At 39.8% G+C, this 42,329-nt stretch carries 31 protein-coding genes, 13 tRNA genes and 2 rRNA genes (2 of these 46 cut by a window edge); 37 read left to right on the top strand and 9 right to left on the bottom strand.

All coding sequences use genetic code 11. The features are described 5' to 3' along the window. From OMU_RS06765 to OMU_RS06690, 16 genes are all read left to right on the top strand, one after another. Nucleotides 1–52: ribosomal RNA gene (locus OMU_RS06765) — 23S ribosomal RNA — on the top strand (it extends 2,860 nt beyond the left edge of the window). Between the two features lie 73 nt (nt 53–125). Further along, nucleotides 126–241, top strand: a 5S ribosomal RNA gene (gene rrf / locus OMU_RS06760). A 7-nt stretch (nt 242–248) separates the two neighbouring features. Continuing rightward, nucleotides 249–322: transfer RNA gene (locus OMU_RS06755), tRNA-Asn, on the top strand. Between the two features lie 51 nt (nt 323–373). Further along, nucleotides 374–462: transfer RNA gene (locus OMU_RS06750), tRNA-Ser, on the top strand. Nucleotides 463–479: 17 nt separating this feature from the next. Continuing rightward, a tRNA-Glu gene (locus OMU_RS06745) sits at nt 480–551 on the top strand. 15 nt (nt 552–566) lie between these two features. Then, a tRNA-Val gene (locus tag OMU_RS06740) sits at nt 567–639 on the top strand. A 3-nt stretch (nt 640–642) separates the two neighbouring features. Next, nucleotides 643–718: transfer RNA gene (locus OMU_RS06735), tRNA-Asp, on the top strand. A gap of 30 nt (nt 719–748) precedes the next feature. After that, nucleotides 749–824 (top strand) — tRNA-Phe (locus tag OMU_RS06730). A gap of 1 nt (nt 825) precedes the next feature. Then, nucleotides 826–906: transfer RNA gene (locus OMU_RS06725), tRNA-Tyr, on the top strand. 8 nt (nt 907–914) lie between these two features. Further along, a tRNA-Trp gene (locus tag OMU_RS06720) sits at nt 915–985 on the top strand. A gap of 17 nt (nt 986–1,002) precedes the next feature. Next, a tRNA-His gene (locus OMU_RS06715) sits at nt 1,003–1,075 on the top strand. An 11-nt stretch (nt 1,076–1,086) separates the two neighbouring features. Next, nucleotides 1,087–1,158 (top strand) — tRNA-Gln (locus OMU_RS06710). A 69-nt stretch (nt 1,159–1,227) separates the two neighbouring features. Further along, nucleotides 1,228–1,298 (top strand) — tRNA-Cys (locus OMU_RS06705). Nucleotides 1,299–1,322: 24 nt separating this feature from the next. Next, nucleotides 1,323–1,406 (top strand) — tRNA-Leu (locus OMU_RS06700). A gap of 59 nt (nt 1,407–1,465) precedes the next feature. Further along, a tRNA-His gene (locus OMU_RS06695) sits at nt 1,466–1,538 on the top strand. A 122-nt stretch (nt 1,539–1,660) separates the two neighbouring features. Then, nucleotides 1,661–2,179, top strand: coding sequence for a cysteine hydrolase family protein (locus tag OMU_RS06690; protein ID WP_016179210.1), 519 nt, complete (start codon nt 1,661–1,663; stop codon nt 2,177–2,179). A gap of 164 nt (nt 2,180–2,343) precedes the next feature. On the opposite strand, the gene OMU_RS06685 is transcribed toward OMU_RS06690, so the two are convergent. The 3 genes from OMU_RS06685 to OMU_RS06675 form a co-directional block, all read right to left on the bottom strand. Beyond that, on the bottom strand, nt 2,344–2,694 hold the full coding sequence (locus OMU_RS06685) for an MATE family efflux transporter (protein ID WP_016179209.1): 351 nt from the start codon (nt 2,692–2,694) through the stop codon (nt 2,344–2,346). Between the two features lie 204 nt (nt 2,695–2,898). Further along, nucleotides 2,899–4,065: an RtcB family protein gene (locus OMU_RS06680; RefSeq protein ID WP_016179208.1), complete on the bottom strand. Its 1,167-nt coding sequence runs from the start codon at nt 4,063–4,065 to the stop codon at nt 2,899–2,901. A gap of 480 nt (nt 4,066–4,545) precedes the next feature. Continuing rightward, nucleotides 4,546–5,379: a MerR family DNA-binding transcriptional regulator gene (locus OMU_RS06675; RefSeq protein ID WP_016179207.1), complete on the bottom strand. Its 834-nt coding sequence runs from the start codon at nt 5,377–5,379 to the stop codon at nt 4,546–4,548. A 75-nt stretch (nt 5,380–5,454) separates the two neighbouring features. Here OMU_RS06675 and OMU_RS06670 point away from each other — a divergent pair, with 75 nt between their 5' ends. From OMU_RS06670 to ilvA, 7 genes are all read left to right on the top strand, one after another. Then, on the top strand, nt 5,455–7,197 hold the full coding sequence (locus OMU_RS06670) for an ABC transporter ATP-binding protein (protein WP_016179206.1): 1,743 nt from the start codon (nt 5,455–5,457) through the stop codon (nt 7,195–7,197). Then, complete coding sequence (locus OMU_RS06665) at nt 7,178–8,983, top strand: ABC transporter ATP-binding protein (RefSeq protein ID WP_016179205.1); 1,806 nt, start codon at nt 7,178–7,180, stop codon at nt 8,981–8,983. The genes OMU_RS06670 and OMU_RS06665 overlap by 20 nt, the downstream gene beginning before the upstream one ends. Before the next feature lie 496 nt (nt 8,984–9,479). After that, nucleotides 9,480–11,165 carry a dihydroxy-acid dehydratase gene (gene ilvD, locus OMU_RS06660; RefSeq protein ID WP_016179204.1) on the top strand — a complete coding sequence of 562 codons (1,686 nt, stop codon included), beginning with the start codon at nt 9,480–9,482 and terminating at the stop codon, nt 11,163–11,165. A gap of 163 nt (nt 11,166–11,328) precedes the next feature. Continuing rightward, entirely contained in the window at nt 11,329–13,026 is a 1,698-nt protein-coding gene (ilvB, locus tag OMU_RS06655) for a biosynthetic-type acetolactate synthase large subunit (RefSeq protein WP_034877124.1), read from the top strand. Nucleotide 13,027: 1 nt separating this feature from the next. Further along, complete coding sequence (gene ilvN / locus OMU_RS06650) at nt 13,028–13,504, top strand: acetolactate synthase small subunit (RefSeq protein WP_016179202.1); 477 nt, start codon at nt 13,028–13,030, stop codon at nt 13,502–13,504. Nucleotides 13,505–13,564: 60 nt separating this feature from the next. Further along, complete coding sequence (gene ilvC, locus OMU_RS06645; protein ID WP_016179201.1) at nt 13,565–14,560, top strand: ketol-acid reductoisomerase; 996 nt, start codon at nt 13,565–13,567, stop codon at nt 14,558–14,560. Nucleotides 14,561–14,574: 14 nt separating this feature from the next. After that, nucleotides 14,575–15,831: a threonine ammonia-lyase IlvA gene (gene ilvA / locus OMU_RS06640; RefSeq protein WP_016179200.1), complete on the top strand. Its 1,257-nt coding sequence runs from the start codon at nt 14,575–14,577 to the stop codon at nt 15,829–15,831. 44 nt (nt 15,832–15,875) lie between these two features. Here ilvA and OMU_RS06635 read toward each other — a convergent pair whose 3' ends face one another. The 3 genes from OMU_RS06635 to OMU_RS06625 are packed head-to-tail and all read right to left on the bottom strand — an operon-like array spanning nt 15,876 to nt 17,549. Next, nucleotides 15,876–16,637, bottom strand: coding sequence for an ABC transporter permease (locus OMU_RS06635; RefSeq protein ID WP_016179199.1), 762 nt, complete (start codon nt 16,635–16,637; stop codon nt 15,876–15,878). Next, a complete protein-coding gene (locus tag OMU_RS06630) occupies nt 16,634–17,272 on the bottom strand; it encodes an ABC transporter ATP-binding protein (RefSeq protein WP_016179198.1) in 639 nt (212 codons plus the stop codon). The genes OMU_RS06635 and OMU_RS06630 overlap by 4 nt, the downstream gene beginning before the upstream one ends. 1 nt (nt 17,273) lies before the next feature. Then, the gene (locus OMU_RS06625; protein WP_016179197.1) at nt 17,274–17,549 is read right to left on the bottom strand and encodes a hypothetical protein; all 276 of its coding nucleotides are present in this window, start codon (nt 17,547–17,549) and stop codon (nt 17,274–17,276) included. Nucleotides 17,550–17,897: 348 nt separating this feature from the next. On the opposite strand from OMU_RS06625, the gene tuf reads away from it, so the two are divergent. Continuing rightward, nucleotides 17,898–19,085 (top strand): elongation factor Tu, encoded by a 1,188-nt coding sequence (tuf, locus tag OMU_RS06620; protein WP_016179196.1) that lies wholly within the window; start codon nt 17,898–17,900, stop codon nt 19,083–19,085. Nucleotides 19,086–19,205: 120 nt separating this feature from the next. Then, on the top strand, nt 19,206–20,249 hold the full coding sequence (locus OMU_RS06615; RefSeq protein WP_016179195.1) for a glycerol dehydrogenase: 1,044 nt from the start codon (nt 19,206–19,208) through the stop codon (nt 20,247–20,249). A 20-nt stretch (nt 20,250–20,269) separates the two neighbouring features. On the opposite strand, the gene OMU_RS06610 is transcribed toward OMU_RS06615, so the two are convergent. Next, complete coding sequence (locus tag OMU_RS06610; RefSeq protein WP_034877127.1) at nt 20,270–21,007, bottom strand: amino acid ABC transporter ATP-binding protein; 738 nt, start codon at nt 21,005–21,007, stop codon at nt 20,270–20,272. Nucleotides 21,008–21,415: 408 nt separating this feature from the next. Between OMU_RS06610 and OMU_RS06605 the strand changes: the two genes are divergently transcribed. Further along, nucleotides 21,416–22,666, top strand: a complete 1,251-nt coding sequence (locus OMU_RS06605; RefSeq protein ID WP_002346915.1) for an IS110 family RNA-guided transposase — start codon at nt 21,416–21,418, stop codon at nt 22,664–22,666. Nucleotides 22,667–22,778: 112 nt separating this feature from the next. On the opposite strand, the gene OMU_RS06600 is transcribed toward OMU_RS06605, so the two are convergent. After that, nucleotides 22,779–24,956, bottom strand: coding sequence for an amino acid ABC transporter substrate-binding protein/permease (locus tag OMU_RS06600; protein WP_016179193.1), 2,178 nt, complete (start codon nt 24,954–24,956; stop codon nt 22,779–22,781). A gap of 244 nt (nt 24,957–25,200) precedes the next feature. Between OMU_RS06600 and uvrB the strand changes: the two genes are divergently transcribed. The 7 genes from uvrB (at nt 25,201) to whiA (ending at nt 35,278) form a co-directional block, all read left to right on the top strand. Then, entirely contained in the window at nt 25,201–27,192 is a 1,992-nt protein-coding gene (gene uvrB / locus OMU_RS06595) for an excinuclease ABC subunit UvrB (RefSeq protein WP_016179192.1), read from the top strand. A 121-nt stretch (nt 27,193–27,313) separates the two neighbouring features. Next, nucleotides 27,314–30,136, top strand: a complete 2,823-nt coding sequence (uvrA, locus tag OMU_RS06590; RefSeq protein WP_016179191.1) for an excinuclease ABC subunit UvrA — start codon at nt 27,314–27,316, stop codon at nt 30,134–30,136. Between the two features lie 101 nt (nt 30,137–30,237). Continuing rightward, nucleotides 30,238–31,494, top strand: a complete 1,257-nt coding sequence (locus OMU_RS06585) for a carboxylate--amine ligase (protein ID WP_016179190.1) — start codon at nt 30,238–30,240, stop codon at nt 31,492–31,494. A gap of 2 nt (nt 31,495–31,496) precedes the next feature. Further along, entirely contained in the window at nt 31,497–32,210 is a 714-nt protein-coding gene (locus tag OMU_RS06580) for an amino acid racemase (protein WP_016179189.1), read from the top strand. A 221-nt stretch (nt 32,211–32,431) separates the two neighbouring features. After that, nucleotides 32,432–33,319 carry an RNase adapter RapZ gene (gene rapZ / locus OMU_RS06575; protein ID WP_016179188.1) on the top strand — a complete coding sequence of 296 codons (888 nt, stop codon included), beginning with the start codon at nt 32,432–32,434 and terminating at the stop codon, nt 33,317–33,319. Beyond that, on the top strand, nt 33,316–34,314 hold the full coding sequence (locus tag OMU_RS06570; RefSeq protein WP_016179187.1) for a gluconeogenesis factor YvcK family protein: 999 nt from the start codon (nt 33,316–33,318) through the stop codon (nt 34,312–34,314). Before rapZ ends, OMU_RS06570 begins: the two co-directional genes overlap by 4 nt. A gap of 28 nt (nt 34,315–34,342) precedes the next feature. Continuing rightward, nucleotides 34,343–35,278, top strand: a complete 936-nt coding sequence (gene whiA, locus OMU_RS06565; protein WP_016179186.1) for a DNA-binding protein WhiA — start codon at nt 34,343–34,345, stop codon at nt 35,276–35,278. Between the two features lie 81 nt (nt 35,279–35,359). Here the strand turns inward: whiA and OMU_RS06560 are convergent, their stop codons facing one another. Continuing rightward, complete coding sequence (locus OMU_RS06560) at nt 35,360–35,875, bottom strand: thioredoxin domain-containing protein (protein WP_016179185.1); 516 nt, start codon at nt 35,873–35,875, stop codon at nt 35,360–35,362. A 253-nt stretch (nt 35,876–36,128) separates the two neighbouring features. On the opposite strand from OMU_RS06560, the gene nifJ reads away from it, so the two are divergent. The 4 genes from nifJ to glmM form a co-directional block, all read left to right on the top strand. Further along, nucleotides 36,129–39,800, top strand: coding sequence for a pyruvate:ferredoxin (flavodoxin) oxidoreductase (gene nifJ / locus OMU_RS06555; protein WP_016179184.1), 3,672 nt, complete (start codon nt 36,129–36,131; stop codon nt 39,798–39,800). Nucleotides 39,801–39,908: 108 nt separating this feature from the next. Then, nucleotides 39,909–40,793: a diadenylate cyclase CdaA gene (cdaA, locus tag OMU_RS06550; RefSeq protein WP_016179183.1), complete on the top strand. Its 885-nt coding sequence runs from the start codon at nt 39,909–39,911 to the stop codon at nt 40,791–40,793. Continuing rightward, the gene (locus OMU_RS06545; RefSeq protein ID WP_016179182.1) at nt 40,790–41,896 is read left to right on the top strand and encodes a CdaR family protein; all 1,107 of its coding nucleotides are present in this window, start codon (nt 40,790–40,792) and stop codon (nt 41,894–41,896) included. Before cdaA ends, OMU_RS06545 begins: the two co-directional genes overlap by 4 nt. Before the next feature lie 23 nt (nt 41,897–41,919). Beyond that, nucleotides 41,920–42,329: the start of a phosphoglucosamine mutase gene (gene glmM, locus OMU_RS06540; RefSeq protein WP_016179181.1), read on the top strand. Its footprint extends 946 nt past the window's final position; the window shows 410 of its 1,356 coding nt (coding positions 1–410); it begins with the start codon at nt 41,920–41,922; its stop codon lies off the right edge, out of view.

The raw sequence follows: 42,329 nt of genomic DNA, 5'->3' as shown, positions 1-42,329 counted from the left end.
GTGCAGTGATGTACGGAGCGGACTGATACTAATCGATCGAGGACTTAACCAAAAATTGATTCACGGTTGATAGAATGTTTCTGATCCAGTTTTGAGTGAACGACGTTTACTCAATTAAATACTAGTGTGGTGGCGATAGCGAGAAGGATACACCTGTTCCCATGTCGAACACAGAAGTTAAGCTTCTTAGCGCCGATTGTAGTGAGGGGTTGCCCCTTGTGAGATTAGGACGTCGCCACGCGGTTTATTCCGGCATAGCTCAGTTGGTAGTAGCGCATGACTGTTAATCATGATGTCGTAGGTTCGAGTCCTACTGCCGGAGTTTCTCGAAAGAGAATAATTATAGAGTATTGGGCCTTTGTGCTCCTATCTTGGAGAGTTGTCCGAGTGGCCGAAGGAGCATGATTGGAAATCATGTAGGCGGGTATTCCTGTCTCAAGGGTTCGAATCCCTTACTCTCCGTAGCAATGTTTTTTATTGGCCCGTTGGTCAAGCGGTTAAGACACCGCCCTTTCACGGCGGTAACACGGGTTCGAGTCCCGTACGGGTCATTTAATTAAAGATATGGAGGTTTAGCTCAGCTGGGAGAGCATCTGCCTTACAAGCAGAGGGTCAGCGGTTCGATCCCGTTAACCTCCATTCGGTTCCGTGGTGTAGGGGTTAACATGCCTGCCTGTCACGCAGGAGATCGCGGGTTCAAATCCCGTCGGGACCGCCATTTAATTGAAAACTTTAAACTATTATATATGGCGCGGTAGCTCAGTTGGTAGAGCAACGGATTGAAGCTCCGTGTGTCGGCAGTTCGATTCTGTCCCGCGCCACCATGGAGGAGTAGCGAAGTGGCTAAACGCGACGGACTGTAAATCCGTTCCTTAGGGTTCAGTGGTTCGAATCCACTCTCCTCCATTTGTTTCAGGGGCATAGTTTAAAGGTAGAACAGCGGTCTCCAAAACCGTTAGTGTGGGTTCAATTCCTGCTGCCCCTGTTTTCATTATTAATATGGCGATCGTGGCGAAGTGGTTAACGCACCGGATTGTGGCTCCGGCACTCGTGGGTTCGATTCCCATCGTTCGCCCTTGTAATTATTGGGGTATAGCCAAGCGGTAAGGCAAGGGACTTTGACTCCCTCATGCGTTGGTTCGAATCCAGCTACCCCAGTTTTCTTAGAAAAGTTTCAGGAAACTCTCTTGAAAAATGCTTGTTCTAAGAAGAAAACAATAGTATAATGGCGGTATAGCCAAGTGGTAAGGCAGAGGTCTGCAAAACCTTCATCACCGGTTCAAATCCGGTTACCGCCTTAGTACTAGAATAGTTATTGACATGCCGGCGTGGCGGAATTGGCAGACGCGCTGGACTCAAAATCCAGTGCCCTCACGGGCGTGCCGGTTCGACCCCGGCCGCCGGTATAAAGAGCTAAGATGGTTATTTCATCTTAGTTTTTTATTTGAAATTGAATAGGGTAATGGCGGATGTGGCGAAGTGGTTAACGCATCGGATTGTGGCTCCGACACTCGTGGGTTCGATTCCCATCATTCGCCCTAATGAAGACTCAGCAGAAATCTGTTGAGTTTTTTTTTGATTCACAACTTGACTCTCCAACAATGTGATGGTTTAAAATAGAAGTATTATTTCAAGAAAGAGTTCATTTCTGGAGGGTCAAATGTTGAAGAAAATGCTGCTAGTTTTGGATGGTCAAACCGGGGTACTTGATAGAGGGATTCATAAGAAAAACCAAATAATTTCAAATATCAATTTACTTATCGATAAATTTGATACTATTCAACAACCAATCCTTTTTACCCGACACACGAATAAAACTTCATTAGTTGCTGAAACAGGTTCATGGGAGCTCGTTTCTACCATTAGATGCCCAGAAACCCCGATTTACTTTAATAAGAAAAGAAGCAATATTTTTGCGGAGGAGAATTTTATAGAATTATTAAAAAGGCTGAATATACAAACGATATACATATGTGGATTTGTTACAAATGGCTGTGTGCAGGCCGCTTGTCTAGAGAGTCAATCGAGAGGTTTTGAAACGTTTCTATTAGAAGATGCTCATAGTACGTTTGTTAAGAATGCCGAAAAAGTAATTGATTCATGGAATCAAAAATTAGCTGAAGCGGGTATTGAAGTGTCGAAAACCCATGAAGCAATAGAACAATTGGCAAACGATTAGCAAAACTCAGTACTGCAAAAAAATAAATCAACAATGTCATTGACTTGAGACGTTCGACATTCACGAAGGCTTATTCTCCGGGTCTTCTTAATAATACAAACGGATAAACTAGATTATAATGTGACAAAAATGCTTTCTTAGGCTTAACTATTAATGAGTAGTGATCAACTAGTCAAAGGCGCATTATTGTTCCGAACGAAAATACTTAATCCCAATCCTGGCATATAGATGATCCCGAATAAAGCGATCCACCAAATGTATTCTTTGGCATAAGTCAGGAGCCAGTCATTGGTCCCGAGTAAACGGCAAGTCGTCATTGTGATAGCTATTTCCAGCATGATAAAGGGATAGACGATATTGATGGTGCCTAATCCCATTTCGCCAACGCCTTGTCCAACGAAAATACCATTAACGATATTGTACAGGGACGAGACGACCATACCGATAACGGCAGGTATAGCAAAGCGGGCGAATTCTTTGCGGATGTTGGGAGTGACGTGTCGAGTTTTTGGCATATGAAAACCTCTTAGATGACAATGCCAAACAAAAAAGGATAAGCGAATCCTTTTTCGTGATGATAAATCATCTTAAAAAAATTTCGCTTATCCGGTATTTCCGATTACCTCCGCGTTCACCTAAAGTTTAGCAACTTTGAATTTGAAAACGCTAATCAATTTTTATTTTGTAAATTTTTTTCCACGGACTTAACCGACGATTAATTAACCTTTAAAATTATACAATGGTCGGATGATTTCTTTTACTTCCATTGTTTCGTGCAGATCAGTCAGTATCTGTTTCTTTGATTTATACGCTTTAGGTGCTTCGTTTAGCGTTTTTTTAGAAACAGAGGTCGTCCAAACATGCCGCATCATACGCTGGTAGTTTTCCAGCCTGATTGATGCTCTAGCTTGAGAGCGGCTCATTGTGCGACCAGCTCCATGGGGCCCGGATTGATTCCATTCGTCATTGCCTTTTCCGACACCAATAATAGAACCGTCCTTCATATTTAAAGGAACAATCATTTTCTCGTTTTTTCTAGCAGAATCCGCCCCTTTACGTAAAATCATATGCTTCAAATCAATATAATTATGGGGACTGTCAAAGCTTTCAATAACCTGCTTTTCCCATTTCATTGCTTTTAAAATCGTCTGCGCCATGCTTTGACGATTAAATACCGCGTATTGCTGTGCAATCTGCATATCTGACAGGTAATTCTCCAAATCTTGATCTGACACATAAGATAAATCATAGGGAATTTTTATTTCTTCCCGTTGCTGAATCAAATCCGCTTTTTCATCAGGTTCATTCGCTGCTTTTGCTTGCAGTTTTAAATCTTGCCGCATTTGTGTCAGCTTTTGATAGGCGATTTCCTGATGGTATTCGGCGATCTCTTTGCCTAAAACGCGGCTGCCACTGCGAATAACCAAATAAAATCCATCACTGCCTTCATTGACCTCGATGAAATGATTGCCACCGCCTAATGTTCCTAAGCTTTGTAGGGCCCATCCGCGATGAATCGGCGCCTGAATGTTTTCTAAGGGAAAACTATATAAAGGCTTGCTGTGAGAATGGTGTCCACTGGGAATCCGATTACGAATTATTCTATCTAATTTATCGAAATTCAGTTTGACACCTTTTCTAAATTTAGTTACATTTAGTCCGCAGCCGATGTCTACGCCGACAAGGTTGGGAACGACCTGATCCTTTATTGTCATCGTCGTCCCGATAACGCTGCTTGAGCCGCTGTGAGTATCTGGCATGATTCGAATTTTGGCATCTTGTGCGAATTTTTGATTGCATAGAGTCATGATTTGACCGACTGTACTGTCAGTTAAAATGTCGGTATAGACTGTTGCTGTATTGTATTTTCCTTTAATTGTTAACATATTGAATCCTCTCTTTGAGGAATCAATCGATCCCTCAGTTAATTTGTATTATTCTCTGATTTTCTTCTTTTTCCACTCATAGGAAACACCTCCATCAATGTTGTTGATTATTCATGTTTGTAGGTCGTCGATAACTCAACGGCAGGGAAGTTCACTTTTGTGCGCATATCATTCTGCTAGATATTTTGTCCTCAATATTTGTTGAAAAGCGACGATTAAACACTCATACTTTACAAACTGCAAAAAGCAGAACATGCAAAAAAACTGCCAATCATCGGATTGACAGTTTCACAAATAGGCTTTATTTACGAATACAGAGAGTCTATGGATGAAGACTCTCTGTTCGGATAAAACGCATCAAACAGATCAATCGATTGTATTTGGTTTATTTTGATAGTCTTACTCATCTTGCTCTCTCCCTTCCTTAAATTCTTTTTCATCCTATCATTCTTAAATATCGAGTGTCAAGGCTATTTAGTCTTACTCTTTAGGTTTCACCGGAATTAAAACTTCAAAAACTTGATCTTCGGGATGTTCCGAGGTCGTTTCATCCTGCCATAGCAATTCCCAGATATCACCGTTTAACTCCAAGTTATTCTCCTTCAGGTAATTTCTGAAGCGATTATTAAAAGTATTAATATGGTGAATCTCGTCCTTCATAAACCCAGAAACATAATCTCCAGCTGGTCGTTTAACAACACGTTGCCGATTATAGATGTGCAAGCGCTCTTCAGGTATTTTTACGAGAGCTCGATAGGGAGCAGCATGAAAATTTTTCTCGTAAAAGGCGGAACCATCTACTAAAAAGCCAATCGGATAGCCACTGAATAAATCACTGCTGTCAACAGAGGAATAAAAACGTCCGTAAATCTGGGCAGCGTCAATATCGTCGTAGCTTTCGATGATATCAGAAATGACGAAAGATTCCGCTTCGCGATAAGAATAAGTGATGGATTCTAAATCAAAGTTTTTTAATGTAATATAGCGTTCAATGTAGCTATCTAGTGCGCTGCGAATCCCACCTAATTTTTGGATTTGTTCATCAATCTTCTGTTTCTGTCGCATAAATCCATCAAGAACGTAATCCACATTCCGATTTTTTAAGAAGACATGTATATCCTCCAAAGAAACGTCTAGATTTTTTAATAAGAGAATAACGTCTAATTCAAAATATTGATCAATCCCATAGTAGCGATAGCCGTTTTCACCGACCTTGGCTGGCTTGAAAAGGTCGATTTGATCGTAATAAATCAAAGTCCGGCGGCTAATGCCTGCATATTTTGCCATCTCGCTGATCGTTAAAAATTTTTTCATAACTAATCCTCATTTTCGCTTGACTGTAACGTTACGTCACAGTTTATTCTACCATAGGAGAAGGAGGGAAAAAAGATGAAACTATTCAAAATCTTTTTCAAAGAATATCAAAGGATGTTCTTAGGCACCTTCATCTTAATGATTGTGCAAGCGGTCGGAACACTGATGATTCCTTACTATGTCGCTGAAATTATTGATGAAGGCATCTTAACTCAAGATCAAGGAGCGATTTGGCGAAATGGTGCATTTATGCTAGGAATTGCGGTCTTAACAGGGATTGTCTCGATTATTGCCAGCTATTATTCGGCAATTTTGGCCGGTCGTTTTGGTTACTTTTTGCGAAAACGTTTAGTAGATAAGACACTACGCTTATCAATGGCGGATATGGATGAGTTTGGAACGCCGACATTACTGGCTCGAACGACGAGTGATATAACAAATATCCAACAAATCATGATGATGGTCTTTCAAATGATCATCCCTGCACCGTTGATTTGTCTTGCTTCGATTGTGTTGACAGGAGCAATTTCCTGGCGCTTTGTCTGGATTCCGATTGTCTCGATTGTGCTATTTTCACTTGTTTCGCTAGCTGTTATCAAAAAGGCTATTCCTTTAGCGGATGTGATGCAGCAGCGAATGGATAAAATGATGCAGATTTTAAGAGAATTCTACACAGGTGTTCGAGTAATTCGCGCATTTAACAAGAATAATTTTGAAAAGAAACGCACGGATAAAACCTTCAGTAATTATGCAGAAGTCATGATTCGGGTCAATAAGCTGTTTGCTGTCTTGAATCCTACAGTCAATTTAGTAATGGGAGTAGGGATGACAGCTGTTCTGGCTTTTGGCGGCGTCATGGTGCTTCAAGGAAGTGTGCCAATTGGGAGCTTAACAGCTATCAGCGAATACACAATTTTAAGTCTCTGGTTCTTGACGATGGCGGCGATGGTAATTGTGATGATTCCAAAAGCATTGGCTTCGTTAGAGCGGATTGGCGAGGTATTAGATACACAAGAAGAAATCATTGATGGGTCAAAAGCAGCTTTTGAGTTAAGAGAAAATCAGCCGATTGCTATTTTTGATCATGTCGACTTTGCATACAGTGGAGCAGAGGAAGCCGTCTTGTCCAATATCACCTTTGATATCCCTAAAGGTGTGACCGCTATTGTCGGCGGTACTGGATCGGGTAAGAGTACGATTGCTAAGGCGCTGCTTCGGTTGAGAGATACGACGAAGGGAGAAATTCGTTTTCATGGGGAAACCATCAAAAATGTCACCCAAGAATCGTTGAGAGCACGAATCAGTTATGTTCCGCAAAAGGCTTTTCTATTCAGCGGTACGGTTAAGGACAATTTTCTTTTTGGAAATCCATATGCGACGGAAGAAGAAATGAAACAGGCGGCTAAAGTGGCGCAGGCCGAAGATTTTATTGCTGATTTAGATGGACAATTCGATGCGTTTGTCGCACAAAAAGGCAACAACTTTTCAGGAGGTCAGAAGCAGCGGTTGAGTATCGCAAGAGCCTTAATTAAACCAGCTGATTTGTATTTCTTCGATGATAGTTTTTCAGCACTGGATTATCAAACGGATGCCAAACTGCGAAAGGCATTGAAAAGTTATCTAGCTGAAGCTGCGATCGTGATTGTGGCTCAGCGTCTATCGACGATCAAAGATGCCGATCAGATTATCGTTTTGGAGGAAGGAAAGATTGTTGGTAAAGGCACCCACGAAGAATTGCTTCGTACCTGTCATGTTTACCAAGAATTTGCCAAGTCTCAAGGAATGGAGGGGAAAAAACATGAGCATCAAGCAAGTTGATGAAAAAAAGGTAGAGACAGAAACACCGAAGGAATTTAAAAAGACCGGAATTCGTCTGTTTAAATTATTAATTGAGCAGAAAACGCGCTTTGCGGTCATTATTGCTTCGGCCATCTGTTTTGCTGCATTAATGGCTATTACACCACTGATATTAGGCTGGGGATTAGACGCGATTATCACGTTAATTCGTACACAGCAAGTAACTATGGAAAATCTATTTGCTGCTCTGATACAGCCCGTAGTCTGGCTCTTCATAGCTTGGTGCGGCGTTTCACTGTTCTCCTTATTACAGGAGTATACGATGGCCAGCGTCGCGGAGACATTGACCTTGCGTTTAAGAACAAAGCTAACAGAAAAGCTGAATCATTTGCCTATGAAGTTCTTTGATCAATATAAGACTGGTGATATCTTAACGAGGGCGACACTTGATTTGGATAAGGTATCAGAAGTTTTACAGGTTGGTTTGATGCAAATGATTTCGGCAATTTTATCGATTGTAATTGGACTGGGAGTGATGATCTATTTAAGTCCGTTATTGACATTGGGTATTGTCATCATCTTATTAGTGAGTCTATTTCTTACAAACCGTTTAGCTCACAAAAATCAAGAGTATTTTTCCGAAAATCAAGCGGCTTTGGGCGCTGTAGGGACCAAGGCCGAAGAGAATTATTCAGGAAATTTACTGATCAAGGCCTACAATCGTCAGCAAGCAACAGCGGATGAGTTGGATAAATTGAATGAAGCACAGTTTCAAGCTTTTAAAAAGGCTCAGTTCGTAAGTTTCGCGATTAATCCGTTGATTCGATTGATTAATCAGTTAGGATTCGTTACTAGTGCCGTCGTGGGAGGGATCATGGTAATCAATGGTCAGCTATCCATTGGTTTAGTTCAAGCATATCTTCAATACGTGAATCAAGTTTCTGAGCCAATCACACAGGTCTCGTATGTAATCAACAGCCTGCAGAGTGCTTTTGCAGCATTAGAGCGGATTTTTGAGATTTTGGATCAGGAGGAAGAGGTTGAGGAAGTATTGAATCTTTCGGTTCCAGAAAATGTGCGTGGTGAAGTAGCCTTCAAACACGTGGCATTTGGTTATTCGCCTGACAAGCTGTTGATGGAAGATGTCAATTTTAAGGTGAAGCCGAAGCAAATGGTCGCAATCGTTGGCCCAACAGGCGCTGGGAAAACGACGATGATTAATCTGTTAATGCGCTTCTACGAACTAACCAATGGTCAAATCGAAGTAGACGGCAAGAATATCAGTCATTTCTCACGTGCGGAGATTCGTCAAAAATTCGGAATGGTTTTGCAAGATACATGGCTATTTGAAGGAACAGTGGCAGATAATATCGCTTACGGGAAACCGGATGCTACAAGACAAGAAATCGTTCAGGCAGCAAAAGATGCTCAATGTCACCACTTTATTCGCACATTGCCTAATGGTTATGACACGATCATTTCTTCCGATGGAACTCAGATTTCACAAGGACAACAACAGCTTTTAACAATTGCTCGGGCAATTTTGGCAGATCCGCAATTGCTGATCTTAGATGAGGCAACTTCAAGTGTAGATACACGAACAGAAGGGATGATTCAGCAGGCGATGGATCAATTAACCACTGAACGAACCAGCTTTGTTATCGCCCATCGTTTATCTACGATTAAGAATGCCGATTTAATTTTAGTGATGAAAGACGGCTCGATTATCGAGCAGGGAAATCACAGCAGTTTAATGAAAAAAGGCGATTTCTATGCAAATCTTTATAATAGTCAATTCGCCGGATAAGCTCAACGATCATCGTTGAGCTTGTTTTTTATAGATTTTAGAAAGATATGTGAGGAACCAAAAAATTACTAAGTTAGAAAATATTCTGAAAATTCATTGACTTTTAATCTTATGAAATGTATAGTATAAAAAAATGATTAAGAAACTATTAGAAAAACGAGGGGCCGATTTTTATGCGCAAGAGTAAATACAATAATTTTGATGGCATCGTCTTATTAATTATTGAGTCCAGGACTTAGAACGCGGAAGTAGTATCAACCGTTAGTTTGAGTCCTATTTGCGTTAGAAATGGGATTCTTGCAAGAGCATCCCATTTATTGATGGGATGCTCTTTTTGTCAGTTGTACTTTTCACAGGATATTTAGCGTAAAAGTAAAACTAATGATGGATAACAATTTATCAAGCAAAGAACTTAGTACAAAGATATGCGCATGAAAATAAGCTCATTTTTCTTGAGTTGGAAAAATGGGTTGGCTAAAAGCAGGGAGATGTGACTATGAGAAGTGATCAGATTAAAAAAGGAATTGATGCAGCACCCGCCAGAAGTTTATTATATGCGACTGGCCAAGTAAAAAATATCCATGATATGGATAAACCATTTATAGCTATTTGTAATTCTTATATCGATATTGTACCGGGGCACGTTCACCTGCGAGAACTAGCTGATGTAGCTAAAGAGGCCATTCGTGAAGCAGGAGGAATTCCTTTTGAATTTAACACGATTGGTGTAGACGACGGAATTGCAATGGGACATATCGGTATGCGCTACTCTTTACCAAGTCGTGAGCTGATTGCAGATGCAGCAGAAACAGTGATCAATGCTCATTGGTTCGATGGTGTGTTCTACATTCCTAACTGTGACAAGATTACACCAGGGATGATCATGGCCGCGATGCGAACAAACGTACCATCGATTTTCTGTTCCGGCGGTCCCATGAAAGCTGGAATTGATCCGAGAGGCCATCAAACGACACTATCTTCAATGTTTGAAGCTGTGGGAGCATATAAAGAAGGACAGATGACGGAAAAAGATTTCTTGTTCATGGAACAAAATGCTTGTCCGACCTGTGGTTCTTGTGCAGGCATGTTTACCGCAAATTCTATGAACTGTTTATTGGAGATGTTAGGTTTGGCTTTACCCGGAAATGGAACTGTTCTAGCCGTTTCTGACGAGCGTCGTGAATTGGTTCGAGAATCAGCGAAGCATTTGATGAATTTGGTCAAAAAGCAAATCAAACCACGGGATATCGTAACCAAGGAAGCAATTGATGATGCCTTTGCCTTAGACATGGCGATGGGTGGTTCAACCAATACAGTCCTTCACACATTGGCCATCGCAAATGAAGCGGAAATCGATTACGATCAATCAGATATTAATGTGATTGCGAAAAGAGTTCCTTACTTATCTAAAATCGCTCCTTCTTCCAGCTATTCGATGCACGATGTTCATGAAGCAGGCGGTGTACCAGCAATCATTAATGAATTAGTTTCGATTGACGGTGCGATTCATTCAGATCGGATCACAGTCACTGGCAAAACTTTACGAGAGAATGTTGCTTCTGCCAAGATCATGAATGAAGAAGTGATTCATCCGAAAACAGCTCCTTATAGTCCAGTCGGAGGTCTTTCAATCCTCTATGGGAATATCGCGCCAGCAGGCAGTGTGATCAAGGTTGGCGGCGTTGATCCAAGTATCAAAGTATTTAAAGGAAAAGCGATTTGTTTTGCTTCTCACGACGAAGCGGTTGAAGCAATCGATAATCATACCGTTACTAAGGGACATGTCGTGGTTATTCGTTACGAAGGACCGAAGGGTGGACCAGGAATGCCGGAAATGTTGGCACCGACATCAAGTATTGTTGGACGCGGCTTAGGGAAAGATGTTGCACTAATCACTGATGGACGCTTCTCTGGAGCAACGCGTGGAATCGCTGTAGGACATATTTCACCAGAAGCTGCAGCAGGCGGACCAATCGCTTTAGTTCAAGATGGTGATGAAATCACGATTGATTTGACTGCCCGCACACTAAATGTGGCTGTATCGGAGGAAGAGTTGGCTAAACGAAAAGAAAAATTACCAAAATTCCAACCAAAAGTCAAAAAAGGCTGGTTAGCTCGTTACTCAGCAATGGTAACTTCAGCGCACACTGGCGGCGTTATGGAATTACCAGAAGAAGAATAAAGCGAATGCCATCATGATTATCACAGTTGCCAATATGAAATAATCAAAAAAGGAAGAAAGATAAGTTGAAAAAAGCTAGTGGAATGATATACGGCATGAACTTGAGACTTATTTTTCTGAAAGAAAAATAAATACATTAAAAGGAGGAATGGGGGTGGAAGAAATGAAACAAGAAGTAGAAGTTGAACACCTATATTCAGGAGCGGATTTATTAATCAAGTGTTTGGAAAATCAAGGAGTCGAATTGATTTTTGGCTATCCTGGAGGCTCCGTTTTACCCTTATATGACTCACTTTACGATGAACCGATTCCAAATATTCTCACACGTCATGAACAAGGTGCTGTCCACGCAGCGGAAGGATATGCCAAAGCTACAGGAAAACCAGGAGTAGTAATCGTTACCAGCGGACCAGGCGCAACCAATGTAGTGACTGGGATAGCGGATGCAATGATTGATTCTGTACCTTTAGTTGTCATTACAGGACAAGTAACGACGCCGGGAATCGGAAAAGATGCTTTCCAAGAAGCAGATATGTTAGGGATTACCGTACCAATAACCAAAAACAACTATCAAGTTCGGGATATTGAAGAGCTTCCACGAATCGTCAATGAAGCCTTCCACATTGCAACGACAGGCAGAAAAGGCCCGGTCTTAATCGACCTGCCAAAAGATATCACGACGTTAAAGGCAAATCCTAAGATTGATGAAGTTATTCATTTAGAAAGCTATCAGCCAACGGTGACACCATCAATTTTACAAATCGAACGTCTAATGAACTTATTGATGAAAGCTGAGAAACCGATTGTATTAGTTGGCGGCGGTGTGGTAGCTGCCGATGGTGCCGAAGAATTACGGCAGTTTGTTGAAAAATATCAGTTACCTACTGTTTCTACTTTGCTAGGCTTAGGGCTACTACCGCAGGACCATCCGTATTTCTTAGGAATGGGCGGAATGCATGGTACCTATGCAGCAAATATGGCGCTGATGGAGACGGATTTATTGATTAATATCGGCAGTCGCTTTGATGATCGTCTCGCCTGTTCGCCTGAAGCTTTCGCCCCACACGCGAAAGTCGCTCATATAGATGTTGATCCAGTTGAAATAGGCAAGATTATTCATACTGATATTCCAATTGTAGGGGATGCAAAAGTTGCTCTTAAACAAATGCTGTCAATTGAGATTCCTGCACCTGATTGTGAAGAGTGGCGCATGGTTTGTAAAGCGCGTCAACAAAGATATCCCTTAAAGTATGAATGGAATGAAAAAGTCATCAAGCCACAAGCTGTGATTGAGATTATCGGACGTATTACAGAAGGCAAATCCTATATTGTAACGGATGTTGGCCAACATCAAATGTGGGTAGCCCAGTTTTATCCTTTTCAATTTTCTAAACAATTGATTACTAGCGGCGGTTTGGGGACGATGGGGTACGGTATCCCAGCAGGTATTGGAACAAAATTCGGAAAACCAAATGATTCTGTGGTTGTGTTCGTTGGAGATGGCGGTTTCCAAATGACAAATCAAGAATTGGCAATTTTGAATCAAAATAATCTCGATATTAAGTTTGTTCTATTGAACAACCAATCACTTGGGATGGTTCGCCAATGGCAGGAGAAATTCTTCAATGAACGTCGCTCACAATCTGTTTTCCACGAGCAGCCAGATTTCATGAAAATGGCTGAGGCCTATGGAATTGGTAGTAAAAAAATTACTGATCCCACCACCTTAGAAAAGGATTTGCAAGAAGCGTTTGCCACTGCTGGACCAATGCTGATTGAAGTAATGATTTGCAACAAGGAGCATGTATTACCAATGATTCCGGCTGGCATGCCGAATGATCAGATGTTGGGAGTTGATTAAAATGAGACGGATGATTACAGCAATGGTTCATGACCAAGCAGGGGTGTTAAGTCGAATCACGAGTGTTTTGAATCGCCGACAAGTAAATATGGATAGTGTTTCGGTAGGTCGGACAGAAAGAGACGGCGAATCCCGAATGACGATTATCATTCAAGCTGACACGTTAGCGGATGTTGAACAAGTAACGAAACAATTAAATAAACAAATCGATGTGGTTAAGGTTTCTGATGTAACCGATGAGCCACATTTAGAAAGAGAATTGGCGTTGATCAAGGTCAGCGCCCCAGCAGCAACACGTTCAGAAATTCAAGCGATGATTGATCCATTTCGAGCAGATGTCGTGGATGTTGGGCTGAAAACAATCGTGGTACAGGTTGCTGGCTCGACAGAAAAGGTCAACGCGTGTATCGACGTCTTACGACCTTATGGAATTAAGCAATTAGCACGAACCGGTGTAACCGGATTTAGCAGAGGTTAAACGCAAGATCTATTTTTAGATTTTGCTATTAATATAGTTTATAAAATTGGAGGAAAAATTATGGTTAAAGTTTATTATGATGATGCAGTAGCGAAGGATGCTTTAGAAGGAAAAACAATTGCTGTGGTGGGATATGGTTCTCAAGGACATGCTCATGCACAAAATCTACGTGACACGGGTCATCAAGTCGTGATCGGTGTACGAGAAGGAAAATCCGCTGAGGCTGCTCGTGAAGATGGATTTGATGTGTTGCCGGTAGCTGAAGCAACCAAAAAAGCCGAAGTAGTCATGATTTTAGCTCCAGATGAAATCCAGGGTGCTTTATACGATAATGAAATCGCACCGAATTTAGCAGATGGCGATGCTTTAGTTTTCGCACATGGTTTCAATATTCACTTTGATGTTATCAACCCACCGAAAAATGTGGATGTTTTCTTAGTAGCTCCAAAAGGTCCCGGTCATTTAGTTCGTCGTACCTTTACTGAAGGCTTCGCGGTGCCAGCATTATTTGCCGTTCATCAAGATGCAACAGGAACTGCTCGCGATTTAGCGCTATCTTATGCGAAAGGCATTGGCGCTACACGAGTAGGTGTCTTGGAAACTACCTTTAAGGAAGAAACTGAAACTGATCTATTTGGCGAACAGGCAGTGCTTTGCGGTGGCTTAACGAGTATGATTGAGGCTGGTTTTGAAACATTAGTCGAAGCAGGTTACCAACCTGAATTGGCATACTTTGAAGTTTGTCATGAAATCAAATTAATCGTTGATTTGATTTATGAGGGTGGATTCGCGAAAATGCGTAATTCGATTTCTAACACAGCGGAATATGGAGATTACGTTTCTGGACCACGTGTGATTACCGACCAAGCGAAAGCTGGCATGAAGGAAGTTTTAACCGATATCCAAAATGGGAAATTTGCCAAAGGCTTTATTGACGATAATAAGAACGGCTTCCCTGAATTCAAGAAGATGCGTGAGGAAAGTGCTGGACATCAAATTGAAAAAGTGGGCGGCGAGTTACGGAAAATGATGCCATTTGTAAGTCGTAAAGATTAATGGGGGATGCAGCGATGGAATTGATCAAAGATACTGAGGTTCGCAGTGCCTATCAATTATTGAAGGACTCTGTCAACCACACGCCGTTACAATATGATCGTTATTTATCTGAAAAATATCAAGCGACTGTTTTATTAAAGCGAGAGGACCTGCAAAAAGTTCGTTCATTTAAATTACGCGGTGCTTATTATGCCATTAAGAAACTTCCAGAGGCGGATTTGAAGAAAGGTGTGGTTTGTGCGAGTGCGGGAAATCACGCGCAGGGAGTTGCTTACACGTGTCATGAATTAAAGACGCGGGCAGCAATTTTTATGCCTACCACCACACCGCAACAAAAAGTTTCGCAAGTAAGATTTTTTGGTGGTGAATTTGCGGATATTCATTTAGTCGGCGATACCTTTGACGCTTCTGCTGCTGCCGCAAAAAAATACTGCGAAGAAAACGGCATGACCTTTATCGATCCTTTTAATGATAAAAATATTATTGCCGGTCAAGGAACGCTGGCTTTGGAAATGATGACTGATGCAGAAAGCGAAGGTTATAAACCTGATTTCGTGATCACAGCAATTGGTGGAGGCGGCTTAATCAGTGGTGTGGCGTCTTATGTGAAGAACACCTCACCAACAACCAAAGTGATAGGCGTTGAACCTAAAGGAGCGGCTTCGATGCAGGCAGCCTTTGAGGAAGAGCAGCCAGTTAAACTAACCGAGATCGATAAATTCGTCGATGGAGCAGCAGTTCAACGTGTCGGTGAAATCACATATTCTCATAGTAGGGAATATGTTGACGAACTGATGTCAGTTGATGAAGGCTTAATCTGTTCAACTATCTTAGATTTGTATGGTAAACAAGCCATAGTAGTTGAACCAGCGGGCGCTATGAGTGTAGCTGCTTTAGATTTGATGAAAGACCAGATTAAAGGGAAAACAGTGATCTGTGTTATCAGTGGTGGAAACAACGATATTAACCGAATGGCTGAGATCGAAGAGCGTTCGTTGATTTATGAAGGCTTGAAGCATTACTTTGTCGTGAATTTTCCACAACGTCCAGGAGCATTGAAGGAATTTGTATCAGAGGTCTTAGGGGAGGGCGATGATATTACACGTTTCGAATATACGAAGAAAAGTAATCGTGGCACTGGACCAGTGGTAATTGGTGTGTTGTTGAAGAAGCCTGAAACCTTGCCAGATTTATTGAAGCGGTTAAAAGAATTTGATTCGACCTATATCGAATTAAGTCAACATAAGACCCTTTATAATTTATTGGTTTGATTAAAAAAGGAACCCGAAAGAGATAATTTTCGGAGTTCCTTTTTTTATATGATCAATTGATGATTAGAATTAAAATAATTTTTATAGGCAGTATAACCGCCTATTATAGAGCCTAAACTTGTAGCCGAAAGCAGCATAAAGGTGACCATAATTTGATATTTGATTGCGTGGACTGGATCTAGTCCAGCGAAAATCAATCCTGACATCATGCCTGGCAAACTAACGAGACCTACTGTTTTAGCAGAATCAATGGTAGGCTGCATGGCGGTTTTGATACTTTGCTGTAGGATCGGTTTAGAAGCCAACTTGATTGAAGCTCCCAGCGCCAATTTTTCTAACACCTGTTGTCTTAAGTCGTGAAATTGAGTATTCAACGCCCGATAGCATAGACCGATTGCTACCATTGAGTTGCTGGCGATCATTCCAGTGATAGGAACGATTTGAGAAGGAATAAATTTAATAGCTCCAGCGAAAATCAATACGCCAAGAGTAGTATAAGTGCTAATAAAAATTGCTGCTAATGAATGAAGATATTTTTTATGAAGACTGGGATTTCTCTTATGGGCATTCCAAGCAGCATTGAATACAATGAATAAACTCATTGCGATTGTCAAAAGATCATTGTTAACTTGAAAAATATATTTTAATAAATAACCAACAATAACTAATTGGATGATAGCTCGGATAATACTAAGAAAGATGTCTTTCGATAAATTCAATTTTTCTTTGGAACTAATGACAACAGCGATTAGTACTAATGCAAAAGCTAAGACTAAAGAAAGATCATTGACAGCTAATTGATTCATTGTTTAAGTTTCCCTCCTTGGATAAGTAGTAATTTTTCTGCTTCTTGGATCTCTGCTTCATCATGCGTCACCTGTAAGATCGTACAGCCCTTTTGTTGAATGTTTTTGATTAAGCGATGAATGATTCTCTTTGTTTGTTCATCCAAACCTGTCGTTACCTCATCCAATAACAAAATCTGCGGCAAAAATAAAATGTTGCGGATCAGTGCTACTCGTTGACGTTCACCACCAGATAGCTCAGAAATATTTTTAGTCAGATATTCCTTTGGCAGATCGACCATTTCTAAATGTTCCATCATTTTGCTTTGATCAGGAGTAAGGTTCCTAATAGTATAAGGCAGAGTTAAATTGTCCAGTACAGTTTCACCAAATAATGAAGGTTGCTGAAAACAATAGGAGACCTGTTGACGGTATTCGGTATAGTCGTATTGTTGCTGAGACTTTCCCTGAAAAAGAATTTCGCCACTGGTTGGAGTTAGCAACGAAGCAATCAATCGAAGTAATGTACTTTTTCCTCCTCCTGAAGGACCCGAAATTGTTAAGAAAGCTCCTTGTTCTACTATCAAAGAAATCTGATCTAAAATGATTCGCTGATCACTTTGATAACTGACAGCATCCAGTTTTAATAAAACCATATCAAATACTTTCCTTTCTAGGTTCATAAGGAACGACTACCAAAAGTGCAGGCATATTCTTCACGATTAAATGTTTTAGCTTTAGTTTAGGATAAAGTTTAAAGGTACTTGTTTTTCCAAAACGATCTAAAAAATAGTCTTGAATCTGTTGTTCGCTCCATTGTCTTGCTGGAAAATGCCAGTAGTGATCATTTTCCTTAATAAAAACAAAGCCAACACTCCAAGCTCTTTTTATTTCAGTTGGAAGCTGAGCTAGTTTTTCTTGAAAATTTTCCATGAATATCCTCCATTCATTATTTCTCTTCAAAGTCCTATCATCAAAAAAGCCAATTCTATTAAACCAGTCTTTTTTACTTCTGTACACTTATTGAGCCTATTATAACTTACTAATTTCCTGAAAAGTAGGTGAGATTGAGTTTCTTGCGTTTTCAGAGTTTTTTCTAGTAATTTTCTTTTTTTGATAAAAAGCAAAACATATCATTTGGAGTTTGACCAATTCTGATGTATTATGATTTCGGATAGTTACTTACAAAAAGTAAAAAAGTGTAAATCTTTTTCATTTAACTCAAAATGTTTTACACTATATCCGTAAGAATTTTTACACTTATTAGGAGGTTTGTTTATTATGGCAAAAGAACATTACGATAGAAGTAAACCACACGTTAATATTGGTACCATTGGTCACGTCGACCATGGGAAAACAACTTTAACGGCAGCAATCACAACGGTATTAGGTAAGAAAGGTCTAGCAAACCCTCAAGACTATGCTAGTATCGATGCTGCACCCGAAGAACGTGAACGTGGAATCACTATCAACACTGCACACGTTGAATATGAAACTGAAAAACGCCACTATGCTCATATTGATGCTCCAGGACACGCGGACTATGTGAAAAACATGATCACCGGTGCGGCTCAAATGGATGGTGCAATCCTAGTAGTATCAGCTACTGATGGTCCAATGCCGCAAACACGTGAACATATTTTGCTATCACGGCAAGTGGGTGTTAAACACTTAATCGTATTTTTAAACAAAGTTGATTTAGTCGATGATGAAGAATTGATCGATCTAGTTGAAATGGAAGTCCGTGAATTACTTTCTGAATATGGTTTCCCAGGTGACGATATTCCAGTTCTCAAAGGTTCAGCTTTGAAAGCATTAGAAGGCGATCCTGAACAAGAACAAGTAATCCTTGATTTAATGGATACAGTTGACGAATATATCCCAACTCCAGAACGTGACACTGACAAGCCATTCTTGTTACCAGTCGAAGATGTATTTTCTATCACTGGTCGTGGGACTGTAGCGTCTGGACGGATTGATCGTGGTGAAGTTAAAGTCGGCGATGAAGTTGAAATCATCGGGATCAAACCTGAAATTCAAAAAGCAGTCGTAACTGGACTTGAAATGTTCCGTAAAACTTTAGATTATGGTGAAGCTGGCGATAACGTTGGGGTTCTATTACGTGGGATTACACGTGATGAAATCGAACGTGGTCAAGTCTTAGCTAAACCAGGTTCAATCACACCACATACAAAATTCAGTGCAGAAGTTTACGTATTGACGAAAGAAGAAGGTGGACGTCATACACCATTCTTCAACAACTATCGTCCTCAATTCTATTTCCGTACAACTGACGTTACCGGAAACATCGCATTGCCAGAAGGAACTGAAATGGTTATGCCTGGGGATAACGTTACAATCGACGTTGAATTGATTCACCCAATTGCGGTAGAAAAAGGAACGACTTTCTCTATTCGTGAGGGCGGACGTACCGTTGGTTCAGGTATCGTAACTGAAATCGAAGCATAAATAGAATTGATTAACACGCAACGCTAGTCGTTGCGTGTTTTTTGTGTTCTTTAAAACTCGCCTTGCGCCTATTTTATTTGATTGCTATGATATTTTTAAACGGGATAAAAAGGAGAGCCTATGGAAAAAGTGTTTGTTAGTCCTATGACTTATCGTCAGGGAGAAAATGTTCTGTGGAATCACTTAGAAGATATTCTAGCTTTTGGTCAAAAAGGTTTAATTGTAACTGATGGTTTTGTTTATCAAATGCTGGGAGAACGATTGTACCAGAAACTAACGAAGCTAGGCGGAGAAATGTTTGTATGGGTAATAGAAGAAGATAGACCAAGTGAAACGTTCGATTATATTGTTGCTTTAGGCGGTGGTCGGGCGATTGATTTAGGAAAGGCGTTGGCTTTTGAATCAAATGCGTCCTGTATCGTTGTTCCTACATCGGCAGCAACCGACGCGCCAACATCACGTATCTCGGTGAAATACCATAACGGTTATTTCGAGAAATATTCCTATTATGCTAAAAGTCCTGATCTTGTTTTAATTGATACAGCAATTTTAATCAATAGTCCGGTTCATTTTTTGACGGCGGGAATCGCAGATGGGTTATCGACTTCAATTGAAGCAAGAACAGTACGAGAAAATAGTGGTGTGAATACTTTAGGTGCTGCGCCGACATTGGCAGCTGAAGCAATTGCGGAAAAATGTCGCGAGGTGTTGCTTGAATTTGCTGAGGAGGCAGTGGAGGCAAATGAAAAACATATAATTACACCGGCCTTCGAAGCTGTAGTTGAAGCGAATACATTATTAAGTGGAATCGGTTTTGAATCTGGCGGATTAAGTATCGCTCATGCACTGCATAATGCGATGGTCAGTCTGTGGGGAAACGAGATAAAGGGAAGTCACGGTCAAATCATCGCGTTGACCACTTTGCAGCAATTACGAATTGAGGGACGAGAAGAAGAGCTTGCACGCTATCAAACGCTATTTGAAAAATTAGCACTGCCGAACTTTTATGAGGAGCTATCAATTTTTCCAGCAGCTGAAGAGTTAAAGAAAGTCACTGAGCTTGCTTTTTCACCAGAAGATGGAATCCTTCGCAGTCACTCGCCAGCTACAAAAACTAATGTTTATAAAAATCTGCTGACATTTAGAAAAACCCGTGAAATCTAAAATGATTTCACGGGTTTTTGTTAAATATTCAACACTTTATTTAAGAAATCTTGTGTTCTTGGATTGTGAGGATTATTGAAGACCTGTTCTGGCGTGCCATCTTCTAATATTTTTCCGCCATCTGTAAAGATTACACGGTCCGCTACTTCTTTAGCAAAGCCCATTTCGTGGGTAACGATCACCATGGTCATCCCTTGTAAGGCCAAATCCTTCATAACCTTTAGTACGTCCCCAACCATTTCTGGGTCAAGCGCCGAAGTAGGTTCGTCAAACAACATAATATCAGGATTCATGGCTAACGCACGCGCAATCGCCACACGCTGCTTTTGACCACCTGATAAACTGTCTGGATAGTCATTTTTCTTTTCTGCAAGCCCAACTTGTGTTAGTAGTTCAACGCCACGTTTGTCAGCAGACTCTTTTGATTCCCCCTTTAAATCAAGAGGGGCTAATGTGATGTTTTCTAATACAGTCAGGTGAGGGAACAAATTGAAATGTTGGAAAACCATTCCAATGTGCTGACGCACCAAATTGATATCTGTATGTTTATCTGTCAGATCCTGTCCATCAATAATGATCTCACCTGAAGTAGGTTCTTCTAAGTGGTTCATACAACGTAAGAACGTACTTTTCCCAGAACCAGATGGTCCGATGATGCAGACCACTTCACCTTCACTGATAGTGATATTTAAGTCATTTAAAACAGTATTGTCTCCGAATTTTTTAACTAAATGATTGACGACGATTTTATTATCCATCATTTTTTCCATCTATTTCACCTTCTCGTAATATATATTTTGAAGAAACTTTCATTCCTTCAATCGCCCTTAGGGGCTATTCCTAATATGTTTAAATAAAATAACGATTACTACTTGGATACTGTAGGATATTCCTGAATAATAAGTCTTGGAAAGGACTTACGGGAAGACGCTATCACCTTCTGCAGTTTTACTGCGACAGAAAGTCTGTGACCCGAACCGTTGGTATAACCTCCAACACACTAGCTGAGTCCATTGACCTCTACCAATCCTAGTAGAGATTGGGTGGCTTAGAGGTTTAATGAATGAAACTCTATTATGCGAGGCTGTCGTTAGACAACGTGATTCTGGGATATCCCACAGTACCCAAGCAATTTCCGAATAATCAATGAAAGGAGGTCCTTCCACATGAAACTATTTGTCGGTTTAGACGTTAGTTCTGAAAAATTAGATGCTTGCTTTATGACAGACGATTCAACTTGCTCTGTTTTAAAAGAAGCATCTTATGGAAATAGTCAACTTGGCGCAAGCCAGATCAAAGAATACATTCTCGAATTTTCTCAAAAATTTGAGATAGAGAGCTTAGTGATTGGAATGGAGGCCACATCTTTATATAGCTTTCATCCAGCTATGTTTTTTAAAGAAGATCTTGAGTTAAATCAATTGAACCTTATGGTTTCAGTTGAACAACCAAATAAAATTAAAAAGTATCGTGATATTTTTGAAGAAAACAAAAACGATCAAATTGATGCTTTTTATATCGCTGACTATTTTCGCATCCAAAGGCAAGTCAACTCCATCATTAAAGAGGAAGAATACCTTGCCCTCCAACACTTAACTAGAACGCGTTATCAGCTAATTAAACAGCTGGTTCGTACAAAGCAACACTTTATCGAAAACATTTATTATAAATGCAACACGCTTTCTAAAGAACTAAAAGCAGAAGGTGGATCCGTTTTAAGTGCCACATTAGTAACTCTAATGACGGAAGATTACACAATGGACCAACTTGCCGAACTGTCATTAGAAGAGTTTGCGAACCTAATTCAAAAACTAGGGAAGTATCGTTTTAAAAATCCCGAAGGAATTGCAAAGGCAATTTCTAAAGCCATACGTAGTTCCTACCGGTTAGGAAAAGTCCATCAGGACTCTGTAGATATTGTTTTGGGTGTTCTAGCCAAAGAAATTCGTAGTCTTGAAAAGTTAATTAAAGACTTAGACAAAGCCATTGACGATTTAGTCGTTGTGCTACCTGAATATCAATGTTTAACCAGTATTCCAGGAATCGGTCCTGTTTATGCTGCGGGTATACTCGCTGAAATTGGCCCTATCAATCGCTTTTCAGATGAAAGCAAATTGGCTAAATATGCCGGTTTATATTGGCGACAGAACCAATCAGGTAACTCTGAGTATGAAAATACTCCTATGGCCAAACGAGGCAATCGTTATCTCCGTTATTATCTAGTTGAAGCCACCAACTCCGTAAGGAGATACGAGCCTGAGTACCATGCGTATTATAAGAAAAAATACGCTGAAACACCCAAGCATAAACACAAACGAGCCATCGTACTAACCGCAAGAAAATTTACGCGTCTGGTGGATACGCTACTACGTAACCATCAACTCTATATGCCACCAAGGAGCGTGATAGATAAATAACAGTATGTTATTGACGCTAATCCTTGGAAGTACCCGAAAAAATTTTTAATTTTGGTCGGGTTTAGTTCAGTGCGCTTCAAAAATTAACTACCTTTAAAAATCTTTTGAAAAATTATCTTGACTTATTACCACTAGACTTTTCTAAACGGTTCGCTAACTTAGTCAAGATCGTGATCAAGATCAAGTACATAATCGCAATGATCAAGTAAACGTAAGAACTTTGTGTGGTTCGAGCTACAATGATCTTACCAGTTTGCAGTAATTCTACCACACCAATTGCGGAAATGATCGTTGTATCCTTCAAACTGATAACAAATTGATTGATGAAAGAAGGGATCATAATTTTCACAGCCTGCGGTAAAATAATTTTCTGCATGGTGCGATTGTACGATAGACCTAAGCTGCGCGAAGCCTCCATTTGCCCAACTGGAACAGCATTGATACCACCACGAACAATTTCAGCGATGTATGCACTTGCGTTCAAGGTTAAAGTAATAATCCCAGCTGCGAAATCAGGAATTTTGATGCCTGTAATCCCAGGTAAGCCGAAGAAAATAAAGAAGGCTAATACCATCATTGGAATACCACGAATAATGTCGATATAAATACCTGCAAAAGTGCGTAGACCTCGAACAGGTGAGACACGGAACAGTCCGAAGATTACTCCTAATACCAATGCGAGAGCAAATGAGACTAAAGCTAAAACGATCGTCTTCCATAAACCATCCAACAATGATTTATAGTTGTTTTTTAATAAGCCGGTGATCGTTGATTCATCCACAGCATCTTTTTTCTCTTCCTTTTCAGTACCAATGTATTTATTCACGATCTCATCGTATTCGCCAGTTCGTTTCATCTCTTTTAAAGCTTCGGTGAACATTTCACGAAGCTCAGCATTTTGCCCTTTTTTAACTGCAAAACCATACTCCCCGCCAATTTCACGTTTGATCGGTGTTTTCAAGTTTTGCCCTTGATTTACGGCATAACCGATAACAGGGTAGTCATCCATCATGGCATCAATTGATCCAACCTTCAATGCATCATATAATTGATCGGCAGCATCGAAGCTCTTGACGTTATACCCATATTCTTTCTTGTGTGCTTCCAGAAAATCAGCACTTTCAGTACCAACTTTGGCCCCAACTGTTTTATCTTTTAAATCTTTGTAAGATTTGATATCTTTATTGTCTTTTGCAACGGCTAATTGAATCCCACTTTGGAAGTAAGGATCGGAGAAATCATAGTTGGCCTTACGTTCATCTGTAATAGTCATCCCAGCAATCATGCCATCAGCTTGCCCCGATTCAAGAGCCTGCATAGCAGAAGAGAAGCCGATAAACTTCATATCTAATTTAAAACCTTGCAGTTCAGCTGCTCGTTTTAGCAAATCGACATCGATTCCTTTGTATTTTCCATCACTATCTTTGTACTCAAATGGTGCAAAAGCAGAATCGCTAGCAACCACGTAAACATCTTTTTTCGGTTCAATTTTCTTCATTTCATCTGAAGCTGCGGCTTGATCACCAGAACCAGTTGAAATATATTTTGCAACGATTTTATCATAGCTGCCGTCTTTCTTTAAATCCTTCAATCCCTGATTAAATTTCTTTAATAATTCTTTGTTTTCACCTTTCTTAACAGCAAAACCATAAGAACTGCCTTTTTCTGGCTCTCCTACCAATTTGAAGGGCTGTCCATTAGTTACAGCATAACCTAAAACGGGATAGTCATCGAAGATCGCAACGGAATTTCCATTGGTTAAGGCGTTGTACATTGCGTCAGCCGCTTCATATAGTTTAATTTCATAACCATATTTGTCTTTATTCTGCTCTAAGAAAGTCGCACTTTCTGTACCGATTTTTGCAGAAACGGTTTTACCCTTTAAATCCTTGTAGTCCTTGATATCATTGTTGTCGTTTTTGACAGCCATCTGGATACCGCTGTCAAAGTATGGTTCTGAAAAGTCAAAAGTTTTTTTCCGTTCATCTGTAATACTCATTCCAGCAATCATACCGTCAAGCTGATCTGACTGAACTCCTTGGATTGAACTGTCAAAACCTAAGGGGCGTAAGTCCACTTTGAAATTTTGATCTTTGGCGATTTGGTTGATTAAATCAACATCGATTCCTATGTATTCGCCATCGGAGTTTTGAAATTCGAAAGGCGCAAATGTTAAGTCCGTTCCGATTTTATATGTCTTTTCCGCGGCGTCGGTCTTATTGGCAAAGCCAAGTGTAAAAATACTTGCCATCAAAAAAACGACGAATGGAATTAATTTGTTTTTTCTCATAATAATCCTCCTATATACTTATCATTTGTTTATTATATGTTAGTTTAAGGATAAAATACAAGAGGGTTCATTGGTGGAAAGAAAAAAAGCAAAATTTTTATAACATGAAATGTAAGAAAAGGTAACATATCGATTGTTAAGAACTTTTTATGGCAAGAATAAAAAATGGCGAAAATATGTTCGGTATGCTATAATTTTGAAATGGAAAATCTTTGTTTATTTAATAGAAAAGGGGGATTTTTGTATGATTGAAAGAGTAACGGACAACACGTTCGATCTTCATTCAAAATATCAGCCTGCTGGCGATCAGCCCGAGGCCATTACACAGTTAGCCGAAGGAATCGTCGATGGAAAAAAAGCACAAATACTTTTAGGAGCTACCGGTACTGGGAAAACATACACAATTTCTAATGTCATTAAAGAAGTCAATAAACCAACCTTGATTATTGCCCATAACAAGACATTGGCGGGACAATTATATGGTGAGTTTAAGGAATTCTTTCCTAACAACGCGGTGGAGTATTTTGTCAGCTATTATGATTACTATCAGCCGGAGGCATATGTACCATCAAGTGATACTTATATTGAAAAGGATTCGAGTATCAATGACGAAATCGATAAGCTGCGTCACTCGGCAACTAGCGCTTTGCTGGAACGAAATGATGTGATTGTAGTGGCGTCGGTTTCTTGTATCTTTGGTTTGGGTTCGCCGAAGGAATATTTAGAACAAGTAGTTTCATTGCGGGTGGGAATGGAAATGGATCGAAATCAACTGTTGCGAAATTTAATCGATATTCAATTTGAGCGAAACGATATTGATTTTCAACGTGGACGCTTTCGCGTTCGTGGTGATGTAGTAGAAATATTCCCCGCATCACGTGACGAGCGTGCTTTACGTGTGGAATTTTTTGGTGATGAGATCGAACGTATCCGTGAAGTTGATGCTCTAACTGGAGAAATTACGGGAGAAACGGAGCATGTCGCAATATTTCCTGCAACTCACTTCTTAACGAATGAAGGGCATATGGAAGTAGCCATCAGCAATATTCAAAAAGAATTAGAAGATCGCTTAGAAGTATTACGCAATGATAATAAATTACTAGAAGCACAGCGCCTAGAACAACGAACGAATTACGATATCGAAATGCTGCGAGAAATGGGCTATACATCAGGAATCGAAAACTATTCTAGACATATGGATGGTCGTAAAGAAGGGGAACCGCCTTATACCTTAATAGACTTCTTCCCTGAAGATTTCTTACTTGTAGTCGATGAGTCACATGTGACGATGCCTCAAGTTCGCGGAATGTATAATGGTGACCGTGCGCGGAAGCAAATGCTTGTAGATTATGGATTCCGCTTACCATCAGCATTAGACAATCGTCCTTTACGTCTGGAAGAATTTGAAGAACGGGTCAATCAGATTGTTTATGTTTCAGCGACACCAGGACCTTATGAACATGAAGAAACAGATACTGTGGTAGAACAAATTATTCGTCCAACCGGGTTATTGGATCCGGTCATTGAAGTGCGCCCGATTATGGGGCAAATCGATGATCTTGTTGGTGAAATTAATGAGCGTTCTGAACGAAATGAGCGTGTTTTTGTTACGACCTTAACGAAAAAAATGTCCGAAGATTTGACAGACTATTTCAAAGAGCTAGGAATCAAAGTCAAGTATCTTCACAGTGATATTAAAACACTGGAACGGACTGAGATCATTCGAGATCTGCGTTTAGGGAAGTTTGATGTGCTTGTGGGAATTAACTTACTGCGTGAAGGGTTGGATGTGCCGGAAGTTTCGTTGGTTGCAATCTTAGACGCTGACAAGGAAGGATTCCTGCGAAGTGAACGATCGCTCGTTCAAACGATTGGTCGAGCAGCCCGTAACTCAGAAGGTAAAGTTATTATGTATGCTGATAAAGTGACGGATTCGATGCAACGAGCAATGGATGAAACGTCACGACGTCGCAGTATTCAAGAACAGTATAATGAAGAACACGGAATCGTGCCGAAGACAATCATTAAAGAAATTCGTGATTTGATCTCGATCAGTAAAGTCGCAGATGATACTGAGTCATATGACGCCACTTCATTTGACGAGCTTTCTAAATCCGAACGAAAAGAACTTATCGCTAAAATGGAAGACGAAATGCGTGAAGCTGCTAAGACACTTGATTTTGAGACTGCTGCAACCTTACGAGATACGATTCTAGAGCTAAAAGCAGCAGAATAGACAAATCTAATTAGTAAGAGTATGATTCCGCTTTGCTGCCTTGCTAATCTTAGTGAAATAAAATTAATAAGGCAGCTAAGCATAAAAAAATTACAGTAAATCAATGAAATAGGAGATATAAATGGCAAATGATAAGATAGTTATTCACGGAGCGCGCGCTCATAATTTGAAAAATGTAGATGTCACGATTCCTCGTGATAAAATGGTGGTTGTTACTGGTTTATCTGGTTCTGGAAAGAGTTCATTGGCCTTTGATACGTTGTATGCGGAAGGCCAACGTCGTTATGTGGAGAGTCTATCTGCATACGCCCGTCAATTCTTAGGTCAAATGGATAAGCCGGATGTTGATAGTATTGATGGCTTAAGCCCAGCGATTTCTATCGACCAAAAGACAACAAGCAAGAATCCTCGATCGACTGTGGGAACTGTAACTGAAATCAATGATTATTTACGATTGCTTTATGCCCGCGTAGGCCATCCAATTTGTCCTAATGATCATATTGAAATCACTTCACAGTCAGTGGAGCAAATGGTCGATAAAGTTTTGGAATTACCCGAACGGACGAAAATTCAAATTCTAGCTCCTGTAGTTGCTAAGAAAAAAGGGCAGCATAAAAAAGTTTTTGAAATGATTCAACGGGAAGGTTACGTCCGCATGCGTGTTGATGGTGAATTGTATGATGTAACCGAAGCTCCTGAACTAACCAAAAATAAAAAGCATGATATCGAAATTATCGTTGACCGGATCGTTGTAAAAGATGGCATTCGATCGCGCTTATTTGATTCTTTTGAAGCAGCTTTGCGTTTAGCAGAGGGTTATGCGATTGTTGATGTGATCGGTGAAAAAGAAATGCTATTCAGTGAACATTATGCTTGTCCTTATTGTGGATTTACTGTTGGCGAGCTTGAACCTCGTCTGTTTTCATTCAACGCACCATTTGGCGCTTGTCCAGATTGTGATGGTTTAGGGGTGAAACTAGAAGTCGATATGGATCTAGTGATTCCCGATCAAAGTAAGACATTACGTCAAGGCGCCTTGATTCCTTGGAATCCAATCAGTTCGCAATACTATCCACAAATGTTGGAACAGGCCTGCTTGAGCTTTGGCATTGACATGGATACACCTTTTGAAGATTTACCGAAGGAACATCAGGATATTATTTTAAATGGTTCTAACGGGGAGAACTTCCATTTCCATTATGAAAATGATTTTGGCGGTGTTCGTGACGTAGAGGTGCCATTTGAAGGAATTATCAACAATATTAATCGTCGATACGCTGAAACAAATAGTGATTTCACTCGAGATCAAATGCGTTTGTATATGACTGAGTTGACCTGTCAAACTTGTCATGGGTATCGTTTGAATCCTCAAGCCTTGTCAGTTCAGATCAATGATACGAATATAGGACAGGTGAGTGAAGATTCAATTAATAGCGCACTAGACTTTTTCGAAACAATTGCTTTGAGCGAACAAGAAAAAGTTATTGCTAAACCCATTTTGAAAGAAATTAAGGATCGGCTAAGCTTTTTGCGAAATGTCGGTCTGGATTATCTGACCTTAAGCCGTGCATCTGGAACATTATCTGGAGGAGAAGCGCAACGAATTCGATTAGCAACTCAGATTGGTTCAAATTTATCTGGTGTGCTTTATATTTTAGATGAGCCATCAATTGGTTTGCATCAACGAGATAATGACCGTTTGATCGAATCTTTAAAGAAAATGCGCGATCTTGGAAATACGTTGATCGTTGTTGAACATGATGAAGACACAATGCGCGCTGCGGATTATCTGATTGATGTAGGTCCAGGAGCAGGTGATCAGGGCGGAGAAATCGTGGCTGCTGGGACACCAAAAGAAGTTGAAAAGAATCCTAAATCGTTAACTGGTCAATATTTATCTGGTAAACGAGAAATTGCTGTACCTAAGGAACGCCGGAAAGGAAATGGCAAGAAGATCAAAATCACCGGTGCTGCTGAGAATAATTTAAAAAATATTGATGCAGAGTTCCCATTAGGTAAGTTTGTCGCGGTTACAGGTGTTTCTGGCTCAGGAAAGTCAACTCTGGTTAATCAAATATTGAAGAAAGCTCTAGCGCAAAAGCTTAACCGTAATTCCAATAAACCAGGCAAATTCAAGAAGATCACTGGTTACAATAATATTGAAAAATTAGTTGATATTGATCAAAGTCCAATTGGACGGACACCACGAAGCAATCCGGCAACCTATACGAGTGTGTTTGATGACATTCGTGATTTATTTGCTCAAACAAATGAAGCAAAAATTCGTGGCTATAAAAAAGGACGATTCAGTTTTAACGTTAAGGGTGGCCGCTGTGAGGCTTGTCGCGGAGATGGAATCATCAAAATTGAAATGCATTTCTTACCAGATGTGTATGTTCCGTGTGAAGTTTGTCATGGCAAACGCTACAACTCAGAAACGTTGGAAGTTCACTACAAAGGTAAGAATATTGCGGATATTTTAGAAATGACTGTCGAAGATGCCGTAGAGTTCTTCAAGCATATACCTAAAATTCATCGAAAATTGCAAACGATTGTTGATGTTGGTTTAGGTTATGTTACTATGGGGCAACCAGCAACGACGCTATCTGGTGGTGAAGCGCAACGGATGAAGCTTGCCAGCGAACTGCACAAGAATTCGAATGGTAAGAATTTTTATATCCTGGATGAACCAACTACTGGGTTGCATACAGATGACATTGCACGTTTATTGAAGGTGCTTGAACGCTTCGTTGACGCTGGTAACACAGTTCTGGTAATTGAACATAATTTAGATGTGATTAAGTCAGCTGACTATGTGATTGATTTGGGACCAGAAGGCGGCGATGGCGGCGGTACTGTTTTAGCGACAGGTACACCTGAAGAAATTGCTGAAGTACCGGAGAGTTACACCGGACATTATTTAAAACGCGTTCTTAAAAAATAAGTAACTGATAAAGCTTAATGCAGGTAAAGGATTCTCCTTTGCTTGCATTTTTCTTTATGGTATGATTATCGTTGATTTAGAATGAGAAGGTGTAAGAGAATATGAATGAAAAACAAAAATTTGTACCGATCCTGTTAGGAAGCGACATCAATGTATATGGAATGTCTCGTTCTTTCCATGAAGCATATGGAATCGTTTCTGAAGCTTATGCTGGTTTACAGTTGGCGCCGACAAAATACAGTAAAATCGTGAATGTCCATGTTGTACCAGGATTCGATAAAGATCCTGTGTTCATGGATAAAATGCGCGAATTAGGAAAGACTACCTATAATAACCCCGAAACAAAATATTTGCTGATTGCCTGCGGAGATGGGTATGCGGAGTTGGTTTCACAACACAAGGAAGAGCTTTCTGAATGGTTTATTTGCCCTTATATTGATTTTGACTTGTTGCAACGTTTGATCAGTAAAGTCAGCTTTTATGAAATCTGTGAAAAGTATGATTTACCTTACCCAAAAACCTTCATTATTACAGAGGATATGCTTGAAGCGGGAAAATTGAAACAAGATTTGCCCTTTGACTTTCCAGTAGCCTTGAAACCTGCTAATAGTGTCGAGTGGTTATCAATTGATTTTGAAGGACGCAAAAAGGCCTTTATCCTAGATACACGTGACGAATTCGATACGATCATTGAACGAATTTATCAAGCCGGCTATACAAGTGAGATGATTGCCCAAGATTTCATCCCAGGTGACGATAGCAATATGCGCGTACTAAACGCTTACGTGGATCAAAATCATCAAGTTCGCATGATGTGTTTGGGGCATCCATTGCTAGAAGATCCTTCTCCTGAAGCAATCGGAAATTATGTAGCCATCATGCCTGAATACAATGAAAAAATCTATCAAACCATCAAGAGCTTTTTAGAAAAAATCGATTATACTGGCTTTGCTAACTTCGATATGAAATATGATCCGCGAGATGGTGAGTATAAGTTATTCGAAATCAACTTACGTCAAGGGCGTAGCAGTTTCTTTGTGACATTAAACGGCTTCAACTTAGCCCAATATGTAACAGAGGATCGTGTTTTTGAGAAACCTTTTGATGAAACAATTTACGGCAAAGCTGAACCAGCTAATTCAAAATTATGGATGGGTGTTCCTAAGAGTGTTTTTGAAAAATATGCTCGTAACAATGTAGATAAAGATAGAGCCCTAGAAATGATTAAAAAGGATCAATGGGGGACAACTGTCTTTTACAAGAAAGATATGTCCTTGATGCGATGGGTATTAATGAAATATATGTTTAGCCAATATAAAGGCCGTTTTGATTTATTCTTTAAAGAGAAAGAAGGATAAACATGGAAAATTTCTTTAGTATACTTGGCGGTATGGGGACGATGGCAACGGAGAGTTTCATTCGAATTCTTAATCAACGGACTCAGGCTCATAACGATCAAGAATATCTAAACTACGTCATGTTCAATCATGCGACAGTTCCCGATCGAACTGCTTACATTTTAGATAATAAGGCAGCGAATCCCCTACCTTTTCTGCTAGATGATATCGAGAAACAAAACTTATTAAAGCCAGATTTTATCGTCTTGACTTGTAACACGGCTCATTATTTTTTCGAGCAATTGCAAGGTGCAACGAAGATCCCCCTATTGCATATGCCGCGAGAAGCTGTTAATGAAGTAACGAAGAATCATCAAAAAGGGGATAAAATTGCTGTTCTGGCTACTGCTGGAACTATGTCCGCTAAAGTTTATCAAAGCGAACTGGAAATAAAGGGATATGAAGTTCTGGTCCCTGAAAAAGAGTTGCAAGACAAGGTCAATCATCTGATTTATCATGATGTGAAGGAAAATGACTTTATAAATAGTGAGCTGTATTTAGAAATTCTTTCAGACGTTTTTGAAAAGCATGGATGTCAAAACGCTATTTTAGGCTGTACAGAGCTGTCTTTAGTCCAAGAATTGACGAAAGATGTACCATATTCTGTGATCGATGCCCAATCAATTTTAGCAGATCGGACAATTGAACTAGCGCTAAAAAACAGATCTTCCAAGTAGGAAGGTTTGTTTTTTTGGTCGTGTTATTACGAAAATTTAAAGAATTATAAAAAAGTAGCAAAGACACGCCAGGAATGTTATAATTTTTTTAGAAGGCAAAGGAGTTTTTGCCTTTTTTTAGCGCACATATAAAAAGAGTATTCATATGAAGATTTAGTCACTTAGATAGTCTGATAGATTATTTTGAAATAATTTCCTTAAAAAAGAGAGGAGAGACACAAATGACTGAGAGTTTACATTTAGTTGTCATTACTGGTATGAGTGGTGCGGGGAAAACCGTGGCGATTCAAAGCTTTGAAGATATGGGGTATTTTTGCGTGGATAACATGCCTCCAGGTTTAATTCCGAAATTCTGGGAATTAATCCGTGAATCAGGAAAGGTAACAAAAATCGCCCTAGTGGTTGATTTGCGTTCACGGTCATTTTTCGAAGATATTCAAAATATGTTGGTAGAAATTGAAAATACAGGTTTTATTGATACGAGTATTCTATTTTTAGATTGCTCTGATGAGGAGTTAGTTTCTCGTTACAAAGAGACTCGCCGTGCACATCCCCTTGCAATGGAGGGCATGATCACCGAGGGAATCCGCAAGGAACGGGCAATTTTGGAAGATTTAAAAAATCGTGCAACATTAATGATTGACACGACTGATTTAACTCCGCGTCAATTGCGCGAAAAAATTAATCAATCATTTAAACAGCAGGATGATTTAGGCTTCCATGTGGAGGTTGTTTCATTTGGTTTCAAGTATGGTTTGCCGATTGATGCGGATATCGTGATGGATGTTCGCTTCTTACCAAATCCACACTATATCCCAGAATTACGACCGCAAACGGGATTAGATAAGCCTGTTTACGATTATGTTATGTCATTTCCTGAAACAGAAAGCTTTTATACGAATTTTGTACGAATGATCATGGATATTCTGCCAGGCTACATCAAAGAAGGAAAAAGCTCTTTAACAATTGCGATCGGCTGCACAGGTGGTCAACATCGTTCGGTTGCATTGACTGAACGGGTAGGCAAGGCGATTAAAGATGCAGATTATAAAGTCAATATTACGCATCGTGATAAGGATAAGCGGAAAGAGACGGTGAATCGTTCATGAAAATGAAAACATATCGTATCCGCAAACCTAAGATTGTCGTAATAGGCGGCGGAACTGGTCTGCCGGTCATTTTGAAAAGCTTGCGCAACCAAAGTGCGGATATCACTGCTGTCGTCACTGTTGCCGACGATGGTGGAAGCAGCGGTGAATTACGTGATTCAATTGACATGGCACCACCCGGGGACTTGCGAAATGTATTAGCAGCGTTATCTGATATGCCAAAACTCTATGAAGATTTATTTCAGTATCGTTTTCATGAAAGTGATAAGTTTTTAGCAAATCATACGATTGGCAATCTGTTGATTGCTGCATTGTCTGAAATGCGCAATAGTACTTATGAAGCGATTCAATTACTTTCTATGATGATGCATGTTGATGGACATATTTATCCATCGTCAGAGATGCCGTTAGTGTTGCACGCTGATTTTGATGATGGAACCAGTGCAGTAGGAGAGTCCAAAATTGCTATTGATCGCAAAAATATCGAAAAGGTTTACGTTACTGATAAAAGCGGAGAAAAGGCTGTCCACGCGGCTCGTAAAGTTGTTAATGCGATCAATGAAGCAGATATGGTCGTACTAGGTCCAGGGTCGTTATTTACGAGCATTTTACCTAATCTGATGATCGAAGAATTAGGCGAAGCCGTTCGCACGACAAACGCGGAAGTTGTCTATATTTGTAATATCATGACTCAAAAAGGTGAAACCGAGCATTTCAGTGATGCAGATCATATTCGTGTTTTACATAAGCATCTTAAAAGTAATTTTATTGATACGGTCTTAGTTAATACCGAGCACGTACCAGAGGGATACATGGATCCTGAAATCTATGATGAATATTTAGTGCAAGTGACTCACGATTTCAACGGCTTACGAGAACAAGGTTGTCGAGTTGTTTCCACTGATTTCTTGAAATTACGTGATGGCGGTGTATTCCACGATGGTGATAAGGTGGTTGATGAATTGTTCCGAATTGTTTTTGGGGCAAAAATTTAATATTAAGTAGAAATAAGGAGGGCTCGCCATGTCTTTTGCAGCAGAGGTAAAAAAGGAATTAACGGGTCTGGCGGTCCAAAAGAATCTCGCGCAAGCTGAATTAGCTGCTTTGATACGAATGAACGGTTCGCTTAGTTTGAACAATCATCAATTTGTTTTGAACGTTCAAACGGAAAATGCCGCAATTGCTCGTCGAATTTTTACGCTGTTGAAAGAGCATTACGGTGTTCGCAGCGAATTGCTGGTACGGCGTAAAATGAAATTGAAGAAAAATAATGTTTATATTGTACGGCTGAAACAGGAAACTCAGAAAATATTACTAGATTTGGATATCATGGACGGTGCGATGTTTCAATCGCATATTTCTAATGAGATCAAACAATCAGAGAAAAAAACTCGCGCATATTTAAGAGGGGCTTTTTTGGCTTCTGGTTCAGTTAATAATCCAGAAACTAGTCGCTATCATTTAGAGATTTCGTCGATCTATGAGGAGCATAATCAAGATATTTGTGATTTACTCAACCAGTTCGACTTAAATGCACGTACCCTGGAGCGCAGAAATGGGTACATCACGTATCTAAAAGGGGCCGAGAAAATTGCCGACTTTTTAACGTTGATTGGCGCGACGAACTCGATGTTAAAATTTGAAGATGTTCGAATCGTACGTGACATGCGCAATTCGGTTAATCGTTTGGTTAATTGCGAGACAGCGAATATGAATAAGACAATTGATGCTGCTTCAAAGCAGATTGAAAACATTCATTTTATTGAAGCTACTGTCGGTTTGCAGTCTTTACCTGAGAAGTTGCAGGAAATCGCAGAATTAAGAATACAAAATCCAGAAATTAGTTTAAAAGAATTAGGAGAAATGATTCCATCAGGTGCAATCTCCAAATCGGGAATCAATCATCGAATTCGTAAGATCAATGACTTTGCAGATAATTTACGCAAAAAAACCGTTTGATTTTGAAGTGAAGCGACCTCCAAATGTTAGATTTTTGATCTAACATTCGGAGGTCAGTTCAATTCCAAACGGTTTTTTTATCTATTCAGCAATATATGATTTTAATGTGGCTTCATCAATAGATTCGTCAAAAATATGTTCGCCTAAAACAATTGTTGGTACAAATTTGATATTGGCTTGTTCGGCTTCGTTGCGTATCTCGCTTTGCAATATTTGGTTTGCTTGCTGGTTGAAACGCAGTGTTTTTTCGGCGTACTCAGCGACAGCTTCGAGTTCGAAATCTTGCCAAATTGTTTGGGTTTCGAACGCCTGTTGAATTTGTGTTAATGCCTTTTCAGGGTCAGTATCAATGTATTCATGCATAACATTGCCGCGTTGTAAACTAATTTTATCCTTGTCTAGTAATTTGATGACGCGTTGAATTTTCCCTTCTGTGACAGCTTGATTTAACGTGTCATAAGATTCTTCGAACCACTGTTTACAGTAAGGGCAACGGAGGTTGATAAATTCAATCAAGCGTTTTGGTGCTGTATCAGATCCAATTTTAATCCCATTAAAATCATTGACTAGCTTTCCTTTAATAACTGAAATATCCATACGAAAACACATCCTTTCATCTATTAGTGTACAGAATATTTATAAGAATACAAACTCTTTTCATATAAATTAAGTTAAAAAGCCTACAAGACATATTGAAATTAAGGTATGTTAGTTTATAATAAATCCGTTGTTATAAAAATTCTAAAATTGGTATCTCAAGAATCCAAGTATCTTGTAGAGATATTACAGAAATATAGGTTGTTTTTCTACATTAGAAATGACAACAATTAATTGAAAAAGGAGGAGACACATGCGTAAGAAAAAAACGATGGATGGAAATACAGCTGCTGCTTATATTTCATACGCATTTACAGAATTAGCCGCAATTTACCCGATCACTCCTAGCTCAACAATGGCCGAACTTGTAGACCAGTGGGCTTCACAAGGAAAGAAAAATATATTTGGTCAACCCGTATCAATTACGGAAATGCAATCAGAGGCCGGTGCCGCTGGTGTCGTACATGGTGCGCTGAAAACCGGCGCATTAACTACGACTTATACTGCCTCTCAGGGATTGCTCTTGATGATTCCTAACATGTATAAGATCGCCGGTGAATTGTTACCAGGCGTTTTTCATGTTGCTAGTCGTGCCGTTACGACAAATGCATTGAATATTTTTGGTGATCACGGAGATGTAATGGCAGCTCGTCAAACAGGCTTCGCTATGCTGCAAGAAAGTAGTGTGCAAGAAGTAATGGATTTATCTGCTGTCGCACATTTGGCCGCGATTGAAGGTAGTTTGCCTTTCATGAATTTTTTCGATGGTTTCCGGACGAGCCATGAGATTCAAAAGGTCGAGGTGCTTGATTATCAGGAGCTGGCGCCGTTAATTAACCAAGAAAAATTAAGAGCTTTCCGTAAACGTAGTATGAATCCCAATCATCCTACCATCAGCGGAACCAATCAAAATCCAGATGTACATTTTCAACAAAGGGAAACAGTCAATCGCTATTATGATGAACTGCCAGCAATTGTCCAAAAATATATGTTTGAAATTAATAAATTACGTGGAACAAACTACGACTTAGTAACCTATTATGGTGCTGAAGATGCTGAAGAGGTTATTGTAGCGATGGGTTCCGTAGCCCAAACTATTGAGCAGACGGTGGACTATTTAAATGCAAACGGACGTAAGGTTGGATTTCTAAACATTCATTTGTATCGTCCGTTCCCGACTGAAAATTTTTTGGACAAACTGCCGGATACTGTTAAATCAATTGCTGTATTGGATCGTTCAAAAGAGCCGGGGGCAGATGGGGAACCACTTTTATTAGACGTTCAAGGAGTAATGTATGAAGCGGATGTTCGTCCTAAAATCATTGGCGGTCGTTTTGGTTTAGGCTCTAAGGATGTGACTCCAGATCAAATTATTGCTGTTTACGATGAATTGACCAAGAATAAAAAAGAAGCAAAAAAACGTTTTACGATTGGAATCGTTGATGATGTAACAAATATGTCATTAGAAACAAAGGGTATTCTTGACCTGACAAATCCTAAAACATTTCAAGCAAAATTCTGGGGATTTGGGTCAGATGGAACCGTTGGTGCGAATAAGTCGGCTATTAAGATTATTGGGGACCATACAGATAAATACGCACAGGGATATTTCAGTTATGATTCAAAAAAATCGGGCGGATTAACTGTTTCTCATTTACGATTTGGTGATACGCCGATCCGTTCGACGTATCTTGTTGAGAGTGCAGATTTTATCGCTTGTCATACACCAGCTTATATTCACACTTATGATCTATTAAAAGGTCTGAAGCCAGGCGGAGTCTTCTTAATGAATACTATGTGGAATGATGCGCAGATTGATCGATTACTGCCAGCTAAGATGAAGCGTTATATTGCAGAAAATGATATTAAATTTTATACCATCAATGCCGCGAAATTAGCAATGGATGTTGGTTTAGGTTCACGAATCAATACAGTTATGCAAACGGCGTTTTTCCGTTTAACTGGGATCATTCCTTTTGAGGAAGTATTAGATATTTTAAAAGCGGAAGCAGATAAGAGCTATCGACGGAAATCATTAGAGATCGTCGAAAAAAATATAGCTGCGATTAATCAAACAGTTGAACTTTTACATCAAGTTCAAGTACCTGAAACTTGGGCTAAAGTAGAGATTCCAAAAAAAATCCGGCAAACACCGGTTACTCAATATGTGGAACAAATCGTCGAACCGATAAATTCACAACAAGGAAATAGCTTGACAGTGAATGATTTAGTTATAAATGGGATGACAGATGGAACTATACCAACAGGTACAGCGAAGTTTGAGAAACGTGGTGTAGCTTTAGAAGTTCCGCACTGGATTAGTGACCGCTGCACGATGTGTAATGAATGTTCATTTGTTTGTCCTCACGCTGCAATTCGACCATTCTTAGCCGATGAGGAAGAAATGGAGGCAGCACCTGAAGGATACATTGTAAGAGAGATGCGTGGTGCTGATGGACAGAAATACCGTATTCAGGTTTCCGTTGAAGATTGTACAGGTTGCGGCTTGTGTGTGGAGGCTTGTCCGGCGAAAGGTAAAGCTTTGGTCATGAAGCCTTACGAAGAGGAAAAAGAACAAGCAATCAACTGGGCATTCTCAATGACTTTAAAGCAAAAGGCAAATCCTGCAAAAACAAATTCTGTTTTAGGCTCTCAATTTAATCAACCATTGCTTGAATTCTCAGGCGCTTGTGCTGGCTGTGGAGAAACACCTTATGTCAAATTAATGACACAAATGTTTGGTGATCGTATGATGATTGCTAATGCAACTGGTTGTTCATCTATTTGGGGTGCGGCGGCTCCAGTCAGTCCATATACAACGAATGAAAAAGGACAAGGACCCGCTTGGTCGAATTCGTTGTTTGAAGATAATGCGGAGTATGGCTACGGTATGTTTTTAGCAAACCAAACACGTCGTAAAGAGCTAGCTGATAAAATCAATGATGTACTAGATTACGTTTCAGATGATTTACGAGAGTTGTTGGAAGACTGGATGGATCATATGTTTGAATCAGAAGGGACGCAACAAAGAGCCACAAAACTAGCGGCGGCCTTAGAAGTGGCGGATTTATCTGATCCAAAGCTTGCTGATATTTATGATAATCGTGATTTGTTTGTGAAAACCAGTCAGTGGATGTTTGGTGGTGATGGCTGGGCTTATGATATCGGCTTTGGCGGGATAGATCATATTTTAGCCAGCGGTGCTGACGTAAATATTTTGGTAATGGATAATGAAGTTTATTCTAATACAGGCGGTCAAACGTCTAAAGCGACCCCAGCTTCTGCTATTGCGAAATTTTCTGCGGGTGGAAAATATCAGTCTAAAAAAGACTTAGGTATGATGGCGATGACCTATGGCAATGTCTATGTGGCTCAAATTGCCTCTGGAGCAAACCAAATGCAAACCATCAAAGCTCTAGAAGAAGCAGAAAAATTCCCTGGACCTTCGCTTGTAATTGCTTATACGCCATGTATTAATCACGGGTTACGCGGTGGAATGAGCAAAACGCTGCAAGAAGCAAAAGATGCTGTTAATTCAGGCTATTGGTCACTGTATCGTTACAATCCTTTACAACGTGAAAAAGGTAAAAATCCGATGACATTGGACTATAAGAAACCAAATTTTGATGAAATGATCGGATTCATGAAACAACAAACACGTTTTTCTGCGTTGGAAAGAATTCAACCTGAAGATGCACAGCGTCTATACCAAAAGACAGTAAATGATGCACAGACTCGTTTCTATAATTACGCCCGGTTAGCCGGACAAGAAGAAAAGATTCGTGCGAAATTAGCTGGAACTAAGTTGGAAAATACTGATGAAGCAGTCAATGTTAAACTAAAACGTGAGCGTAAAGTTGATCCAGAAGCAGAAGCTAGACGCGCTGCACGCCGAGCAGCACGAGCTGAGAAACGTAAAAAATAGTTATATTTGAGAGTCTTAGCTTGCTAAGGCTCTCTCTTAAATTTTATGCTAGAGCTGTACCATTGTGGTATAATTGTAGAGAATTTTGGATAGAAAGAGAGGTTATTCATGCCTAATCGTTTAATTGAATTATTCAAACCAGATTATTGGCTTAGCTTTTTTTCTGAGAATCTTTCAACCTGGGATATTATCGTCAACCTTTTAGATATATTTGTTGTTTGGTTTCTGATTTATCGTTTGTTTGAACTTGTTCGCGGAACAAAGGCTGTTCAATTGCTTAAAGGTGTCGCAATCTTTATCGGTATCCGGATTGTTGCCGAGTTAATTGGTCTGCATACGTTATCGTGGCTGATGAATCAGGTCATCACTTATGGCGTGATTGCGGCAATTATTATCTTTCAGCCGGAAGTTCGACGTGGTTTAGAGCATCTAGGACGCAGTGCTTTCTTTAAAACATCGAAGAAAGAAGAGCTGGATGATGAACGGATGATTTTGGCCTTCGATAAAGCCATTCAATACATGTCAAAACGAAAAATCGGGGCTCTAGTCACAATTCAACGTTCAACAGGCTTAGACGAGTATATTGAAACCGGAATTGATCTAGATGCGGATATTACCGGCGAGTTATTGATCAATATTTTTATTCCTAATACACCTCTGCACGATGGCGCTGTTATCGTCAAAGATGGAAAAATCGCAGTTGCCTCTGCTTATTTACCTCTTTCGGATAGTATGCTAATTCCAAAAGAATTCGGAACCAGACATCGAGCGGCAGTTGGTATTAGTGAAGTCAGCGATGCTCTGACTTTCATCGTCTCAGAAGAGACAGGTGGTGTAAGCATTACGTTAAGCAATGACTTCCTGCACGACTTGACCCAAGAAGAATACTTGGCTGTAATGCGACGAGAATTACTACCGGATGAGAAAATTGTAGGGAGAAAGAGTCTCTTGCAAACCTTTTTGGAAGGTTTGACTAAAGGAGGCAAAAAATGAGAATTAAGTTCAAAAAAGACAACGTACCTTATATGTTGATCTCCCTGCTATTTAGTTTAATCTTATTTTTTAATGTAAATAGTTCAAATTTCAGCAGATTAATTTCATCTGATACGAACTATGAAGAATCTATACAGAATGTACCGATTAATGTTGTTTACGATTCTGATGATTATTTTGTTCATGGGTTTTCATCAAATGTAACAGTCAAATTGAGCGGTGCTAATAGGATTCAATTGAATAGAGAAATCGATCCAGATACTCGCAATTTCAGTGTAGTTGCTGATTTATCTAAGCTTGGATCTGGAACGCATGAAGTTAGATTGAAAACGAAAAATTTATCTAGTTCACTTTTTGCAACGATTGAACCAGAAACAATTTCAGTTACGATTGAAAAAAAGGTCAAAAAGAAATTTGATGTGTCTCCAATTTTAAGCAGTACGACCAGTAATAATGGATTGAAAGTCGGAGAACTGTCAACTCAACCAGAGAAGGTTGAAATCACAACTGGAGAAACCACAATGAAAGAAATCGATCGTGTTGTCGCTTCAGTAGATAGTAGTAAACTTTCTTCGGATCAGGAAAGTATCCAAGCACCTGTACAGGCTTTAAATGCCAGCGGCGAAGTATTGCCGATCCAATCAGATCCGCAAAATGTAACTGTCAATTTTGAAATTCAAACACCAAGTAAAGAAGTTTCGCTTTATCCGATTCAAGAAGGAGATTTGCCTTCGTCGGTTGAAAGTGTCAAAATCGATCTGAATCGAACAAAGGCAACAATTACTGGCGTGCAGTCAGTAATTGATCAAATAGACAGTATTGGTATTCCGGTTGACGTAAGTCAAATTCAAGGGACGGTAAAAAAATTTATCGATGTCCCAATCTCTGGAAATTATCAGGTTATTCCGAAAACAGTAAGTGCACAAGTAACACCAGTATTTAAAAAATCACAAGACTCAGAAACAAGTAGTACAAATCATTCTAGTTCGTCGACAACAGGAGCCGCGGGGAACTCAAGTGACAGTTCAAGATCTTCGGAAATGAGCACTGATACTCAAGCGACTAGCAGTCAAGAAGAGTCGACAAATCAATCAGCTAACTAGATGAAGAAGGGAAATATAATTTAATGGGTAAATATTTTGGAACAGATGGAGTACGCGGAATCGCGAATAAGGAGCTAACACCTGAGCTAGCATTTAAGTTGGGCCGTTGTGGTGGCTACGTTTTAAGTCAACATCATGAGAGTGAAGGACGTCCACGTGTTTTAGTAGGACGTGATACTCGTATCTCAGGCGAACTATTAGAAACAGCTTTGATTTCAGGGTTATTATCTGTTGGTATCGAAGTTTTCCAGCTTGGTGTTATCTCAACCCCAGGGGTGGCCTACTTAACGAGATTACAAAAAGCCTCTGCAGGTGTTATGATTTCTGCGTCACACAATCCAGCAGAAGATAATGGAATTAAATTTTTCGGTGGAGACGGCTTTAAATTAGTTGATGAACAAGAGGCTGAGATCGAAGCGTTGATTGATGCTGA

It is taken from the genome of Enterococcus avium ATCC 14025 (genome assembly GCF_000406965.1).
GTDB classification, from domain to species: Bacteria; Bacillota; Bacilli; order Lactobacillales; family Enterococcaceae; genus Enterococcus_A; species Enterococcus_A avium.
This window is presented reverse-complemented; position numbering and strand designations above follow the sequence as displayed.

Coding starts and splice junctions, on each gene's coding strand:
- OMU_RS06690 (WP_016179210.1), top strand. CDS start 1,661: ATGTTGAAGAAAATGCTGCTAGTTTTGGATGGTCAAACCGGGGTACTT.
- OMU_RS06685 (WP_016179209.1), bottom strand. CDS start 2,694: ATGCCAAAAACTCGACACGTCACTCCCAACATCCGCAAAGAATTCGCC.
- OMU_RS06680 (WP_016179208.1), bottom strand. CDS start 4,065: ATGTTAACAATTAAAGGAAAATACAATACAGCAACAGTCTATACCGAC.
- OMU_RS06675 (WP_016179207.1), bottom strand. CDS start 5,379: ATGAAAAAATTTTTAACGATCAGCGAGATGGCAAAATATGCAGGCATT.
- OMU_RS06670 (WP_016179206.1), top strand. CDS start 5,455: ATGAAACTATTCAAAATCTTTTTCAAAGAATATCAAAGGATGTTCTTA.
- OMU_RS06665 (WP_016179205.1), top strand. CDS start 7,178: ATGAGCATCAAGCAAGTTGATGAAAAAAAGGTAGAGACAGAAACACCG.
- ilvD (WP_016179204.1), top strand. CDS start 9,480: ATGAGAAGTGATCAGATTAAAAAAGGAATTGATGCAGCACCCGCCAGA.
- ilvB (WP_034877124.1), top strand. CDS start 11,329: ATGAAACAAGAAGTAGAAGTTGAACACCTATATTCAGGAGCGGATTTA.
- ilvN (WP_016179202.1), top strand. CDS start 13,028: ATGAGACGGATGATTACAGCAATGGTTCATGACCAAGCAGGGGTGTTA.
- ilvC (WP_016179201.1), top strand. CDS start 13,565: ATGGTTAAAGTTTATTATGATGATGCAGTAGCGAAGGATGCTTTAGAA.
- ilvA (WP_016179200.1), top strand. CDS start 14,575: ATGGAATTGATCAAAGATACTGAGGTTCGCAGTGCCTATCAATTATTG.
- OMU_RS06635 (WP_016179199.1), bottom strand. CDS start 16,637: ATGAATCAATTAGCTGTCAATGATCTTTCTTTAGTCTTAGCTTTTGCA.
- OMU_RS06630 (WP_016179198.1), bottom strand. CDS start 17,272: ATGGTTTTATTAAAACTGGATGCTGTCAGTTATCAAAGTGATCAGCGA.
- OMU_RS06625 (WP_016179197.1), bottom strand. CDS start 17,549: ATGGAAAATTTTCAAGAAAAACTAGCTCAGCTTCCAACTGAAATAAAA.
- tuf (WP_016179196.1), top strand. CDS start 17,898: ATGGCAAAAGAACATTACGATAGAAGTAAACCACACGTTAATATTGGT.
- OMU_RS06615 (WP_016179195.1), top strand. CDS start 19,206: ATGGAAAAAGTGTTTGTTAGTCCTATGACTTATCGTCAGGGAGAAAAT.
- OMU_RS06610 (WP_034877127.1), bottom strand. CDS start 21,007: ATGGATAATAAAATCGTCGTCAATCATTTAGTTAAAAAATTCGGAGAC.
- OMU_RS06605 (WP_002346915.1), top strand. CDS start 21,416: ATGAAACTATTTGTCGGTTTAGACGTTAGTTCTGAAAAATTAGATGCT.
- OMU_RS06600 (WP_016179193.1), bottom strand. CDS start 24,956: ATGAGAAAAAACAAATTAATTCCATTCGTCGTTTTTTTGATGGCAAGT.
- uvrB (WP_016179192.1), top strand. CDS start 25,201: ATGATTGAAAGAGTAACGGACAACACGTTCGATCTTCATTCAAAATAT.
- uvrA (WP_016179191.1), top strand. CDS start 27,314: ATGGCAAATGATAAGATAGTTATTCACGGAGCGCGCGCTCATAATTTG.
- OMU_RS06585 (WP_016179190.1), top strand. CDS start 30,238: ATGAATGAAAAACAAAAATTTGTACCGATCCTGTTAGGAAGCGACATC.
- OMU_RS06580 (WP_016179189.1), top strand. CDS start 31,497: ATGGAAAATTTCTTTAGTATACTTGGCGGTATGGGGACGATGGCAACG.
- rapZ (WP_016179188.1), top strand. CDS start 32,432: ATGACTGAGAGTTTACATTTAGTTGTCATTACTGGTATGAGTGGTGCG.
- OMU_RS06570 (WP_016179187.1), top strand. CDS start 33,316: ATGAAAATGAAAACATATCGTATCCGCAAACCTAAGATTGTCGTAATA.
- whiA (WP_016179186.1), top strand. CDS start 34,343: ATGTCTTTTGCAGCAGAGGTAAAAAAGGAATTAACGGGTCTGGCGGTC.
- OMU_RS06560 (WP_016179185.1), bottom strand. CDS start 35,875: ATGGATATTTCAGTTATTAAAGGAAAGCTAGTCAATGATTTTAATGGG.
- nifJ (WP_016179184.1), top strand. CDS start 36,129: ATGCGTAAGAAAAAAACGATGGATGGAAATACAGCTGCTGCTTATATT.
- cdaA (WP_016179183.1), top strand. CDS start 39,909: ATGCCTAATCGTTTAATTGAATTATTCAAACCAGATTATTGGCTTAGC.
- OMU_RS06545 (WP_016179182.1), top strand. CDS start 40,790: ATGAGAATTAAGTTCAAAAAAGACAACGTACCTTATATGTTGATCTCC.